General features: G+C 43.9%; 50 protein-coding genes (1 of these 50 running past the window's edge). 22 read left to right on the top strand and 28 right to left on the bottom strand.

The genetic code is table 11. From position 1 onward, the window contains the following. From F9K33_06550 to F9K33_06495, 12 genes are all read left to right on the top strand, one after another. A protein-coding gene (locus tag F9K33_06550; protein ID KAB2880136.1) for a DUF3419 family protein crosses the window boundary here: on the top strand, positions 1–851 show its 3' portion. The gene continues 319 nt to the left of window position 1, outside the view; only the last 851 of its 1,170 coding nucleotides appear in the window; the start codon falls outside the window, past its left edge; the stop codon is at positions 849–851. An 11-nt stretch (positions 852–862) separates the two neighbouring features. Further along, positions 863–1,780 carry a hypothetical protein gene (locus F9K33_06545; protein KAB2880135.1) on the top strand — a complete coding sequence of 306 codons (918 nt, stop codon included), beginning with the start codon at positions 863–865 and terminating at the stop codon, positions 1,778–1,780. A gap of 27 nt (positions 1,781–1,807) precedes the next feature. Continuing rightward, positions 1,808–2,413: an ABC transporter ATP-binding protein gene (locus F9K33_06540; protein KAB2880134.1), complete on the top strand. Its 606-nt coding sequence runs from the start codon at positions 1,808–1,810 to the stop codon at positions 2,411–2,413. A gap of 47 nt (positions 2,414–2,460) precedes the next feature. Next, complete coding sequence (locus tag F9K33_06535) at positions 2,461–3,240, top strand: hypothetical protein (protein ID KAB2880133.1); 780 nt, start codon at positions 2,461–2,463, stop codon at positions 3,238–3,240. Between the two features lie 242 nt (positions 3,241–3,482). Next, entirely contained in the window at positions 3,483–4,175 is a 693-nt protein-coding gene (locus F9K33_06530) for a hypothetical protein (GenBank protein ID KAB2880132.1), read from the top strand. An 85-nt stretch (positions 4,176–4,260) separates the two neighbouring features. Beyond that, entirely contained in the window at positions 4,261–4,998 is a 738-nt protein-coding gene (locus F9K33_06525) for a hypothetical protein (protein ID KAB2880131.1), read from the top strand. Continuing rightward, positions 4,976–5,818, top strand: coding sequence for a hypothetical protein (locus F9K33_06520; GenBank protein KAB2880130.1), 843 nt, complete (start codon positions 4,976–4,978; stop codon positions 5,816–5,818). Before F9K33_06525 ends, F9K33_06520 begins: the two co-directional genes overlap by 23 nt. 59 nt (positions 5,819–5,877) lie before the next feature. Beyond that, complete coding sequence (locus F9K33_06515; protein ID KAB2880129.1) at positions 5,878–6,501, top strand: hypothetical protein; 624 nt, start codon at positions 5,878–5,880, stop codon at positions 6,499–6,501. A 97-nt stretch (positions 6,502–6,598) separates the two neighbouring features. Next, entirely contained in the window at positions 6,599–7,123 is a 525-nt protein-coding gene (locus tag F9K33_06510; protein ID KAB2880128.1) for a hypothetical protein, read from the top strand. A gap of 225 nt (positions 7,124–7,348) precedes the next feature. Next, positions 7,349–7,987 carry a hypothetical protein gene (locus F9K33_06505; GenBank protein KAB2880127.1) on the top strand — a complete coding sequence of 213 codons (639 nt, stop codon included), beginning with the start codon at positions 7,349–7,351 and terminating at the stop codon, positions 7,985–7,987. Between the two features lie 268 nt (positions 7,988–8,255). Next, positions 8,256–8,732: a hypothetical protein gene (locus F9K33_06500; protein ID KAB2880126.1), complete on the top strand. Its 477-nt coding sequence runs from the start codon at positions 8,256–8,258 to the stop codon at positions 8,730–8,732. 532 nt (positions 8,733–9,264) lie between these two features. After that, a complete protein-coding gene (locus F9K33_06495) occupies positions 9,265–10,713 on the top strand; it encodes an RsmB/NOP family class I SAM-dependent RNA methyltransferase (GenBank protein ID KAB2880125.1) in 1,449 nt (482 codons plus the stop codon). Positions 10,714–10,738: 25 nt separating this feature from the next. Here the strand turns inward: F9K33_06495 and F9K33_06490 are convergent, their stop codons facing one another. Next, positions 10,739–11,374, bottom strand: a complete 636-nt coding sequence (locus F9K33_06490) for a hypothetical protein (GenBank protein KAB2880124.1) — start codon at positions 11,372–11,374, stop codon at positions 10,739–10,741. Between the two features lie 224 nt (positions 11,375–11,598). Beyond that, a complete protein-coding gene (locus tag F9K33_06485; GenBank protein ID KAB2880123.1) occupies positions 11,599–13,644 on the bottom strand; it encodes a DUF3520 domain-containing protein in 2,046 nt (681 codons plus the stop codon). A gap of 190 nt (positions 13,645–13,834) precedes the next feature. On the opposite strand from F9K33_06485, the gene F9K33_06480 reads away from it, so the two are divergent. Further along, positions 13,835–14,602: an enoyl-ACP reductase gene (locus F9K33_06480; GenBank protein KAB2880122.1), complete on the top strand. Its 768-nt coding sequence runs from the start codon at positions 13,835–13,837 to the stop codon at positions 14,600–14,602. Between the two features lie 139 nt (positions 14,603–14,741). On the opposite strand, the gene F9K33_06475 is transcribed toward F9K33_06480, so the two are convergent. After that, on the bottom strand, positions 14,742–16,466 hold the full coding sequence (locus tag F9K33_06475; protein KAB2880121.1) for an acyl-CoA dehydrogenase: 1,725 nt from the start codon (positions 16,464–16,466) through the stop codon (positions 14,742–14,744). Positions 16,467–16,794: 328 nt separating this feature from the next. On the opposite strand from F9K33_06475, the gene F9K33_06470 reads away from it, so the two are divergent. Genes F9K33_06470 through F9K33_06460 form a run of 3 tightly spaced genes read left to right on the top strand, consistent with a single transcriptional unit; the run spans position 16,795 to position 18,957 of the window. Beyond that, positions 16,795–17,526, top strand: coding sequence for a sulfite exporter TauE/SafE family protein (locus F9K33_06470; GenBank protein KAB2880120.1), 732 nt, complete (start codon positions 16,795–16,797; stop codon positions 17,524–17,526). Between the two features lie 3 nt (positions 17,527–17,529). Beyond that, the gene (locus F9K33_06465; GenBank protein KAB2880119.1) at positions 17,530–18,000 is read left to right on the top strand and encodes a cupin domain-containing protein; all 471 of its coding nucleotides are present in this window, start codon (positions 17,530–17,532) and stop codon (positions 17,998–18,000) included. Between the two features lie 12 nt (positions 18,001–18,012). After that, a complete protein-coding gene (locus F9K33_06460; protein KAB2880118.1) occupies positions 18,013–18,957 on the top strand; it encodes a CPBP family intramembrane metalloprotease in 945 nt (314 codons plus the stop codon). Positions 18,958–18,997: 40 nt separating this feature from the next. On the opposite strand, the gene F9K33_06455 is transcribed toward F9K33_06460, so the two are convergent. The 3 genes from F9K33_06455 to F9K33_06445 form a co-directional block, all read right to left on the bottom strand. Continuing rightward, entirely contained in the window at positions 18,998–20,506 is a 1,509-nt protein-coding gene (locus tag F9K33_06455) for a beta-propeller fold lactonase family protein (protein KAB2880117.1), read from the bottom strand. Between the two features lie 16 nt (positions 20,507–20,522). Further along, positions 20,523–21,713, bottom strand: coding sequence for an acetyl-CoA C-acetyltransferase (locus F9K33_06450; GenBank protein KAB2880116.1), 1,191 nt, complete (start codon positions 21,711–21,713; stop codon positions 20,523–20,525). A gap of 160 nt (positions 21,714–21,873) precedes the next feature. Beyond that, on the bottom strand, positions 21,874–23,175 hold the full coding sequence (locus F9K33_06445; GenBank protein ID KAB2880115.1) for a hypothetical protein: 1,302 nt from the start codon (positions 23,173–23,175) through the stop codon (positions 21,874–21,876). 267 nt (positions 23,176–23,442) lie between these two features. Here F9K33_06445 and F9K33_06440 point away from each other — a divergent pair, with 267 nt between their 5' ends. The 6 genes from F9K33_06440 to F9K33_06415 all read left to right on the top strand — a co-directional run bounded on the left by F9K33_06440 (position 23,443) and on the right by F9K33_06415 (position 29,537). Next, positions 23,443–24,558 (top strand): N-acetyltransferase, encoded by a 1,116-nt coding sequence (locus F9K33_06440; GenBank protein KAB2880114.1) that lies wholly within the window; start codon positions 23,443–23,445, stop codon positions 24,556–24,558. Beyond that, a complete protein-coding gene (locus F9K33_06435) occupies positions 24,531–25,556 on the top strand; it encodes an NAD-dependent epimerase/dehydratase family protein (GenBank protein ID KAB2880113.1) in 1,026 nt (341 codons plus the stop codon). Before F9K33_06440 ends, F9K33_06435 begins: the two co-directional genes overlap by 28 nt. Positions 25,557–25,563: 7 nt before the next feature. Further along, the gene (locus F9K33_06430; GenBank protein KAB2880112.1) at positions 25,564–26,502 is read left to right on the top strand and encodes a hypothetical protein; all 939 of its coding nucleotides are present in this window, start codon (positions 25,564–25,566) and stop codon (positions 26,500–26,502) included. Between the two features lie 837 nt (positions 26,503–27,339). Next, on the top strand, positions 27,340–28,089 hold the full coding sequence (locus F9K33_06425) for an SDR family oxidoreductase (protein ID KAB2880111.1): 750 nt from the start codon (positions 27,340–27,342) through the stop codon (positions 28,087–28,089). 120 nt (positions 28,090–28,209) lie between these two features. Next, on the top strand, positions 28,210–28,734 hold the full coding sequence (locus tag F9K33_06420; GenBank protein ID KAB2880110.1) for a biotin/lipoyl-binding protein: 525 nt from the start codon (positions 28,210–28,212) through the stop codon (positions 28,732–28,734). A 98-nt stretch (positions 28,735–28,832) separates the two neighbouring features. Beyond that, complete coding sequence (locus F9K33_06415) at positions 28,833–29,537, top strand: Crp/Fnr family transcriptional regulator (protein KAB2880109.1); 705 nt, start codon at positions 28,833–28,835, stop codon at positions 29,535–29,537. A gap of 34 nt (positions 29,538–29,571) precedes the next feature. Here F9K33_06415 and F9K33_06410 read toward each other — a convergent pair whose 3' ends face one another. The 22 genes from F9K33_06410 to F9K33_06305 all read right to left on the bottom strand — a co-directional run bounded on the left by F9K33_06410 (position 29,572) and on the right by F9K33_06305 (position 57,455). After that, positions 29,572–32,679: an efflux RND transporter permease subunit gene (locus F9K33_06410; protein ID KAB2880108.1), complete on the bottom strand. Its 3,108-nt coding sequence runs from the start codon at positions 32,677–32,679 to the stop codon at positions 29,572–29,574. 32 nt (positions 32,680–32,711) lie between these two features. Next, a complete protein-coding gene (locus F9K33_06405; protein ID KAB2880107.1) occupies positions 32,712–33,785 on the bottom strand; it encodes an efflux RND transporter periplasmic adaptor subunit in 1,074 nt (357 codons plus the stop codon). A 47-nt stretch (positions 33,786–33,832) separates the two neighbouring features. Further along, complete coding sequence (locus F9K33_06400) at positions 33,833–34,180, bottom strand: carboxymuconolactone decarboxylase family protein (protein ID KAB2880106.1); 348 nt, start codon at positions 34,178–34,180, stop codon at positions 33,833–33,835. 203 nt (positions 34,181–34,383) lie between these two features. Then, the gene (locus tag F9K33_06395; GenBank protein ID KAB2880105.1) at positions 34,384–35,241 is read right to left on the bottom strand and encodes a DUF3078 domain-containing protein; all 858 of its coding nucleotides are present in this window, start codon (positions 35,239–35,241) and stop codon (positions 34,384–34,386) included. Positions 35,242–35,261: 20 nt separating this feature from the next. Further along, on the bottom strand, positions 35,262–35,681 hold the full coding sequence (gene mscL, locus F9K33_06390) for a large-conductance mechanosensitive channel protein MscL (GenBank protein KAB2880104.1): 420 nt from the start codon (positions 35,679–35,681) through the stop codon (positions 35,262–35,264). Between the two features lie 142 nt (positions 35,682–35,823). Then, positions 35,824–36,210, bottom strand: a complete 387-nt coding sequence (locus tag F9K33_06385) for a response regulator transcription factor (protein KAB2880103.1) — start codon at positions 36,208–36,210, stop codon at positions 35,824–35,826. Between the two features lie 95 nt (positions 36,211–36,305). Next, positions 36,306–36,941 (bottom strand): response regulator transcription factor, encoded by a 636-nt coding sequence (locus tag F9K33_06380; protein ID KAB2880102.1) that lies wholly within the window; start codon positions 36,939–36,941, stop codon positions 36,306–36,308. Further along, entirely contained in the window at positions 36,938–38,056 is a 1,119-nt protein-coding gene (locus tag F9K33_06375; protein ID KAB2880101.1) for a PAS domain S-box protein, read from the bottom strand. Before F9K33_06375 ends, F9K33_06380 begins: the two co-directional genes overlap by 4 nt. An 8-nt stretch (positions 38,057–38,064) precedes the next feature. Next, positions 38,065–40,206, bottom strand: coding sequence for a TonB-dependent receptor plug domain-containing protein (locus F9K33_06370; GenBank protein ID KAB2880100.1), 2,142 nt, complete (start codon positions 40,204–40,206; stop codon positions 38,065–38,067). Continuing rightward, positions 40,163–41,443, bottom strand: a complete 1,281-nt coding sequence (locus tag F9K33_06365; GenBank protein ID KAB2880099.1) for a peptide MFS transporter — start codon at positions 41,441–41,443, stop codon at positions 40,163–40,165. The genes F9K33_06370 and F9K33_06365 overlap by 44 nt, the downstream gene beginning before the upstream one ends. A 203-nt stretch (positions 41,444–41,646) precedes the next feature. Further along, complete coding sequence (locus tag F9K33_06360; protein KAB2880098.1) at positions 41,647–42,426, bottom strand: hypothetical protein; 780 nt, start codon at positions 42,424–42,426, stop codon at positions 41,647–41,649. 37 nt (positions 42,427–42,463) lie between these two features. Then, entirely contained in the window at positions 42,464–43,090 is a 627-nt protein-coding gene (locus F9K33_06355; GenBank protein KAB2880097.1) for a MarC family protein, read from the bottom strand. A gap of 34 nt (positions 43,091–43,124) precedes the next feature. Then, a complete protein-coding gene (locus F9K33_06350) occupies positions 43,125–44,315 on the bottom strand; it encodes an acyltransferase family protein (GenBank protein ID KAB2880096.1) in 1,191 nt (396 codons plus the stop codon). An 80-nt stretch (positions 44,316–44,395) separates the two neighbouring features. Then, positions 44,396–45,238 carry a glutamate racemase gene (locus F9K33_06345; GenBank protein KAB2880167.1) on the bottom strand — a complete coding sequence of 281 codons (843 nt, stop codon included), beginning with the start codon at positions 45,236–45,238 and terminating at the stop codon, positions 44,396–44,398. 35 nt (positions 45,239–45,273) lie between these two features. Further along, positions 45,274–46,719, bottom strand: a complete 1,446-nt coding sequence (locus F9K33_06340; GenBank protein KAB2880095.1) for a sigma-54-dependent Fis family transcriptional regulator — start codon at positions 46,717–46,719, stop codon at positions 45,274–45,276. Between the two features lie 7 nt (positions 46,720–46,726). After that, positions 46,727–49,024 carry a hypothetical protein gene (locus F9K33_06335; protein KAB2880094.1) on the bottom strand — a complete coding sequence of 766 codons (2,298 nt, stop codon included), beginning with the start codon at positions 49,022–49,024 and terminating at the stop codon, positions 46,727–46,729. Positions 49,025–49,027: 3 nt separating this feature from the next. After that, positions 49,028–51,448 carry a DNA internalization-related competence protein ComEC/Rec2 gene (locus F9K33_06330; GenBank protein KAB2880093.1) on the bottom strand — a complete coding sequence of 807 codons (2,421 nt, stop codon included), beginning with the start codon at positions 51,446–51,448 and terminating at the stop codon, positions 49,028–49,030. After that, the gene (locus F9K33_06325; protein KAB2880092.1) at positions 51,448–52,212 is read right to left on the bottom strand and encodes a tetratricopeptide repeat protein; all 765 of its coding nucleotides are present in this window, start codon (positions 52,210–52,212) and stop codon (positions 51,448–51,450) included. Before F9K33_06325 ends, F9K33_06330 begins: the two co-directional genes overlap by 1 nt. Before the next feature lie 4 nt (positions 52,213–52,216). Beyond that, positions 52,217–54,007, bottom strand: coding sequence for a hypothetical protein (locus tag F9K33_06320; protein KAB2880091.1), 1,791 nt, complete (start codon positions 54,005–54,007; stop codon positions 52,217–52,219). A gap of 210 nt (positions 54,008–54,217) precedes the next feature. Beyond that, positions 54,218–54,916, bottom strand: a complete 699-nt coding sequence (locus tag F9K33_06315) for a hypothetical protein (GenBank protein ID KAB2880090.1) — start codon at positions 54,914–54,916, stop codon at positions 54,218–54,220. Between the two features lie 159 nt (positions 54,917–55,075). Further along, positions 55,076–56,095 carry a M20/M25/M40 family metallo-hydrolase gene (locus F9K33_06310; protein KAB2880089.1) on the bottom strand — a complete coding sequence of 340 codons (1,020 nt, stop codon included), beginning with the start codon at positions 56,093–56,095 and terminating at the stop codon, positions 55,076–55,078. A gap of 22 nt (positions 56,096–56,117) precedes the next feature. Further along, positions 56,118–57,455 (bottom strand): hypothetical protein, encoded by a 1,338-nt coding sequence (locus F9K33_06305; GenBank protein KAB2880088.1) that lies wholly within the window; start codon positions 57,453–57,455, stop codon positions 56,118–56,120. Between the last annotated feature and the right edge of the window lie 216 nt (positions 57,456–57,671).

The raw sequence follows: 57,671 nt of genomic DNA, 5'->3' as shown, positions 1-57,671 counted from the left end.
TCATCAGATTTGCTGGGTTAAAAGAGCACGGCAACAGACTGAATTTATACGAAAAGATGAAGCCTTTTTTAAGTAAAGAAGCGCTTCTATTCTGGAATGGACAAGAGCTTTTAACGAAGGGATTTTTAATGAATGGCAAGTATGAGCGGTTTATACGTCTGGCAGGTAAATTCATTAATGTATTGCAAGGAAAAAGAAGAGTAATAGGTTTATTCAAAGAAAAATCCAGAGAAGAACAGGAAGCTTATTTTGACACAGTATGGAATACGAAACGCTTTCATTACCTGTTCAAGATCTTATTTAATAAACGAATGTTGGCTAAACGTGGCTTGGTAGCTGATTATTTTCATTTTGATGATGGGAGCACATCATTTGCCGAAAGTTTTTATAACCGCTCAAAAAAAGTATTCAGGGATATTCCTTTAAAAGGAAATTATTTTTTGTCGCTATACCTCTTAGGCAAATATACTAATGACAATGAAGTGCCGGACTATTTAAAAAGAGAAAACTTTGAATTAATAAAATCAAGGGTTGACAGGATAAAGATTATTACGGCGGATGCGCAAGGCTGGCTGGATTCTATGTCGGCTGAAAGCATAAACTGTTTTGCATTATCCAATATATGCGAACTGATGAGTAAAAAAGACACGCACCGCTTATTTTCGGCCGTATTCCGAACTGCACGTAAAAACTCAAGGATCATTTTTCGTAACCTGATGATTCCGCGGGAAGTTCCTGAAGATTTGCGTTATTCAATAGTAAAAGATGAAACACTTAGCAAAGAAATCCAATTCAATGACCGATCTTTTGTATATGGGAAAGTCGCCGCTTATACTATTAATAAAGAATAAACTTTCGAGCCATGGTTACTGATCAATATAAAATACCAGAAAAAATGAACTTGCTAATAACTATTTTGTGCAGTTGTGCCTACGTTGCTCTATTATGGACAGCCTCTCATGTGCACAATTATGGATGGGTTTTCTTGTATGGTTTTCTGTTTGCCGTAATAATGGTACCCGTTTACTCACTTATACATGAAGCTGAACATAGTATTATAAATCCAAATGAATCTATGAATAATATTATGGGCAGATGGCTCAGTACTTTATTTATTGCACCCTATACCTTTTTTAAACATTGCCATTTAAAGCATCATAAAAAAAACCGGACGGATGAAGAAATGTGGGATTTGTATTATGAACACCAGGAAAAACTTAAACGATACGGTACCTTATATGGAATGATGATCGGGATTGGGTATTTTTCTATGTGGCTTGCTGTGCTATTATACGCGTTTGCGCCAGGGCTTATTTACACCCGCTTTTTCTCTTCGCATAAAGAAATTGGTGGGTTTTTGAAAGGGAGCGACCGGAAAGATAAGGTTGCTAAATCAAGATGGGAAAGCATACTTGTTATCATTGTCCAGGTAGCCCTTTTTTTTGTTCTTGATCTCAAGTGGACATCATGGCTCACGTTATTTGCGATGCATGGCTTTTTGTGGTCTTCCCAGAATTATGTAAATCATGCCTTCAGCCCGCGGGACATAATCAATGGAGCTCATAACCTAAAGATCCCAATCTGGCTAAGACTGATATACTTGAATTTTAATTTACATCTTGCCCATCATCAAAATCCGAAAATTCCATGGTTACACCTTCCTCAGTTCATCGGATCAGGTGAAGGAAGGATCTCATTCTTTAAAAATTATTTACGATTATGGAAAGGACCAAGATTGACTCATGAGCCAGAGCCCAATCAGTTGCTGAAAGAAATATAGTAGACTAAACCAAATGAATTATTCAGCATGCTAAAAGCTTTAAATATATCAAAGTCATACGGTAAAAGAGAAATACTGAATAACATATCTTTTGCTATCGGCCCAGGCACACTCAATGCAGTAGTTGGCGAAAATGGAGTCGGTAAATCCACATTGCTGAAGATCCTTATTGGCGAATTAAGCGCAGATAAAGGTACTGTTATTTTAAATGGCAAAGCTGGTTATTGTCCGCAGAATCCCATCATTTTTTCTATGCTTACTATAGAAGAAAATTTCAACTATTTCGCAACTGCCTACGGTTTGAACAAACAGAATAAGCCTCTGTGGATAGCGAGGCGGGATAGTTTGATGGATCAGCTTGGTTTCAGACAATACTTGTATTACCGAGCTGAGCATTTGAGCGGTGGAACTCAACAAAAACTAAATCTCTCCATAGCATTGCTGCACGAACCTGATATTCTGATACTTGATGAACCTTATATCGCTTTTGACATGGCGACATATCAACATTTCAGAGAAATGATGTATCAATTGAAAGATCAGCGGAAATGCATCCTGTTAGTTACACATTTATTAAATGATCCAGAAAGATTTGACAATATTTTTACTTTAAGAAAAGAAGGTCTTCAATGAGAGGGAGATTTCTTATTACAAGCATTAGTATGCATTTTAGGATGTTGATGCGTCAAAAATTAGTTTTACTTCTTTTAGTAGGCACACCTACACTTTTTATTTTTACTGTACAGCTTACTGGTTCTGCAAAAGATATCTTATTCGAGATCGGCATTGCTGAAACAAAAACGATGATTAAAGCGACAGAGGCAAATGTGTCCTTGATATTTGTTTCGATGGCAACCATCGGATTTTTATCTTCCTTCGTGTCTCTGAGTCTTGTTCAGCAATACAAAAATGTAAACCGGAGGCTGGTAATCTGTGGTTATAATCCTGTAGAACTAATGTCATCTGTATTGACTGTAATGTTTTTTGTTATCGTATTGTTGGTATTGTGCATTAGCTTTTCTATACAGTTTTTTTTTCAGCCTCTATATTTTTGGCCGATGCTTTTGGGTATGTTATTTAACGGACTTATTTATGGCGGGTATGGAATGTTGGTGGGTTATATGACCAATGGGGCCCTTGAAGGAACATTGACGGTTATCCTGCTAGCAAATATAGATGCCGGCTGGCTACAAAATCCACTTATCTTATCGGAGGCAAGAAACAAAATCATAATTCAGTTATTACCTGCTTATTACCCAACCCAGTTATCAGTGGGCGCTGCTTTCACAAATGTTCCTTTACAAAGATCAATTTTTATATGCCTTGCTTATATGCTCTTTTTCTTTGGCGCTGTTTTTCTCGTTTCATATTACGATATGCGAATACGTTCCCAAGTCCACTTATTTCTACGACGGCGGCGGATGCTGCTGAGAAATAAGGATTCTCCTACCACCGGTTAGATAAAATTTAGCAAAAAAAATGCTAATTCTTTCACAATTGAAAATAATTCAACTTGATTATCATTGCATTCCTGCCGTACCATAAAGAAATATCATATCGTTGTGGCCAATTCTGTATCCCATTCGGGAGCTTCCTCCAGTCTCATTTCCAAAAAAAAGTAATTTGACAATTTGATCGCGGAATTTTAATCGTCTTGAAATTCCTACAGTTGTAATTAATTTCGCATAAAAAAGGAGGGCCTATGAAGCTGCTATTTATCCTCTTCACTCTATTTTTTTATTCGGGACTCGACCTGCTTTCGCAAAATCACCATTGGCAAATTACATTTAACGACGGGCTGGAAGTTTCAGCGCTATCGCTACAACTGGAGGGTGATTCTGTCGTATTCGTAACGACGACAACAGAGCATAAAACTTCAATTGAATCTATCTCACATCTTAGCAAAATCAAAAAATCGAAAGCTGGAAAAGGTATGGGAATTGGTTTTCTCGGGGGAGTCGTTATCGGCGGATTAGTCGGTTTGTCAACTTATAAGGAGCCGGAGCCTGACCCCGAAGGATTTGGAAACTGGGATTTCGGACCGGGACCTAGCCTAGTCGCCGGCGCGCTTATTGGAGGGCTTCTGGGAATGATTGGAGGCGGAATTGTTGGAGCGTCGAAAGGCGGCGCCGAGGTTCACGATTTGTCGAAAATGACACAAGATGAGAAATTGAAATTGCTTAGTGTTCTAACTTCTCAAAACGAAGAAGTATGGAAAGCAATTGAAATAGGTTTATCGAACATCGGCACCGAAACTGATAATACAATTGAAATTCGCATCAACGGTAAGATGGTCTTGCTCAAAAAATCAGATTTGAAGATTGTGCGAAAAACAGCCGATTCAATTATTTTGGCTTTGCCAACTCGGTTATATGAAAAAACTTTTCATAAATAAGGATGTTAATTTGGAATCAAACTGTTGAGCCCAATACCACCTCGTGAAGTCCATTGACGTAAACCGAAACAAAATAGGAGAACATATGAAATCGATATGTGTTTTTTTTGTTTTTTTTTATGTTGGGCCTTTCCTCTATTCACAAAATCACAATTGGCAAATCACACTCAACGATGGACGGGAAATTTCAACAAAATCTTTGAAGGTTGATGGCGATTCGGTCGCGATAGATACTCGGAAGAAGGTTTCACTGGCAGATATCTCCAATATCAAAATGCTTAACAATTCTCCCTTCATGAATGGCGCAGGGCGCGGATTTATAATTGGGGTGACATTAGGCGCCGTAATTGCTTTCGTACGCTACGAAAAACCGAAAGGGGACTCTTATCTTTATGATCCTAACGATCCACTTCTTACGGGGCCAAAAATCGATGCCCCCAAGGGGCAACGAGGATCTGAAGCTGCCCTAGGTGGATTCTTTGGTGGATTTTTTGGATTTCTTATCGGCGGTCTCATTGGAGTGTTATCTGACGGAGTCAACTACAAACTTAACGACCTCGCCTATGAAAAGAAATTGTTGATCGTCCAAAAGATGGCTGACACGGAACAGAATTCTGCTCACCTGACATTTAAAACAGAATGGAAAGTTGCGGAATTCATTTTTTCAGACATTATTCAGGAAACAGATAGCGGATTCGAAATACGCGTCGGCGATAAGACAGTCTCGCTCAAGAAATCAGATTTGAAGATTGTCAGACGAACACCTGATTCAATCATTCTTGCTTTGCCAACTAAACTTTATGAAGAAATTTTTAAAAAATAAATACCGGCAGCTTTTCTCAAAACCAAAAAATAGAGATATCAAGATGAAAATAAACTTAGCCTTCTTACTCTACACCATTAAAAGACTTAATTTGCATAAATACACTTGCTTGTTTTTTTTATTCACAGCAGCGTGTTCATCGTCCAACAGGATAGTAGATCCACATGTCAATCAGAAAATTACGCCAACCGTCGTCGCAAAACTTTATGCCGGAACAGACGCTGTAATTCGCATAGAATATCTGAATACCACCAATGAAAAACAGCTCAAAGAGGGAACCCTCTTAGCTATTGATTCCTCAAATGTCTTAAAGATAATGATGACTTGGAGCGCCACTGAGAATAGAATTGCCTCTGTTAATATAGAACAGATTGAAGAAATTGTTTTAGTCAAGTCAAAACACTCGGCAGTAACCATAAAAGAATTCAACTTATCGGCACAAGGTAAGAAAGCGGTTGTAGTTTATAAAAACCACAAAGCCTTTAATGCGTATGATCTAAAACTTACGGGTGATACCTTGTCATGGAAAGAAGGGGTTACACAAAGAAATCTCCATATATCTGAAATCGATCATGTAACGTTTACAAGCCATTCAGCCGGTTTACTGTCTGGCGTATTAATTGGAGCGCTTGGTGGAGGCCTTTTTGGAATGGTCAGTTTTACACCGCCCAATGAGGACGAGATTAATATTGGGCCAGATACAAGTTTGGATAATGGAATGATATTTGGAGCTGTTGGACTGGTAATTGGAGGTACGGTCGGAGCTATAATAGGAAAAGATGCATCCTACTATTTTGAAGATGACCTAAGTTCAAATTGATGACCTAATCAAGGCATGCTATCTAATTCACCTTAGTTTAATTTTTTAAGGAAAAAATCATGAAAACAAAACACATCTTAATTTTGTTATCGATGTCTGTATTCTCATCACTAAATTTTTTCTGCTCAAATGATCCCGATAAGGATTTTGATAGTAATATACTTACTGACCCACGCGATGGCAGGGCATATCAAACCGTCACCATAGGAACACAGACATGGATGGCAGAAAATCTAGATTTCCGTACGGCAGACAGTTCATGGTATAATAATAATGACTCATCTGCTAATCACACCTTAGGCCGACTTTACACTTGGAATAGGGCTCTAACTGCCTCACCTCCGGGCTGGCATCTACCGACTGATACCGAATGGACAGTTCTCTCAACCTACTTGGGCGGCGCAACTGTTGCGGGCGGTAAACTAAAAGAAGCCGGAACAGCACATTGGGCAAGTCCCAACACAGGAGCAACTAACGAGACCGGCTTCACAGCGCTGCCGGGCGGTTATCGTCTCGCCGACGGTACATATTTCTTAAATGCAATGAGTAGTAGCTGGTGGTCAGCTACGGAATCTGATTCAATAAGCGCTTTCGGCCGTGTCCTGTTCTACAATAACATCAATGTGGGCAAGCTACTCAGTTATAGAACTTATGGTCACTCCGTTCGCTGTGTTAGGGATTAGACTTAATTGACTACTTGATTTGTTTGAAGTCGTGGAAGTGTTTTGACCATTCTGGTAATAGTCAGACAACTATCTGTTAACAAAGACAAAAGAACGTATGCGAACTGTCATGATCCTTTTTTTGGTCGTAGGCGAATTGCTTGCACAAGACCCGGTTAGATTTTCTTCATCAAAGAACATGGCGAGCGTTGTTATGATTGATTTAGGGGCAACAGTAGTTATAACATCGGGTGCTATTATCCTAAACAAGAAATGGTATACTGCTTCAGGGATCGTTGTTGGGCCATCCGTCGGTCAGTTCTATGCGCACGATAACAGATCTGAAATCACTACGGATGCAATATTAAGATTGATTGGTGCCGGTTTTTATACTTATGAAAAAAATCAAAAATTCAACTTGGGGCGTGTTCTATCTTGGATCAATGTACCCGCCAAGCCTTCTACTATTAGCAACATTGTCAAAGGAGCCGCAATCATGACAATTGCACTGGGCACTATCACAAGTATCTCCCATAGTTCAAAAGCAGTGGATAGATATAATAACAGAGTAGGCGTCAGTATAGATCCAATGATATATTTTGGGAACACTGGGTATGTCTTGGGAATCAAGTTGTATTATTAAAGATGGTCGCGTATCTGTGGCTAAGGTATATCACAAGTGTAACCGCCTTTCCGTAATTTTCAACAAGCAGTTGGGATCAAAAGGAAAACAAGATAACATGATTCTAGATGTTAGTATATGAGTCTGGGTTCGGATCAACGTCCGGCTGTTTGGGATCGTAACGTGAGGCAGAACTTTAAGCGAGACATCGTAACTGCTTGCTAGATTTATAAAGATGAGGTGCCCATGAAGTCACTAATTTGCGTTATCCTTATATCCCAAATAGGTTGTGTTTCTCGATCATTTTTAAATGACAATACTCCAAATGCAACCATTGACTCTCTGAACAGCGCTAACAAGAACAGATCGGCTAAAATACTAATGACAGACGGTAACGAATATTACTCAAAAGTTACGTTTGGCATAGACTCGGCTGCTGTGAAGATGGACGACAATAATAGAACCAATACTTACAAAAATTCCTCAATTAGATCCGTTACGTATCGAAACAATAAGGCTGCTGGAGCAGTGCTGGGTTTCTTCGCAGGGGCAACAGTTGCCGGCCTATGTGATATCTTTTTTGAAGGGGGTAGAGGTTTTGCCACAATTGGTTTAGGTATCGGATTCGCACCTATTGGGGCGGTCATTGGGGCGGTCGCATCTAAACATAAATTTGTATATGAAGAAAGTATCGATCCTTTAGAAACCAAAGTTCTGTGGCTTGAACCAAGTGCGATCTTAATAGAGACAGGGACTGATATCAAAATCCAATATAACGGCAGACAGAAGTGGATTAAAAAATCGTTAATCAAAATAAAGAAATATGGAAATTCTATTGAGATTAGAATGAAACAACTAACATATGCTAAATTATTTGGGTTTTAACACCAAAATAACTGCTCATCAACAAATTACTATAGAGGAGTAGCTATGAAAACGATCCTGTTCCGGTCCATATTATATGTTACTCATCATCCAACTTGCATCGTGCTCATTTGTAGACAAGACGACAACAAAGAATCAGAATTTAAAGGCGGTACTTCGTGAAGATACGGAATCGATCAAAAGTGAATATTTGGGAAAAGCTATTTGGTTTTACATATCAAAGTAAATGGAATGATAATTGTCGCGCTTAAGAAAGGCGAGTGGGTGTATGAAATATTTAACCACCATGGTCCTAGTCACAGCAATATTGGCCGGTTGCCCCGATCTCAACGATGATGCAAAGACGGAATTTCCAGACTGCGTCGGAATCAGAGAAAGTTTCGATCCTGCAAATGTGTTGAACGCTTATTCTACAACATTACGCGGTTCGGATTCATTTAACGTACAGATGACCTTTACTGACTATAGAACTGACGAGTTCTCCGCTCCTGCGGTTTGGACTCTTGGGATTAGCTACGCAGGAAGAACCTACTTGGGATATGCCTACCTTGACATAAACAATATTGTCAGAGGCTCTTCCGGTTTGTATAACAACGGCATGTATTCAAGCCTGGATTTTCTTTTTGACTCTTGTTCGTGCACATATGTATCAGGGTTATGCACAGCAATACGATCTATGGAATATCCGCCGCCGCTACAAATTATTGATACACTGTATTATAGTTTTGCTGGTACGAGACCATGATTCCGAGATGAAGCAAATCACCCAAATTGACTTAGGAAGTCAAAAATATATAACTTTCATTTGAAAGGGAGACAGCTATGAATACGCTCATGAAATTAACTATAATTTTCGTATTGGCTGTTGTTATTTCAGTTTTAATTGAGAACATTCATGCATAAGAAACCGATACTATTCTGTTCGAAAAGAAATTTGATTTAGGAAACTACACTAATAGCGGAAAAACGTTTCAAGTTGGATATCGAGGCATAAAGGATCACTCATGGTTTACTTGCGCCATTTGGGGGGAGTTTTGTGATGAAAGCACGACAAATTATTACAAAAGGAAAAATTATCATGCTTTTGGCATCCCAATCGAATTACAGTGCGCAAGAACTTGGGGACCGACCGATTTAGGTCTTAGATTCTTCGTTAACTTTAACAAGCAGAGAAATTTTGGAGGCATTCAGTTTTCAGTTCTTTTTGGATATTCTAAGAAAGGCTATTTAAAATGGACACGGTCGTTTTTAACTAATCTTTACCATTCTACAAAATAATGAACCTCCAAATCCCCGACGTATTTATACAATACCTCGATTCCGTTTTAGGTTCGGATAAAGACAAATTTCTATCCGGATTGAATTTTTCCAAACGCACATCCTTCCGCGTCAATACACTTAAGATTTCAAAAGAAGAATTACTCCAGCGCCTCGCGCAAAACGGATTTGCCTTTCAGGATATTGGATTTGCCGACGCGGTTGTTGTGGAGAACGAATCCGCTCTTTTAAGTAAAACAATCGAACATTTTCTCGGGCTGCTGTACATTCAAAGTGTGGCATCGATGATTCCTCCGCTCGTACTCGATCCGCAGGAAAATGAAATGACTCTCGATATTTCAGCAGCCCCGGGATCAAAAACCACCCAGATAGGGCAGATGATGCGTAATCGCGGCGTGCTCGTTGCCAATGACTGGGACGGAAAGCGGATCAAAACTTTATCGCATAATTTGGACCGGATGGGCATCATCAATTCGGCCATGGTAAACATGGGCGGCGAACGCATCGGCAATCTGCTTCCGGAAACCTTCGACAAAATCTTAGTGGACGCTCCGTGTTCCGCGCTGGGCGTGATTCACAAAGCGCCGCAGGCAGTGGCTAATCTGAATTACTTGCAAAAGTTTGCATTTATTCAAGAGCAACTTCTTGTCAGCGCGATCAAAGCGGTGAAAGTTGGCGGCACTATCGTGTATTCCACCTGCACCGTTGCGCCGGAGGAAAATGAGAAACTTATTAACACGATACTTTCGCGTTACCCGGTTGAAGTCGAAGATATCGTTTTGCCTCAACCGTTGTCATTCATGCCCGGAATTACAAGTTATAAAGGCGAGAGTTATCATGCGTCATTATCCAAAACGGTGAGAATTCTGCCTTCGGAGATAAATCCCGAAGGATTTTTCATTGCAAAATTACGAAAGATAAGCGCGGTCGGGAATGCTGAGGGCAAAGAATCATTTAATAATAAGAAAATTCGTTATGCCCTGACCGGCCCTCAAGATCCTGGCATTCACAGAATGGCGGATTATTTTGAAAGAATATTCGGTATGGATCCTTCTTTCTGGAATGATTTTCGTTTTCTAATTAAGGACGATGAGATACTCGTAACCTCCGGCGAATGGGAAGGCAACGAAGACATGCTCAATCGGATCTATACGCATCGTATCGGCACGCGTTTGGCGCGAACCCGGCGCGAAGATGAATGGAAATTGTCCACCAACGCCGCTCAGCTTTTCTCCGAGGCTATTACAAAAAACAAAATCGACCTTACCGATCCCAAAGAAATAGAAACGTTTGTCGAAGCCGGCACGATCCGGCGAGCCTTTGATATCGATAAAGGCGGTGTGGTGGTCACGGCCAACGGTTACACGCTGGGCTGCGGCGTGATCCATCAGGGTAACCTCAAAAGCCAAATGCCAAAGAGCAGAACGGTGATGACGGTGGATTTCTGATCAAACAAGAGCTCAGATCCGTTTTTCAAAACGTAATACGGAAACTGACAAGACCTGCTTTGGAAACAGGGTCATACCCTACTGATACACCTGAAAGACCGTGTTTCTCATTATACGTATTTGCAGAGCCGGGAGCGGACATAATATTCCAAACAGTGGATCCCAAAACGAGCAGCACGCCAACCGTTCCCATCATTTCACCGGGCGCAGGTCCTTCGGCCTCATCGTCGTTACCCCAAGCCATTGCTTTTCCAATTGAAGATGCTACCATCAAAGTTCCGATTGCCCTCATACCTATTCCCAGTCCGCCTTTGGTATAATCTTTTGCATAGAAATTGCCCATGGAAGGCCCGACTAAACCGCCATATGTAAGAAGTGTTAATCCAGACACACGCCGAATTCCTTCCACATTGGAATCTCCGATAATCATCAGTCCCAAACCCGCGCCAATGGGAATCAATGTATGTCCTAATGCCATTTTCATTGCTTTGGATGGACTTTTTACCGGGATATTTGTTTTTGTCTGATCTTGCAAAACCGGGATTTGAAATCGGTTCTTGATTTTCACTACAGAAAGACTTGAAGTGGTATCCAGATCGGCTGCGATTGTTCGAACATTGAAAGCGGCCATTGTGAACAGAAGTGTAAATAGGGTTTTCATGACTTTCCTCCTCTTAGATATGCTTTCAATATTACAATATTCGTACCGATAAAACCATATTGAAAATGAGAAGTTTAGCTATACATGAAAAGAGAAAATGTTGTCCTGCATCACACTGCAACAAAAAAATTGCGGAATTAACATCGGATGAGCCATTAGGCACCCTAAAACCAACACACATGTCAAAGAACAGAATAAATGCTTTTCAGTTTGACATAATTTTTTTACCTATTTCCCCCTAACGTCTTAGCGCTTTTCAATTTGATCGTACGATTTACCATATCATAAAAATCTTCAAACTGCTTATAATGTGTTTTGAAATTTTGATCAATACCGTTCAATAGATTTTTCACTTCGGATAATTCTCTGTTTTTTGCCCAATAGCTTTCCCGCATAATCTCCGCGTATAATACAACGGCTGATGTGAACTGAAAATTTGATATTTCTTGTAATGATTCCGGTACGTTCATTTTTATCGGCTCTTCAATTTCAGCAACATCTTTTCCGTCCGGCGATTTATAGCGAATGGTTATTTTCCCGATATTTTGTGCGCTCTGATTTTTCAGTTTTACCTCATACAATGCGGTTACCGTGTGCCCCGACCCTATCTCACCGCCGTCGATCTTGTCATTTCTAAAATCTTCGTCCCTCACGTCCCGTTTTTCGTAACCGATCAGACGATAACGGCTTACGTGATCCTTGTCGAACGTCACTTGAATTTTAACGTCTTTCGCGATCACCTGGAGAGTTCCGGTTAACTGCTCGACAAATACCCGCTTGGCTTCATTCAGATCGTCAATATAATAATACGTTCCATCCCCGCGCGTGGCAAGCTGTTCGATCAGCACATCGTTATAGTTCCCCATTCCAAAGCCGCACGCGGTAAGCGTAATACCTTTGTTCTTATATTTTTCGATCTGTTTTAGTAAGCCATCCGAAGAAGTTTCGCCGTTATTGGCAACGCCGTCCGTGCAAAGGATCACACGATTGATGGCCTGTGAATCAAAATTTTTCGCAGCCATCTGATAACCCTGCCATAAACCCGCTTCTGCATTCGTTGACCCTTCGCTGTATAGCCCGTTCACCGCCGATTCGATGGCTTCCTTGTTGCTTGTCGGATTCAAAATAATTTGCGCGTTCGACCCATACGCTACGATTCCAACTTGGTCTCCTTGGCGCAATTCACGCGTCATCAGCAGCATCGTTTTTTTAACCAACCCCAATCGGTTTTCAATATTCATCGAACCCGACACATCGATCACAAACGTTAACATCGCCGGCTTTCTATTTTCGGCTTTCACTTCTTTTCCTTTTATACCGATCTTAACCAATTGATAATTTTTACTGACAATCGACGGCATGGCTTGTGTGGCAATTAAAAATGTTTTTTCTTCGGCGGATTTATAGGATTGATTGAAGTAATTGACAAATTCCTCCACGCGCACGGCGTCTTTTGGCGGGATTTCGCCATTCGTAATATAACTTCTAACCAAAGAATAAGAAGCTGTGCTCACGTCCGCGCCGAACGTTGACCAATTATCGTCTTCCGTATCGATAAACGGGTTGGTTCCGTAATCATGATGATACATATCCCAATATTTCTGTCCGTTTGGCGGGTTTAAATAAACAGGGCTCATCACACCGGCGCCTCCGTTGTGTAATCCGCCTGATCCACCAATGACACCCAGAATACCTCGCCCGGCTGTCGCTTTTGCGGATTTCTTCGCAACATCTTTGTCAATAGTTTTCATTTCCGATTCCGGCATGTTTTCCTGCCCGTCGTGAGCGCCAAGCAGGATTACGTCTGTTGAATGTAGTTTTTCTCTTTTAATATCTAATTCCTGAGCCGATAACGTTTTTATTTTTGCTTGGCCGGAAGTGTTTTCTTTAATCGTCAATTCCAACTGCTGCTCGGTAAAGGCGTCAATAGCAATACCTTCTATTTTTACAGCCTGATAATTATTGACGCTAACCAATAGATCGTAATTCCCTACGGAAATATTATCTATTGAAAAATACCCTGTGGAATCGGTTTGTACTGATAGCCCTGCGCCGATTACTTTAATTATAACGCCGGGTATGGGGTTTCCCGTTTGTTTATCTTTGACGATTCCGCTCAAACTCCCTGTTTCACCTTTTGATAAAAATGCGACGAAACATCCAGTCAAAATCAGAATGCTTAGAAGCATGCTCCACTTTACGGCACTTTGCTTTTTCATAATACTCTCCAATTTTAAATGAAAGATTGTGCTTATGTAGTAACACGACATGCATGTAAATAATTAATAATCGCCACGCCATTCGCGTTCGCACAGGCCTGTTGTGTACATAGGTACGATAATCGCTCATCGCTGCGTTTTTTAATCTTGTGGAATTAGGTGTTATTCTATATATTCATCAACGTTTCCAATCACATTGACATTGAATTTTTACTTTTATCCATAAAAAGGAGAAAGCCGTATGATCATGCAGGGCAAACAAGGGCTTATTTGCGGAGTCGCCAACAAAAGGAGTATCGCCCACGCTATCGCCAAAAGTTTGCACCGCGAAGGCGCTGAGCTCGCTTTTACGTATCAGGGCGATGCCGTCAAGAAGAATGTGCAGGAAATAGCGGACGATTTAGGCAGCGACTTGCTTTTCAAGTGTGACGTGACCAAGGACGATGATATTAAAAAACTCTTTCATGATCTGAAACATTACATGCACCATATTGATTTTGTTGTTCATTCGGTGGCTTTTGCTGACAAAGAAGACCTGAAAAAGGATTTTCACAGAACAAGCCGTCATGGGTTTACTTTAGCGCATGACATCAGCGCGTATTCGTTAATTGCGATTGCCAACGAGGCCTACCCTCTTATGCACTTGCATGGCGGCGCCATTCTCACGCTGTCGTATTACGGCGCGGAAAAAGTTATTCCGGGTTACAATGTAATGGGTGTTGCTAAAGCGTCTCTCGAAGCGAGCGTGCGCTATCTCGCGGCAGATCTGGGCCATCGGCAGGTTCGCGTGAATGCAATTTCCGCCGGCCCGGTTAATACGCTGGCGGCGCGCGGCATTTCCGGATTCACAAAAATTCTGGATATTATTCCGGAAAAGGCTCCGCTCCGCAGAAACGTTGAAGTGGATGAGGTTGGAGACGCCGGACTGTTTTTATGTTCACCGTGGGCCACGGGCATCACGGGAGAAACACTATACGTGGATTGCGGCTATCACGTTATTGGAATGTAATAATTCGTTCGGGTAAATTTTCTCAATATGCAATCTGAGCAATATTCTTAAGACCTGTTTTAAATAAAAAAACCTCAAGGTCCCATTTTAATGAAACGTCCCCATGAGGTTTTTTAATGTCTTTCGGCTATTTACAGATTTAATTTACTCCATCCAAAATCGATGCTTTCTTTTCCAAAAGGGCCGTGGGCTCGCTCAGCACAATCTGCGATTTCATAGTCACTTCAGGTAAAGAATATTCCAGAAAATAGTTCAGTACATCCTTTTTTCTGTCCGATTTTCCGGCATCGCGCAGCATTAAATACCCTATCAGCACTTTGTTTGCCATTTCAACGATACGACGAGAATGATACGTCTGATAATCTGCGTTTTTCTTTTCCTTTACAAAATGTACAGCCTTATTCAAGAGAACATGCATTTCTTTGATAGTCTTGTGATAATCTGAAACAGTAGAAAAATCGACGGACGCTTCATACTCCATGATCAGTTCGTCAAATGTTCCTTTGATGATTCCGCCGATGGCTGCTACAACCTGAAGCTGCGTCGTCCCTTCATAAATATTGGTGATCCGCGCATCGCGATAAAATCGTTCTGCGTCAAATTCATGCATATATCCCACGCCGCCGTGAACCTGCAAGCCGTCATTAGCCACTTCGTTTGCCATTTCTGTGTTGTAGGCTTTACACAGCGGTGTCAGCATTGCGGAAAAGGCAGCATATTTTTTGACTTCATCGCGCAATTCTCTCGGTGATTCATCCTGGTTCTCGAATAATCTTTCAAGCCCGTCTTTGATATCTACCATACGCGTCGTTTCGTATAGCAGCGCGCGCCCGGCCTCAATTTTGACTTTCATATTGAGCAGCATCTCTGAAACGGGAATCATGTTAATAATTGGAGTTTTGAATTGTACGCGAAGTTCAGAATGTTTCTTCGCAGCGCGGTATGCGGCTTCAGCAATTCCCAAGGCCTGCGCCGACACACCAACGCGGGCCTCGTTCATCAGCGCCATAACATATTTTATCAGTCCCATTCGCCTTTGGCCAATCAGGATGGCGGGAGCGTCGTCAAATTGCAACTCACATGTCGGAGATCCGTGAATTCCCATCTTATGTTCAATCCGCCGAATGATCATGTTCTTGTCTCGTTCATACAGAAACATCGACAAACCTCGGCCATCGGAAGTTTGTTCTTCACTGCGAGCCAAAACCAAAGAGATTTCACCGTTGCCGTTCGTTATAAAATGTTTTACGCCGTTTAACAACCACCGGCCATTATCGTCCTGTCTGGCTTTGACCATGACAGCCTGCAAATCGCTGCCCGCGTCAGGTTCCGTTAACGCCATAGAGGCTGTCACTTCACCTGAACATAATCGAGGAAGAAATTTGGCTTTTATTTCCTCATCGGCAAACCGGTTGATCGTTCCGGCAATATCATCCTGAAGTCCGTAAATATTCATAAACGACGCGTCCGCCCTGGAAATCATTTCAATCGCGATAGTATAGATCGTTATGGGGCAATTCAGGCCGCCGTATTTCCGCGGAATGGTAAATCCAAACAACTGGGACTCTTTGCACACGTCCAATGCCGCCTTAGTCGCCTTGGCATACGTTACGACGCCGTCCTTGAAGTGAGCGCCTTCGCTGTCCACCTCCGCCGCTTTAGGAGCTATCGTGTTGGCGGCAATATCGCCGACAAGTTCCAATACGCTGTCATATGTTTCAACGGCTTCCTCGACGGAACCGGGAGCGATGTCATACGTATCTTTGTCTGCAAAACCATCTTCTTTTAATTCAATAACTCTTTTCAAATCCATGTTTTTCATGTGAAATAGGATATCGGGGTTATCACGATAAAAATTCGGCATATAAACTCTCCTGATTACAAACGGGACTCTTAAGTGTACGTTGAATTTATTTCACCAAAAAAATTTCCGAATTCAATCCTATCTATCCGGATAAAGTTCTCGGGCAGCCCAAATTAGATTTTTAAATAATTTAAGTCAACGTTTATATGCAATCCATGTTGTGCGGTTTCGACATGAACACACTATTCAAATTTCTTGCCTTTTTCGGGGGTTTTCTTATCTTTTGGAATTCATTAGTATCTATGGATCCTATACGACGCGGTATTTACGCGCATACCTTATAAGCTTAAACTTCATTTTCTTTTACAACATTTGTTACAAAAAAAACATGAGTGCTGAAGCCTTATATATCACCATTTTGATGTTTCTTGCAGCCGCTTTGTATTCCTCGGTTGGTCATGCGGGCGCGTCCGGATATCTTGCGATCATGGCGTTATTCAGTTTTGCACCGGAACAAATGAAACCGACTGCGCTGGCTTTGAATATTTTTGTAGCTTTGATTGGCACTTATCGTTTTTATAGAGCAGGTTTTTTTTCGTGGAAGCTATTCTATCCTTTTGCCATTGCATCGATTCCTTTCGCTTTTTTAGGCGGACGGATGGATTTGCATGTGGATACGTACCGCATCGTTGTAGGAATTGTACTGCTATACGCTGCTTGGCGCTTAACGGCTGCAATACGAAATCCGGCAACGGTTAAAACTCCAAGAATCTGGGTAAGCCTCATGATCGGCGCCGGATTGGGATTCGTGTCAGGTTTAGTCGGCGTAGGGGGTGGAATTTTTCTGACGCCTTTGCTGCTATTGATGAATTGGTCCGAGACAAAAATAGCCAGCGGCGTTTCCGCTGCTTTTATTCTGGTTAACTCTATTTCAGGCATAATAGGCAATTGGAAAAACATCGATCACATCACGCCGACCATTGTTCCGTTCGCCGCCGCCGTAGTGATCGGCGGGCTCATCGGAACGCATTTAGGTACCAGAAAATTCGATGTTGCGACGTTGCGTAAAGTGCTCGCCATTGTATTAGTCATTGCCTCTATAAAACTTATTTTAACTTAGATCATGATCGACAACAAAAAATTATCCGCGGACGACCTTATTTCGATTTTGAAGCTTCAACCGCATCCGGAAGGCGGCGCATTCAGAGAAACCTACCGTTCAATTATTCCTGCGCAAGTAAGGGACGTCCGTTCTGTTTGCACGGCCATATATTTTCTGATCCGCCAGAGCCAAACCACAGCATGGCACCGAGTAAAAAGCGATGAGATCTATCATTTTTACTACGGCGCGCCGATTGAACTCGCGCTGATAAGCCCGGATGGAAATTTCTCGAAACATATTCTTTGTACGGACGTTAAAAGCGGCGAGCGTCCACAGATCATGGTTCCTGCGAATTACTGGCAATCCGCTCGTTCACTGGGAGCGTTCACGCTCATCGGCTGTACCGTTTCACCCGGCTTTGATTTTTTGGATTTTGAGATGATAACAATTGAAAAATTAGAAAAAATGTTTCCGCAGTTGAAACTTGCTTAAACCGGAGGGATTATGACCACACGAGAAGTATTTATTAACAACAAACACCAATTGCGCGCCGGGTGGAGAGTTGCGGCATACATTATTTCATTTTTTATTCTCACTATTCCGTTCGCTTTTATCGCTGATTTTACATCTAAAACATTCAAAGAAATGCCGCTGGTTAAAGATGGCCTTGTGACGGCTGAAGCCGCCATTATTGCCGGTTTAACTGCGTTCTTGTTGTTAAGACTCCTTGATAAAAGGCGGTTCGTGTCCATTGGCCTCCATTTAAACAGGCGCGCTTTTAAGGAATTAGCATGGGGTCTTTTGATCGGGTTTATGATGCTGACTACGGCCGTCGGTCTCATGTGGGTTATGGGCTATGAAGAAATTAGCCTGGCGCCAAATGATATGAACTATTTTCTGTTGGGATTTCTTGGCAACATTTTACTTTACATAGCTGTGGGTTTCAACGAAGAGATTCTTTTTCGCGGATATATTTTTCAGGCTTTCATAGAAGGAACCAACAAGTGGATCCCGCTTATTACTATTTCTCTTCTCTTCGGAGCTGCCCATTTAGGTAATCCAAACGTATCGGTATTCGGAATTGCAAATATCGTTCTTGCCGGCGTATTATTGTCGCTCGCGTATATTCAAACCAAATCGCTCTGGCTTCCGATAGGAATTCACATCGCATGGAATTTTACTCAGGGGTTTATCTGGGGTTTGCCCGTGAGCGGAACAACTGTCGTCATGCCTCTAACTATCTCGCAGGAAACAGGCCCTGACATGATCACCGGCGGAACTTTCGGGCCGGAAGGCGGCGCTATGTGTACGCTGGTGTGTGTCGCGGCTTGTGTTTTCGTGTGGAAGTTCTTCAAACCCAGCGAGGAGATGGAAAAGATCGTAGAAGAAGCGGTAATGACGGCCCCTTTTAAACCGGCGGAACCCGCGGCTGCGGCGTCTGAGGCTTAAAAACTAATAAAAAAATCCGAACACAACGCCGGGTTCTTCATTAGTTCGATACAAAAACGCTGTAACAATCCGGTTGCAGCTCGATCGTTTTGATGATCGTGTTCGTCGCAACTTCTATAACAGTCAAAAGCCCCGGCCCCCCAGTACCTCCATGATGCGGCGGGACAGCGCCGTTTTTATTTCTGTTGGCTACGTAAACGTACTTCCCGTCTTTGCTAAATGCCACTCCATTGGGTTGAGATAGTCTGTGTTCACCGCCGTCATGCGGATCGATCTGTTTTGTTATATTTGTCAAAAACGCAAAGTCTGTTTCGTTTTTTTGAATCACCGTTACGCTGCTGTCGTTGGAATTGGCAGTATAAATATATTGCCCGTTCGGCGACACATCAAGCTGTATTGGCTTGCAATCCGTATTCGAACCGACCGTCACGCTGTCAATGAATGTGAAACTATTCTGATTTGAAGTAACCGTTCGCTGAAATATTCTTACCTGGCCATTATTCCTGCACGTAACAAATAAATAATTTTCATACCCCTGACTACCTGCAGGGCTAAGGCCTACATGATACGGTTCGTATATCGGCTGCGGGCCGACGTCACCTGCAATATCAAAAAAAGTTACGGTCGAGTCCGTCTGTGTGTCGATCACATACAATCGATCCGAATACACGGCCGTTACGTATAGTAACTTGCCGTCGCGCGACAGGTTGATTCCGTGCGGACTTATGCCGACTGGAATCTGTTTGATCAATCCCATGTCGGACGTCCGGATAACGGAAACAAAGCCGTTTTGTCCGGTATTATTGACCTGAAAATTGGTAGTAACGTACAATTTCGAATTATCTTTCGATAGCTTGATCAAAGCAATGGGATCCGTGAGGCTGAGTTTATCCAAAAAAGAGCCGTCGTCCGCGTTGTACTTAAAAACATCTCCCGTCGCGATCATAGAAACGAAAAAGTATTTTCCGTCAGAACTAACCTCTACGCCGTGCGGGCTTTCCATTTCCTGGCGGTCGCCAACTTCAAATACCCGCATTTCCAATAACGTTTTTTCATCGATTACCGAAACAACGTCTACGCCCTGATTCGTCGTAAATATTTTTTTTGTCGCATGCTCAAAAGGAATCTCGTTATCGCTATTCGGCGCCCCGTCGTCGACCCATGATGTCAACACTGCGACCTGCGATACTGTCAGTGTATCGCGATTATACGGCGAATAATTCGGCGGCATTCTCGGCGAACGAAGACCGGTTACATGTTCGATCAAGTGGCTTCGTGTGGCATTAAACGGAACGACGACCGCTCCGTGCGCGGAACCTTTGAACAAACTTGTCCACGATGACAGATCCAGCTCGGCAGGAAGGTGTTGGCTATCCAGTACTTTTCCGGCATGCTCATCCGGTAAGTGACAGCCGGCGGTTGCGCAGGATTTGAGAAAGATCGAATCAAGCCCGTCAGGAAACGGCACGTCGGCATGGCCGGATTTTTTATCCTCCGAGCATGAGACGCAGATCATTATAAAAAAAAGAAATAATATATTTTGTTTCACCCGCTAGACCTTGTACCTATAATGCCTCTACGATAACTGCAACGCCTTGTCCGCCGCCGATACAAGCAGAGGCCAAACCGTATTTTTTCTTGCGCCGGCGCAGTTCATACAACGTCGTAAGTGTCAAGCGCGTTCCCGACGCAGCAAGCGGATGTCCCAAAGCGATAGCGCCGCCGTTGACGTTGGTCACTTCACGGTTTAAACCGAGTTCTTTTTCCACCGCGAGATATTGCGGGGCAAACGCTTCGTTCACTTCCACAATATCCATTTGTGACACGCTCATCCCGGCATGCTGCAGTGCTTTGCGCGCGGCAGGAACCGGCCCGATGCCCATGATGCGGGGCTCTACTCCTGCGATCCCCCAGGTCAATAAACGGCCGATAGGTTTCCAGCCTTTTGCTTTGGCTGTTTCCATCGTGGTAACAATAACCGCCGCGCCGCCGTCGCAAATCCCGCTGGCATTGCCGGCCGTGATCGTACCGTCTTTTTTAAAATACGGCGCCAACGTGCTTAATTGTTCCATCGTAGTTTCCGGACGGGGATGTTCGTCGGTATCAAATAATTTTACACCTTTACGGCTTTTGATTTCAATCGGAACGATCTCTTCTTTCAATCGACCGCCCAGGATCGCATCCTTCGCGCGCATTTGACTGAGGTAAGCATACAAGTCGCAATCCGTACGTGAAATTTTCATTTCATCCGCGAGATTTTCTGCGGTCTGCGCCATGGAGAATCCGCATTGAGGATCGGTAAGCGCTTCCCAGAGCGAATCCTCGAACTTCACCGGCTGGCCGAGATTGACGCCGAATCGCGTTCCTCTAACCATGAACGGGGCCTGGCTCATGCTCTCCGTTCCGCCGGCAAGCACGACCTCGGACTCGCCGATCATTATCTGCCGCGCGCCTTCAATGATCGACTCAAACCCCGATCCGCAAAGCCTATTCAGCGTCAGGGACGGCGTGGTAACCGGCAGCCCCGATTTTAGCGCAACATGCCGCGCAAGATAAATAGCATCCGCGCTGGTTTGCTCCGCATTACCAAAAATAACGTGGTCAATATCTTCAGGCCTTACGCCCGATCGTTTCATCGCTTCCTGTGCGGCAAAAACGCCTAACTGAGTTGCAGAAAAATCTTTTAGTGTGCCGCCAAATTTTCCAAACGCCGTTCGCGCGCCGTTTACTATGACAATGTCTTTTGTCAGTTTCATGATGTCCTCCGTGTATCTGTTGGTACTTTATGCTCCATTCGGTTTTGACTGGATGTTAGATTACTGAAATTCCGATCCTATTTCCACAGCTTTTTAAAAAAAAATCCCGTACGTCTTAGAGTACGGGATTGGGCTAATTCAGGCTAAAGTTTTTTTGAGTTTAATTTCCTTGGTTTTCTTCTTCCGGCGGAATCTCAGGCTCTACAGGTTTTTTATCTTTAGCATCGAGAATGGTGACGTATTCACCGATAATGCTCTTGTAATTTTTTCGCATTTCTTTGATCGGAATAAAATTCTGGCTACGTTTCTGAATTTCCTGCTCGGAATATAAAATACCTTCTACTTCTTTTTTACGCCTTTCCGATTGCTCCAGAACCACTTCCTCTTTCACTCTGGACTGTGGCGAAGACGCGCGCGGCATCAAAGGAAAAGTTACTCCGGTGAATATACGCCAAGACGGATAATCGGATTTGGAAATCGTCAGGTCATCAATACCGAGAAGTTGGTCGTTTCCAACGGTTTTATCCGTGCCCTTAAGCACTTGAAATTCGCCTCCGAGGTGAACTCCCATCCAGTCGAACCACTGATATTTAACGCCCAAGGCGACGTAAGCATAATTTTGACGGCTGTAAGCGGCCTTAGGAGGTTTTTCCAGAAAAAACTGGCCGTACACATCGCCGGTAATGTACAAATATTTTCCTGCAATGTCGATCGGGTAAGAGCCGCCCAAAGCAAATCGTAAACTGGAAGCATTGGAAGTCGCCACTGCCGTGTCGGCGAGTGAGTTACCGAAGGCCGACGTTCGCCGTAGACTATCTTCAGCTTTATATCCTATATAGGCGCCGTTGTCGAGATGATTCCAGTATTGTAAATTCAAATTAATGGTTAGACCGGATTCAATAAAATCAGGGCGAGAGAAATAAGATGTAAGGATTGATAATCCTGCTTCCGTACTTCCTCCCGAATAAGGCCTGAGTGGCGTGTTATAAAACCCATCGCCTTGAAATCTTCCGGTTAACATGAACCCGAGATTTATTTTGTTCTGTGCAAAAGAATACGGAAGTAAGCGCAAATTTAAGAAAAGTTCGTCCGGAACATCCACGCTTTTGAAAAATGTAACGATCTCTTTATTAGTAATTGACGGCGCAAGGTTAGTAGTTTGAACAAAGTTTCCGCTGAAAATAACATCAAAAGTTGGGGTGATGCCTACTTGCATCCCGAATTGCGTTCCGAAATCTTTGACGGTCCTGGACCCGCTTGGTCGATCTCCCGAACCCGTAAAAAAGTGAGAATTCTGAAAGAGATAAAAACTCGGGAAGGGCAGCGTTTTTGCCGAATAGGCATAAAACGATCCATAGCGGTCCGTTACTGCCGAAGAGCTTCCGATCTGAGCGTTACCGTCACGCACACCGATCATCGCCATAATGAACAGACACGTCAACATCCACGAAGTAGATCGCATAGTCAGAACTCCAAAAATAGATGGCCATTTATATATTGAATTCTTTGGAAGTTAAAGCAATGTCATTATAAATGCAAGATTTTTTTGGCTCATTTTTTCCGCAAACTCATATTAATCAATTCTTAAATACCTTTTTTTGATCCATATGCGGATTTACATGGGAAACTTCTTGGTGTTTTCAATGATTATTAGTCTTGCTTCTCTTTTTGTCATTACTTATCTTTCGCCGTTTTACAATACCATAACATTTAAAATGATCTATTGACAGTGGAAATTAAACAAATTACGAAATCGGGTTTAAATGACTTCATAAAGTTCGAATGGGAAGTATACAAGGACGATCCTAATTGGGTCCCTCATCTTCTGATCGAGCGTAGAGAATTTTTAGACCCAAAAAAAAATCCGTTCTTTGAACACAGCGACGTTGCCTATTTTTTGGCCTACAAAGACAGCCGGATCGTCGGCCGTATAGCCGCGGTGATCAATCACGCGCATAATTCATTCCATGAAGACCGCGTCGGATTTTTCGGGTTGTTTGATTGTTTTAACGATCAAGAAATTGCCGATGCGCTCCTGGCAAAAGCGAAATCGTATGCCGCATCCAAAGGCATGACGTCGCTCCGCGGGCCGGTCAATTTATCCACCAACGACGAATGCGGTTTACTTGTCGATGGATTGAATAAACCCGCGCAAATCATGATGACATATAATCCGCCGTATTACATCACCCTTCTCGAAAAAAACGGATTTAAGAAAGCAAAAGACCTGCTGGCATACTACGTAGATGTTCCTTCGGAAGTGCCGGAACGGCTGCGCCGCGGCGTAGATATCATTATGAAGCGTAATGAATTCACCATACGCACGGTCAAAATCAAAGATTTCAAGAACGAAGTACAGCGCATCAAAAAAATTTATAATGCCGCATGGGAACGCAATTGGGGATTTATCCCGATGACGGACAAGGAATTTGACCATCTCGGCGTGCAGATGAAGCAGATTCTGGATCCTAAATTTTTGTTTATAGCAGAGCATAAAGGCGAACCTATTGGATTCTCGCTGACTATTCCCAATATTAATGAAGGACTGATCAAGATCCGCGACGGGCGATTGTTTCCTTTCGGGCTGATCAAACTTCTTTGGCATACCCGAAAAGGGAAATTGAAATCCGTTCGCGTTATCACGCTGGGCGTCACGCCGGAGCATCGGAATTCCGGCATCGATATAGTTTTTTATTACAAATCATTCGAAGAAGCAATCCGGCAAAAACTCACATGGGCGGAAATGTCATGGATACTCGAGGACAATATCCCGATGAATCGCGCATTGGAGCGTATGGGAGCTATCGTATATAAAAGATACCGTCTTTACGAAATGCAGGTTTAAGGAATAATTTGAAAGCACTTGTTACCGGCGCAACCGGTTTTATAGGAAGTCATTTAGTTGAATTATTGCTCGCTAAAGGATACGAAGTCATTTGTACGGTACGTCCGACCAGCGATCTGATTTGGCTCAAAGGGCTGAATATCAGGTTAGTCCAAGGCGACATCACCGACCGTGAATCGCTCGTTGTGCCGGTCAAAGAAGCGGATTATATTTTCCATGTCGGGGGCATTACCAAAGCGAAAAAGGAAGCGGAATATTATAAAGTCAATGCCGACGGCTCGCGTATGCTATATGAAGTCTGCCTTGAGCATAATCCGGGAATTAAAAAAATCGTTCATCTAAGCAGTTTAGCCGCGGGTGGGCCGGCGCAGATCGGCCGGCCACGAGTGGAAACCGATGCAGATTCGCCGCTCACGTTTTACGGTAAGAGCAAACTGGAAGGCGAAAAGTACGCGGTTCAATACAGTAAATTTCTTCCGATTACGATTCTCCGGCCTCCGGCAGTTTATGGCCCGAGAGAAAAGGATATATTCTTTTATTTTCAGTTGATCAGTAAACATCTTAAGCCGCAATTAGGATGGAGTAAGAAGTACCTCAGTTTGGTTCATGTCACGGACCTGGTGAATGCGGCTCTGCTTTCGGCTGAATCGCCGAAAAGTCACGGGCAGATTTATTATGTGGATGACGGATGCATTTACACCTGGCAGGATTTGAGCAGTGAAATACAAAACGCAATACAGACTTGGACTCTGCCGCTGCTGGTTCCAGAATGGCTCATCGCCGCGGCAGCCTATGTAAGTGAAGCGTTGGCGTCGTTGTCTTCTAAACCCGCTTTGCTGAACAAACAGAAAATAATTGAACTAAAACAAAAGTCCTGGGCAACTTCTTCAGATAAAATTCGTAATGATCTCGGTTTCCAAAGCGAGTATGACCTGAAAAAAGGTTGCACGGAAACTGTGAAGTGGTATCGCGAACACGGCTGGATAAAACTAAAATAAAGCGACTATGTTTGAATTATTACAAACTAAACTTGTTCCTACGCGAACAGACACGACCGAGTTACCGTCAAAAAAATTACCGGATATGCTCAATCCGAACGATTGGGCTTTTCTGATGTATATTTTTGTCGTGGGTTTGGTCGTTTTGATATTTCATTCCAATCTGCCGGATTGGCCATGGTACATAGCCGCTCAGGCAAGCCTCGCCGTAATCACTTTGCTGATCATTCGTTTTTTTCACCAAAGTGCGATTAACGTTCTCCAGATGCTCCGTCATTGGTACCCGATTTTTTCATTCACGTTTCTTTACATGCAGGCCGGCCTTCTGAATCAGCTGGTGTTCCAAGGCTACGCGGATGACTTTTTTCTAAGCATTGACCTTTGGATGTTCGGCGGCAACCCTAATATCTGGTTGTATGACCGGCTGAATAATTTCTATTTTAATGAATTTATGCATTTGTGCTATTTTTCGTACTACATATTACCGGCTGCATTCGGCGTGATTCTCTACATTACCAGAGATAAGGAATTCTATCGAACGCTTTTCGGAATTTCCATCACATTTTATTTTTGTTATTTTCTTTACATTTTAATTCCCGCCGCAGGCCCGCTGGACCAGCGCGTGGGCCGGTTTGAGGATGGAGGACTATTTGTTCCTGTGATGAATTGGATTTACTCCGAAGTGGAAAAACCCGGCGCGGCATTCCCGAGTTCACACGTCGCCATCGCATTGATCACGCTCATGTATGCGTACCGCCTGCACCGCAGAGTGTTTTGGGTGTTTTTGCCGTTTATCATCGGCCTGATCTTTTCAACGTTTTACGGATTTTATCATTACGTGATAGATTCTGTCGCCGGAGCGGCGATAGCGGTGGGTTCATACTATCTATGCAATCATCTATTCGACAAATATGCCAAAACAAAATTTCCTGATCATTTTCCCTAGGCGTGTAAGCTCAAATCTCTATCTCTAACCCTTCCGCAGATGCGGTGATCAGACGTGTAAACCGTATTTCATGGAAAACCACCTTTTGCTGAAGTGCCTTCCAATTTCATGCAGATGCTTATCGAACACCAGAACTACTCCGGTACCAAGACCTTGGCGATCGCAGTGATCGTATTCCAGTTGCGCGTAGTGACCGGTACTCCGAAGGTTCACAACATCCAAATGCTTCAATTGTTCGGTAAGGAGTGTAGGGCGGAAGGTCTTATGACCGCCGACGTTGACACCTCTCAGAAGAACCACAAGTGCCATAGCTATTTTCGTGTGAATGGTGGTGAGGCCTAAGGAAGACAAATAACATCCGCCGTGCTCCGATTCGGAGACTTTCGAGTTGTAAACTGTTGAATACCGACTTATTCTTTGACGAAATTCATGGTCGCAAGCAGGCCTTTTTTTTATAATTAACTATACTTCATCCCATGTCAACGGGTTGCGCATAATTATATCTAAACGTTATTCAGAATATAAGCAACTTGTCGGAATTATTCTGAAATTGCCTTACGACAAGAAGAGCTTCAATGAGACGGTTTAAAATTACCCATACGGCAGAGGTTTGTCAATGCATTTGTTGTGTTTGGCGCTCACCATATCATTGATCACATGTCACCCCTCCGGGGTCATGCAACACTGTTAATTAACAAGCTTTCGTTCGAATAATCGGAATAGTCACCGATCCCGGTGCTAAAGCTATGGAGCATGCTCACAATTTCTTCTTGTATCAATTCTTTTGAATCTAACAATTGGATACATTATCTTCATTGAAACAATAAACCTTATTATATGAAATATTACATCATCTCCGGCGGCGGTTCCGGTATCGGCCGCGCCATCGCACAGAAACTTTCCCCGGATCATACCGTGATCCTCTGTGGACGAAATTTAGAAAACCTTGAAGATACGTTATCATCATTGGAAAATCCGTCGCACCATAAAATTCTCACGATGGATGTCCGTTCCCTGCAAAGCGTACAGGAGGCGGCGCAAAAATTTTCATTCCCTTCGTTAGACGGAATTATTGCCAATGCGGGGATCGGCGGCGCTAATTTCTTCGGCCAAGATGATCGTTGGAACGACATTATCGAAACGAATCTATCGGGAACATATTATTTCGTCAACTGCTTTTTGCCATTCCTCCGGAAAAGTTCGGGTGAATTCAAACATATTACGATCATTTCTTCTATTCTTGCGCGGCTCGGCGTTTCGAAGTATTCAGCCTATTGTGCAAGCAAAGCGGGGCTGCTCGGCCTGATGAGAAGCTGGGCGATGGAACTGGCGCCGGAAAAGATACTCGTTAACGCGATCTGTCCAGGCTGGGTCAATACGGACATGGCGCAGAACGGATTGGAAGAAATAGCGCAAGGGCTCGATATTACCAAAGATCAGTTTTATCAGATCGCCATGCAATCCGTTCCTCTCGGAAAAATGTCCGAGCCGAAAGAAATCGCGGAACTCACCTCTTATTTGCTCCGGCAAACAAGTATGACCGGGCAAACCCTGGATATCAATAACGGCGCAATCATGAACAGCTGAGCATACTCTAACTGCGAAGTTACAAACAACCCAATGAAAAAACTGTAATAAATATATTTTGAATTTATGATTGCGATGTATTAGCTTAGTCAACTCCTTGAGCCATACAAAGTTTTGTTTATGAAGTACAAAGTGTCTAACGACAGCAAAGTATACGATATCGAGATTGTCGAAAACGGCGACCGTCTCAAAGTTCGCATCGGAAAAGAAACCGTGCAGGAATTGGACGTTGATTTCAAAACCGTCGGAAAAGGATCCGTTCATTCGATGCTTCTCGGCAGCGATTCTTTCCGTGTGATCATTGATAAAAAAATGAGTACCCACAAGGTGTACACCCGCGGCCACCGTTTCGAGTACAGCGTGGAAGATGAACGCACCTTTCTCCTTCGATCACTGATCGGTCAAACGCATGCGAAAACCGGCGGTGAAGTCAATGCCCCGATTCCCGGTCTTGTAACAAAAATACTTCTCAACGAAGGCGATGCCGTAGCGCAAGGCCAGGGCGTTATGATCCTCGAGGCGATGAAAATGGAAAATGAGATCAAGTCGTCCGTTGACGGAACCATTAAAAAGTTGAATGTAAAGCCCGGGCATAATGTAGAAAAGGGACAAGCTCTTTTTGTAATCGAATTAAACGTGTCCTGACGTTTTTTTGTCATCTGCTTTGTTTATAACGAGGCGGCCAAATAATACAAAAAGCACGAGGATAAGCCGTGTTTCTTGCAGCCTGAAAGGAAATAAGTATGACCAAAAAATATATTATACCGATGTGCGATTCGTGCGAGTCGCGGTTTGATTCCATCTTTGCGGAATTGAAACCTTCCGATTTAGCACAGATTGCGCAAAATAAATGCGGCAATATTTATAAAAAAGATCAAATCATTTTTTATGAAGGTCATGTGGCAACCGGGCTCTACTGTATTAATAAAGGCAGAGTAAAGGTTTATAAAATGAACCACGAGGGGAAACAGCAGATCATACGCCTTGCCAAGGAAGGCGACATTATCGGTTACTCGTCCATGATAACCGGCGATGCGTATTCTTCTTCAGCGGAAGCGCTGGAAGACGCCTTGGTTTGTTTTATACCTAAAAGCGTTTTTCTGAATATCGTTCAGTCAAATTCAGACCTTTTTATGAAATTGATCCAGCTTCTATCACGGGATATGAAAGAAACAGAAAATCGTTTTGTTACCATGGCGCAGAATACGGTACGTGAAAGATTGGCAGAGACCTTACTAATGCTGAAAGAATTTTGCGGGCATGACGACTTTGGATTGAATATTGTCATGTCGCGGCAGGACATCGCCAATATTGTTGGAACATCAACCGAAACGACGATACGGCTGCTGGCGGATTTCAAAGATGAGAAATTGATCGATTTTATCGGAAAGAAAATAAAAATTTTGAACCAACGCGCCTTGATCAAAACGGCGAACTTATCGGATTAGATCTTTCGCGGCACCTACAATTGCGCCTACCAATCTAACTCACTACTTCTGCTGTTGATTCTTCTTTGTATTCAGTTGATTCTTCTAAGCCCTTCGGCAATTCTTTTTTCATCATCGCATAAATTGACGGAATCACAAACAGCGTCAGCGCCAGCGAAAACATGAGCCCGCCGATCACTACAATGCCCATCGATACACGGCTCTTTGCTCCTGCGCCTAACGCAAGGGCAATCGGCAGGGCGCCCAGAACGGTCGCAAGGCTTGTCATCACGATTGGACGAAAACGCAATCTCGCAGCCTCCTGCGCGGCTTTGAAAACAGTTAATCCTTCTTCCCGTCGCTGATTTGCAAACTCAATGATCAAAATACCGTTCTTCGTAACCAGTCCGATGAGCATAATAATACCGATCTGACTGAAAATATTCAGCGTTTGATCAAAATACCAAAGGGACAATAACGCCCCGGCTAAAGCCAGCGGCACCGTTAACATGATGATGAACGGATCGATAAAACTTTCAAACTGTGCAGAGAGCACAAGATAGATGATCACAAGCGCCAGAATAAATGCAAAAAGAATATTGGATGAACTCTCGGCAAAGTCACGTGAAGGCCCGCTGAGCGTGGTGCTGAACGATTCGTCCAGAACTTTATCGGCAATTTTGTCCATTGCAGCGATTCCGTCACCCATGGCCATGCCGGGATTGAGGCCGGCGGAAACGGTTGCCGATACGTAACGATTAAAATGATATAACTGCGGCGGGGCTACACGTTCGGTTACCGAAACGATATTATCTAATTGAATTAATTCACCCTTGGTATTTCTCACATACAGCGATTTCAGGTCCAGCGGTTTGTCGCGGTATTCACGGCTCATCTGGCCCACGACCTGGTACTGCTTCCCGTTCATAATAAAATATCCAAACCGCTGTCCGCTGTACGACAGGCGCAGAATTTGTCCGATATCCGTTGCCGATACCCCCAATGCGCGCGCGCGGTCACGATCGATACTGATGTGCAGTTCGGGCTTATTAAATTTAAGATTGACGTCGACGATTTGAAACGCAGGGTCTTTTCGCGCTTCTTCCAAAAATTTAGGAACCACCTCTCTTAGTTTTTCAAAATTAGGCGCTTGTAAGACGTATTGTACCGGAAGTCCGCCGCGTCCGCCGCCTACTGCGATCGTTTGTTCCTGAATAACAAACGCACGCGCTTCCGGGAAGCGGCGCAAATTCGCAGAAATATAATTCGCGATCTCCTGTTGTGTGCGATACCTTTCCTCCGGAGGAGTCAGCACCACGCGGGCAAAGCCCGTATTAACGGCGCCGGTTCCGGCAAACCCCGGCGCGGTTACAGTCAGAAACACTTTTTTCTCAGGAAGAGAATCATTAACAAATTCCACCAAATTATTCATAAAACGAGTCGTATAATCGTACGAAGCGCCTTCAGGCCCCGTCGCCGTTATACGTAATAAACTGCGATCTTCCAGAGGCGCCAGTTCGGATTGCAGGCGCGATCCTGCCAAAAATATGATGAAAAAGGACGCGATCATGATTGCAACAGATATCCATTTCTTGGCCATAAAACGGTTTAGTCCGCTGCTGTATGAATTAACCAGATTCACAAAAAACGGTTCCGTGATATCATAAAAGCGGGTATGCTTTTGTTTACGGCGAAGTAATTTTGCGTTAAGCATGGGCGTGAGGGTCAGCGATACAAAAGCGGAAATCAGAACGGCGCCCGCAAGCACAACCCCGAACTCGCGGAAGAGGCGTCCCACAAATCCCTGAAGAAAAATAATCGGCATGAACACGGCCGCCAATGTAATGGAGGTGGAAATGACCACAAAGAATATTTCCTGAGAGCCTTTGAAGGCGGCCTGCATCGGATTCATCCCGGCCTCCACTTTCTTGAAAATATTTTCAGTTACAACGATGCCGTCGTCCACAACAAGACCCGTTGCCAACACAATCGCCAAAAGAGTCAAAACATTTACAGAAAATCCGGATAGATACATAATAAAAAAAGCTCCGATCAAAGAAACGGGAATGTCAATTAAAGGACGCACGGCGATAATCCAATCTCTGAAAAACAGGAAAATTATCAGGATCACCAGCGCTATTGCGATGAAAAGCGTTTCCTTAACTTCTTCAACGGATCTTTTGATAAACCGCGTATTATCCATCGCAAAATTCAGGCGGTAATCTTTCGGCAGATCGTTTTTTATTTGTTCGGCGCGCTTGTAGAATTCGTCCGAGATATCGATGTAGTTGCTGCCCGGTTGCGGTACGACGGCCAGACCGATCATCGGAATGCCGGATTCCTTCAATATCGTTTCTTCATTTTCCGGGCCGAGAATGGCATAACCAATATCCTGTAATCGGATTGTGGTCTCGCCGTCCGCAACTATGATCAGATTATTAAAATCACTTTCCGTAACCAGTTTGCCCAATGTCCGAACGGTCAACTCGGTCATATTACCGGCAATTTTACCTCCGGGTAACTCTATGTTTTCGCGGTCGAGAGCGCTCTTCACATCCAGCGGTGTTAATTTGTAGGATGCCAATTTTGCCGGATCCATCCAGATGCGCATCGCATATCTTTTTTGGCCCCAAATCTGAACGCCGCTGACTCCGGGAATCGTCTGAAGCCTCTCGGCAATTACATTCTCAGCATAATCGCTGACCTGAAGCTGGTTCTTGGTATCGCTTTGCAAGGTCAGGGTCAGAATTGCATCCGAATTCGCATCGGCTTTGGACACGACGGGGGGCGCATCAATATCCTGCGGAAGCTGACGGACAGCTTGAGATACTTTATCGCGAACGTCATTCGCCGCAGTTTCCAAATCCACATCGAGATTAAATTCAACCGTAATACTACTGGTACCTTGGCTGCTCGATGAAGAAATAACGCGGATTCCGGCTATTCCGTTGATTGCCTTTTCCAGGGGTTCCGTGATCTGCGATTCCATCACATCCGAATTAGCCCCGGTATAACTCGTTCGCACAGTAATGATGGGCGGATCGATCGAAGGATATTCGCGTACTCCGAGGAAAGTAAATCCAATAACGCCGAATAGGATGATGACCAAATTCAAAACAATGGCCAACACAGGCCGGCGAATACAAATAGCGGATAAACTCATAAAGGCCTTTTATTTAAAATGTGTTTATGAGACTACTCAAGATCTGAAATGGCCACCGGGCTTCCGGTCCTCAGCAGCAACACGCCGGTAGTAATTACCGTGTCCCCGGGTTGTAGCCCTTTGGTGATCTGAATCTTTGTGTCCGTTCGTAAACCGGTCTCAACCGAGATGGATTGCGCAAGGCCGTTTTTATAAACAAAAACTTTCTGACTTTTCAGTTCAGGAATAATGGACTCCGTCGGAACCATCAGCGCATTCTTAGTTTCCTTCAGAACCACTTCGATATTGGCAAATGCGCCCGGAAATATTTTTCCGTCGGTATTGGTGCATATCGCGCGCATGGCTACCGTTCGCGTCGCCGGGTCAATCTTAGGTTCAATCGCAAATATACGGCCTTTATATTTTTTTTCCGTGCCTGAAATGGTAAAAGTTATCTCGGCTTCACGAAGAATATCGTTCACATATTTTTCCGGAATTGAAAAATCAATTTTAACCGCCAGAATATTCTGAAGAGTTGCGATTTTGGTCGTTGTAGAAATATAACTGCCTTCACTGACGTATTTTAGTCCTATTACGCCGTCAAACGGCGCACGGATTTCCGTTTTGGCGATCTGCGCCCTGAGCAGCGCAATGTCGGCCTGTACGGAGTTCAGTTCATTGACCGTTGCGTCGTATACTTCCTTGGCAAGAAGTTCTTTTTCAAGTAATATCCGCTGCCGAACCTCATTGCTTTCGGCTAATTTCTTACGCGATTCCGATTTTTCCAGTTGCGCCTGCAGCTCCGAGTCGTTGAGTTTGATCAGCAGTTCGCCTTTGCTGACGCGGCCGCCTTCTTTGAAAAGAATTTGTACCACCCGGCCGGATATCTCGCTTTTCATATCTACTTCTTCATTCGCGATTACGGTTCCGGTGGCCAACACTTTATTGGTCAGAGTTTCATAAGTTATAACGCGTCCTTTAACTGTAATTCTGCTGTCGTTAAAACTTCCGGCGGCACGGTTGGATTTCGATTTCTCTTCACTTGTTATCCATTTATTGATCGACAAACCGCCGATAGATATTGCGACAACGCCCCATATTATAATACTCTTCATCTTCTTGCTCATGGAATGATAACTTTCATGTAGTTATATCAAACGTATATATTATCCCGTTATTTCCCTTTTTCTAATTCGTCTAAAAACGCCACGGCTCTGCGTAAGTGCGGAATAACGATGGATCCGCCGACAACCAAGCCGACGCTGAAGACTTCAAACATCTCTTCCCGTGAAACGCCGGCTTCTTTACATTTATTAATGTGATACGACACGCAATCGTCGCAGCGCAGTACCATCGAGGCAACAAGACCGAGCATTTCTTTTGTTTTGACGTCCAGCGCGCCCGGCTGATAGGTCAACGTATCGATTGAAAAGAATCGCTTAATGACCTTATTATCTTGCTCCAGGATCCGTTCGTTCATCTTCTGGCGAAATTCTGTAAACTCTTTGAAACGATCTGCCATATTTTCTCCTTGGGAATAATGTAATGGCTGCACTACGGTATCCCGCTTGATATGGATCAAAAATCGGAATTGAATACGGAGTAGCCGCGTTTTAAGATGAAAGGAATGTAGCCAAGGCGAATAATAAAAACACTAACTTTTTTTGCAACAAAAAAGGCAGTTGAAAAACTTCAACTGCCTTTTAATCATCGTCTTCCGATGGCCTAAAAATTATACAAAATCCCGACAGCGATCACTTCTTTCAATTGCCACTTTGCTTTCCCGTCGGTATCTTTGATATCGTAATCATATATAACATTCGTCGAAACGGTGGAGGTAATATACTTGTTCACTTTCAGCAGAAGCATATTTTCCCAGTTAACATCAATATGCTCGAGGTCTTCATAGCTTGAAAACAAATTCAATTTAGTTTGGAAATCCGTATTCTCCATTAATTTTCGTTTATACACGCTGTTAATATTCCAGCCCAATTCGCTGCGAACCGTCTTCCCCGGATCGACGCCATACGCGCCGTAGTGGGAGAGCGTGTCGTCAAGAACGAACGTCATTTTACCCGTGATCGGTGAGATGAGAGCGAAGAAATTGTCGTTGGGCTTGAACTCGGCGCCAAGAGATAGCATCAAATAGGCTGGCGACATGAACTCCGATATTTTTGATTTCGGCGTAGTCTTGTAATCGAACCCGTTTGCAAATTGCGTTCTGAAATCGAGCAAGCCTGTGAAGCTCCAATATTCAATCGCTTCCCGCCCGAATTTGGAGGTTAAGACAATTTTGTCGTCGCTTTTGCGAACGCCCAAATCACCTTGTTTAACAAGGCCGTATCCTAATTCCAGTGTATTATCCCACGAAATTTTATCTTTTTTCATGTTGGCAAAACCATTTACTAGCCCGTTCACTGCCAGTGAATTTTCGCCGCCGCCCGACCAATTCTTTAATCCGACCTGATTAAAATTAAGCCCAAGCGCTCCTCCGGTTTTCCAAAAGCCTGTGGTATCCTGCGCAACCAAACTTTGTGATATCATGATAACCAGAGCGTATACCATTACTAATAATGTCTTCATAATTTCTTCCTTCGTTAATGTTATTTAGCGTTTTTTAAAAGATCCCTGATTTCCATCAACAGCAATTCCTGATTGCTCGGTTTAGGGGGTTCTGCCGGAGGTTCTTTTCGTTTGACCTTGTTAACCAACTTGACCACCATAAAAACGGCGAATGCAATGATAATAAAATCCACGGCGGTTTGAATGAACGATCCGTAGTTTAAAGTCACTACGTGATCAATCATGTTGCCCGAAGTGTCAATCATCGGCGCCTTCATTTTGATCGACAAATCTTTAAAATTGAGTCCGCCGACTAGCCAGCCGATGGGCGGCATCAGAACATCATTGACCAACGAAGATACAATTTTTCCGAATGCGCCGCCGATGATAATACCGACGGCCAGATCGACGACATTTCCCCTGGACATGAATTCTTTGAATTCCTGCATCATGTTTTTCATGCGATCTTGCCTTTCAGTTATGGAATTAAAACTTAACCAAGTCAATAAGGAAAGTGAATTTTGAATTTACAAAAAGAGAATTACTTAGGGTAAACTTACAGTATCTTATTTATGGAATCAAGAGACCCGATTTTTGGTTACATCAAGTTTCGTATTCGCCGGAATGAAGTCTGTGCATAATCAGAGCCGATAATTTATTTTTCATATCACTTTTAGGAATAAAATCATCCGCCAGGCATTCTTTGGCAAGTTGCCGATACACGGCTCCATCATGGAGAGTGATCACAACAACAAAGATGCCGGGGTAGCGAGTCTTGATGGCTTTTGCCGCTTCGAGACCCGTTTTGTTGGGCATGCTGATATCCATCAATATCATGTCCGGAAGAAGCTTGCTTGTAAGTTCAATCGCGTGATCGCCGTCCAGCGCTTCGGCCACAACCGTAACAGCTCCCAGCGATTCAACAAATTCACACAATGTTTTCCGAAATACGTGATTATCGTCAGCGACGAGTATCGTAATGTTCCGCATTGCAGTCCACGATTATGTGTTCTGATTTTCTTAAGAAATTAGTATAAGAAGGTTTGCGGAACAATCAGGTAAAACACGTATTTGATTGCAAAGCGTTACGGACTGACGATGCCGTTTTCAATAGCAAATCGAACGAGGCCTGCGGTGTTTTTGATCTCCAATTTCTGCATGAGATTGGATCGGTGGGTGTCGACGGTTCGGGGACTAATAAAAAGTTTTTCAGCAATGGCCTGATTAGTTAAGCCGTCCACGATGAGTCTGAGAATTTCTTTTTCGCGGCGGGTGATTGGAATGGACGATTGGGATTTGTTTCGATAGTTTTTGGCCGTCACGTCGGACATGGAGCGGGTAAAAAATTTTTCGCCTTTGTAAACCGTTCGAATGGCGTTGATAAATTCTTTTTTTTCGGCGCTCTTTAATATATAACCTGCCGCGCCGGATATAAATATCTGATGCGCATAGTCTTTGTTTTCATGCATGGTTACGATCAAAACTTTTGTTTTCGGAAATTCCCTTTGGATCAAATCTGTCGCCTCCAATCCGGTCATACGAGGCATAGATATATCCATGATGACAATGTCAGGTGACAGGTCCTTGATCTTCTGAATAACCTCAAGTCCGTCAGACGCTTCCCCTGCAACAAATAGATCATTTACATCCTGAAGCAAGGTTTTCATCCCCTCCCTCACCAAGGCGTGATCGTCGGCTAATAGAATCCGTATTTTTTTCATTTTTCGTTATCTTTCAGTTGTACTATGACCTCCGTCCCCTGCCCCGGACGCGAGTCAAGGTAAAATGATGCATCTATGGATTCCGCTCGTTCCCTCATATTCATTAGTCCCATTCCGCGACGCTGTTTTCCTGTATTCGCTTCGTCCGGAATAAAACCATTACCGTCATCTTCAATAGATAATGTAACCGTTTTCCTATCTTTTATCAACTGAATGGTTGCTTCATGTGCATTCGAATGTCTGATTATATTATTCAATGCCTCTTGTGCAATTCGATACATCCCGATTTCTACGATACGCGGTAATCTTTTTTCCAATCCCTTACAAACGAACTGGATTTTTAGGCTCTCGTTCTGCGGTAGTTGTTCGCATAATTGACTTAACGCCGGCGGTAATCCGAAGTCCTCCAATATGCTCGGCATTAGATTGTAGGATATTCGCCGCACTTCAAGCATGATATGATTCAGGAGATTCTTGATGTCTGCCGCCCGTTTTCTTGTCGATGCATCCGTTAACTCCAGTTTTTCTTCTAGAATATCAACATTGAATTTTGCGGCTACGAGCATCTGTCCCAGCGCGTCATGCAATTCTTTGGCGATACGTCTTCGTTCTTCTTCTTGAGTTTCTACTATTGCCGCCGTACGGGCTTTTTGCTGCTGAAATTGTATGCGAAGTTCCTCCGCTCGTTTTCGCTCAGTAATATCGCGCTGCACCGAAACAAAATGGGTAATATTGCCGCCGTCGTCCCGAACAGGCGAAATGTGCCATTCAAGAAAATATTCCGTTCCGTCTTTACGATAATTAATGACCTCTCCGAAAAACGGTTCGCCATTTTCCAGACAAAGTTTTAGTCGATCCAAAACCTTCCGATCCGTCTTAGGACCCTGCATTAGACGCGGTGATTTCCCCATGACTTCATCGATGGTGTAACCCGTCATTTTAGAAAATCCGGGATTAACGAAGACAATCCGCGGCCCGGGCGGCTCCAGGTTTGCATCGGTTATTAATACGCTGTCTTCCGTGTCTTCCACTGCGGCATGAAGAAGTAGGATTTGATCCTTCGAGCGAATTCGGCCTTTTGATATTCTGCTTTTTTTCATAGTGTGCACGCTCATGCTTTTGCCTAATTATACAATTTCCAGATCAGCCCGACGCGAACCTGTTGTCGCGTAATATCGTATCCGTCGAGCATGGTAAACCGCACGCGCGGAAAATTTTCCGCCTCATAAAAAATCTGTAACGTTCCTATATTTACCGAAATCCGCGTGTTCAATATCCATCCTCCGCGCGCATATCGCGGCGTGATGAAATATATCTGCGGCGCATCGTGAAAACTGAATCCCGCATGTTTTCCGACGTACATCGCCGACAAAAATCCAGTCAGTTTCAGATTATTTTTTAAAAAAAGAAACGTGCCATACCCGCTAAAATAAGTGCGATAGGCCGGAACTCCCTGACGCACTTCGTCGTCGCCTTTGGATAACGATTGCCGGGCCGTAAATTCAAACATGGCAATTTTTTTCATGAACTCAAACTCCACGCCGTACGTTTTAGAACGGGAAAGATTCCCAACCTTGATCTCCATAGAATCTGTGTTGAAATTCACGGGATAGTAATACAATGCGTCGCGCAGGTTATTTCCATAACCGCTAATGACCACGCGGTCAAAATAGAAGATGTTTTTCACATGAATGGATGACGACAAGCTTTGCGTTGTTTGCTTGGAAAGGTTTTTAGCAAAATTGATCGGAAAATTGAAATCACCCGGAGGAAATCCTGAAAATTGAGTTTCATAGCGCCCGACGTTATTTTGAAACTCATCCATTAATGTCGGAAAGGTTTCCGTATGACCTGCATTCGCCAAAATATCCAAATGGTCATTCACGGGCAGCGTTACTGTCAATGCCCCGGAGAACGCCTGATGATAGATCGTATGATATTCATACCGTCCCGAAGGTTGTATCACCAATGTATTCCATTCAAAGGTATCTCCGGCAAATATGGCCGTTTGATTACTGCGCGTTTCCTGCGTAGGGATCCGGTCAATCGAACGTTTTACATATTCTCCGCCGATCCATAACCGATGCTGCGCTATATTCAAACCGTACCGCCCATCCCATCCGACAGACTGCGTTGAATAAAATGACGGAATACTTATTTCTTTTGGAAAACTATTTGAGTTGCGGTTGATATTAACAAAATACAAGTGCGACTGAAAAAGAGAACGATCTGTTTTTCCGGTAAGGCTCATATGGTAATCCGTCCTCTCGTCCTTGCGGAATCCGCCAACCGTGGAAAAATCAAAAATATTTTTGTCGCCGAAAATATTCCGCCCGTAGGCGTCGAACCTGTCTTTGTTGCTCTGTGTATAGAATTTCATTGACCAGTCGGGCGTAATCAGAAAATTTATCCCTGCATACAGATTTTTTCCGGCATAGCGTGTTCGCTGAAAATTATACAAGAACCCGCCCTGCAACCCCTGTACATTCTGTTCCCCGGGCGTTTCCTTCGCGGAACCTCCGACATAAACTTGAAGATGGCTGCCGAGATTTCTTCCGAAAAAAATTCCGATGTCCTGAAAAGGGCTGAACGCGGAACGGAATTTAATGGACGTGAGGGGCTCGTTAGCTGTAAATTGTCGCGGAACAATATTAACATATCCTCCGGCGGCCTGATCGCCGTACCGCGGAGAACCGTTTCCTCGGAAAATCTCGATACGCTCGATATTTTCAAGTGAGATCGTATTCAAATTAATCCAGCCCGCATCCGGATCGTTCATAGGAATGCCGTCCAGCAAAACAAGAATGTGGCGATTGGATAATCCGTTGGTTGATGCCGTGATCGGTTTACCGTAGCTGCCGAGGTCGTGTACATAAAATCCTCCTGCAACCCACAGCCAGTCTGCGAAATCGCCATGGTAGGATTTCATCATTTCATCGTGACTGATAATTTTGTAGAAGAATGAGGAATCGGAATGAAAGAACAGGTTCGCTGAGTCGGCCTGTTGATTTATGTGTTGGATGGTCAATTTTGAGAACGCATCGGCCCAAAGTGAATCCTCGCCTGAAACCACCGCCGAATCGGGAGGAATCTTTATCGAACCGGCCTCCTGCGCTTCAAGCACACCGTATGGAATTCCCAGTAGAAAAAAAACGCACAATATCGTTTCGGCTATCTTAGAATGCATTTCGCTCGACTTAATTTCGTAAAACCCTTCGGCGTCAAGAAACCTTTTGTTTGGATTCTTGCCGTCCGACGACCACATTGTAAATTGCCATCAGTACGGTCGCAAATGCGCCGACGCCAAAAAGCGCAAAAAAGATCATTTCCGGATTCGGCGTTGTTTTAAGGCTCTCGTACATCCAACCTCCAAGAGGATCTCCGGCAAACAGCGCTATGGCAATGGGCAAAAAAGCGTATCCCTGAAATAATCCCTGTTGTCCCGGAGGCGCTATGTCCGAAATATATTCATAATAACGGGGCGCCTGCATGATTTCGCCCAGCGCGAACGCGACAATTCCCGCTACAATCGTTGGAATGCTGGGATAAAGTCCGATGATCAACCAACACAAGCTGGAAACGCCAAAGCCAACCAGAATCGCCGTGCGCGTGCGAATGTGTTTCGTCAGATAATTCACTGGAATTTGCAGCAATATGATGGCGCCCGCAGCAGACCAGGATTGAATAATCTCGTAGGGCGCATGCGGATCAATAAAATCAATAATGTAGTAAGGCAGTACGATGAACTCCTGCCAAAACATGACCCAATATAATGAATAAAGCAGCAACAGCACCATGAACTTCAGATTGCCCAAAACCAGAAACAGATTCGCGATTTTCTTGCCAAGCGATTCTGTGACCTCGGTCATTTCGCTTTTCACCTCTTTGTACATCAGGAGATTGACGATAAGCATAGCGAGACAACTGACCGATGAAACGACATAAACAAATTCCATTCCGAAGCTGTCGCGAACGAAATACGCGATCGTGGGACCGATAGCGGCGCCGATATTAACCAGCCAGTAATAAATAGCGTACCCCAGCGATTTTGTTTCCGGCTTCGACGTCACGGCAACGGTTCCCAATACGGCCGGTTTTATAAATGATCCTCCGATCGCGGTAAAAAATAAAAAGGCAACCAGCAGCCAGTACTGCGATGTGTCGCCGTAGAGGCCTTGAAATGCCGTCATCCCCACCGAACCGACAAGAAAATATCCCAAGGCAAGAATCGTAAAGGCAATGGAGAATGCGTTTCGAAAACCCCATTTGTCGGCCAGCGTGCCGCCGACGATCGGGAGCAGATAGATCATGCCGCCAAAAATACCGGAGAGCTGCCCCGACTCGCTTTCTGTAAAGCCAAGCCTGTCACGCAAATACAGACTCATGACAATTTTTTGGCCGTAAAAAGCCAGACGTTCAAACAACTCCATCCCGTTGGCAACCCAGAATGTAGGATGAAATCCTTCACGAACCTTTTGTAACTGATCCCGCAGTTTTGACATAGTTCCTCGCATTGGTTATCGGAATACCACTAACCGCAAAGGACGCAAAGAAAATTCATAACGGTCACATATAAACCGCATTATTGAACAGGCTTCGTGTCCTTTGTGTTTTATTTTGTGGTCTATGGTTATGTTTTATATTACCGGTCTTAAAAAAATTCTATCGGGTTTGGCATTCACCGCAGACTTACGGCGGTTGGTTTTTATTCGCCGAAGACCTGTTTGTTCCTTGCGTCGGCCAGTATTTTTTTGTTAGCTTCATCCAACCCCACAATGTCATCCAGACTCATATACGCTGCAATTTGTACGTTGGTGTTTTTGTCTTTGGAAAGCCGGATAAGCAGGTCATAAATCGGTTTGGGTATCTTTTCCTTGCCCCTAAAGATAACGCCGAATCCGTCCGCGCAGGACTCGCGCATATTCCATGCGGGGTGCACACTCGCTTCCGTTAAAAATTTTAATGCCTCTCCATGCCCTTTCTGTGCGATCTGCGTTATGCCTTCAACGGCAGCCATCCCCAATGCGTCTTCATCGTCCGGATTTTGCAAATACCTTTGAAGACAATAATTTTTAAGAAAATCAAAAGACTCGTGGCCGCCGATATTACCGATAGAAATAATAATCTCTTCCTCGATTTCCGGCGTGATCACATCCTTGTTATTTGCATCGGTCAGAAAATTAATCAGCGCTGCAAAACCATCGGAATGAGCCCAAAGCCCGAGGCCGATGATGCCGGTGAGAATACGGTTTGGATCGGCATCGTTCATCAGCGCATGCAGGTAGTCTGACAGACGTGGATCGCATTCGAGATACGGGATCAGGTGAAGGGCGTCGTTGCGCTCGACCTCATCCGCGCTCAGGATGTTCCTGGTTATGACTGCGAAGATCTCTTCTTTGAATTCCTCCGCATTTTCCGGATCCATATTTCCGCGATCGTCTTCTTCAAAGTCCGGCTCATCTATGTCAAAATTTCTCTTTATCATTTTTCCTAAGCGTCATTTCGAATCAAACGAAAAGTGTTTACATCCCGCCCTGAATAATTTCAGTGATCCCCTTGCGTACCATCATAACACCGATTGCGGCCAATAAAAGCGTTACCACTTTAGCGATACCCTTGGCGCCGCTGCGGCCTGTAACCCGCAGAATATATGGCGAATACCGCAAAGCAGTATAAACAATCAGCAAATTAATTACAACAGAGGAAATGGTCGGCCCCATGCCGTACGAGTCCATGGATATCATCAAGGTCGTTAATAAGGCCGGCCCAACGATCAGCGGAATTCCGATGGGCACTATGCCGATCGACGCCGTATGCTGAATTTTGATTTCGGTTGTTTCGTCCTGTACTTCATGGCTTTTCCTCTCTTCAGTAGAAAACAGCAGGTCATTAATCGCAATGGCAAACAAAATGATTCCGCCGGCAATCTTAAAATCGCTCATCGTAATTCCGAGAAAAAGAAAAATAATTTTTCCAAGAGCGAGAAACGTCATACTGACAAGAAACGCAGTGAATATGGACTGCCGCAAAACCCGCCGTTTTGGATTCTCCGGAATACCTTCGGTCAGCGTGAGGTATACCGGAACTATACCGATCACGTCGATTGCAACAAAGATCGGAATGAATGCGAGAAGGTAATCTTGGATCATAATTCTCCAAACAAATTGGGTAAAAATCTAACCATCAATTAACAAATAATTTTGATATGACGTTGTGCGCTTTATCTCTCGTGAGGTCCCTTTCTTTTACGCCAAAAAATAAAGCGGCCCATCTAGACCTACGGATAACAAATTCGAAAAATAACCAAATAAATAAAAAGGTGCCCATGGAAATTAAAATGTATTTCGCAAAAATTCCAATATCGAGTTGCACCGCAAAAAAGCCGATAATGATCAATACCGGCTGATGCAGAATATAAAACGGATATACGGCCATGTTCGCATAGCGCATTGGCCGGCTGGTGAAATTGAGATATTGTTTCGCGTATCCCAGAAAACAGAACATCCACGCAAGGGTGTTGACGCTCTTGACAAGCTTGTATATTACGCCGGCATCGTAGGACTTCTCAAGGAAATCATCGCCCGACTGATGCAGCTCCGTGTAGATAAAGATAAAACATACAGCGCCCAATAAAAAGTAAAACGTGCGGTCGTCTTCGATTCGGTCCCAGATCGACATATTCGAAGCAATAAAATATCCGTAAATCAGCGTAACAAAGTAAAAAGAGAAATTATACCAATCATTGATCAATTTTCGTTTGTCCGGCCAAGCGTCTCTTAATGTGTATTCTATAATGAACAGCGGTATCACAAGCAGCAGCAAACTATACTTTTTTGCCGAAAAAAACATCGCCGTTTTTTCAGCCAATTTCTTTCCATTTGTCCCGCGTAAATAATGAAATAGGGGTAGTGCCAGAATGGTATAGACTAAAAGATAACCGATAAACCATAAGTGATTCCATCTAAAATGATGGAAGAAATGATTTTCCATAAAAGACGCGTACGATCCGTACGTTGCCCCTTTGTGTAAAAGCCCCACATAATTCAGTAGCGGAGTAATAACTAAAAATCCAAAAATAAGCGGGATAAGGAGTCGGATAATCCGCTTTTTTATGAATGCGCCGTTTCTGATGTTTTTTATCGCAAACCAGGATCCCGCTCCAGAAATCAGAAACAATAGCGGCATGCGCCACTGTCTTATAAACAGCATCGGTAATTTGAGCCCGTTATAAAGCTCCGAATTCTTGATATGAAAATCCCAATCGACAAAGATAAGCGCAATATGATAAAATAACAAAAGGCCGAAAGCCAAAACCCGGATCCAGTCCAAATAATATAATCTTAATTTCACGGGCCGTGAAGGAATATTGTGCATGGAGGATCTTTTGTCTTATCTGTTGCAGGAACTGGTGCGGCTTATTTTATTCTTAAAATGGCTATGATACATACAAGAAGTCAAAACCCCAATATCTCTACATTCACCGTTTCAATATCTTCCATCTTTGATCCGAGGAACCTTTCGCCCACTTTCACAAAATTCTTCGGCATATCGGTTACGTAAAACTTATGCTGCGCTCTACGCGTTTTGGCGCTGAGCAATTTATTGTCGGCAAGAATTTTTTTTGCAATTTTCGCCGTTTCTACGCCGGAGTCAATGAGGCCAACCGGGGACCCTATGATGCGATCGATAGATTTCTGTATTGTCGTACTGAGCATGGGGTAATGCGTACACCCGAGCACGAGCGTGTCAATATTCGATCCTTCGAAATGCCGGAGATATTCCCCGCTGATCTGTTGCGTCACATCGTGATCCAGCCAGCCTTCCTCCGCCAACGGCACAAATAAACTGCACGCATGCGAAAAAACTTCCGTTTCGGCATTCATCTTCTTGATCGTTATGGGGTACGCCTCGCTGTTGACCGTGGTTTGCGTTCCAATAATACCGATACGTTGTTTCACACTGAGCCCGACCGCCGCGGACGAACCCGGCACTATGACGCCGATCACGGGTATCTTGAACATATTGGCAATGAAGTCCAATGCGACCGCGCTGGCGGTGTTACAGGCAATGACGATCATCTTGACATCATGTTCGAGTAAAAATAAACAGCTTTGCAGAGTAAACGCTTTGATCGTGCGATCGGACTTTGTGCCGTACGGCACGCGCGCGGTATCACCGAGATAGACGATGCGTTCATTGGGCAATTGACGCATAACTTCCTTGACCACGGTCAAACCGCCGATACCGGAATCAAAAATTCCGATGGGCTGATCGCTGAGTGTTTGCGGAGTGTCCATTAAAGGGCTCGCCGCGGACTCCGGGCGTGAGTTTGTCATAGATGCTCCTTCGCTTCCTGGATATTCAGTTCCAATTCTTTTATCTTCTGCTGTAAGTACTGCCGCTTCATGCCGAGTTTTGCCGCGGTCTGTGAAATATTCCAGTGATTGAGTTTCATCGATTCCATGATAAACTCGCGTTCAAACGCGCGTACGACGCGCTGTTTGGCGTCCTGGAAACTCACGTCGCCCCGCTCAAGAATTTCTTTGATTCCCATCGGACTGAAATCGCCGTTTTTTTTCAGGTCGTCATGCAACAAGTCTTTTGTGATTTCCTCGCCGGAACTAAGCACTACGCTGCGTTCAACCACATTAATCAGTTCGCGCACATTGCCGGGCCAGTCATAATCCATAAGTACTTTCATTGCATCATTTGAAAAGCGCGTGACGTTAATTTTATGTTTTTGCGCAAACACGCTGAGATAATGTTTAGCCAGCAGAGGTATATCGCCCGCGCGTTTGCGTAGAGTCGGAACTTCGATCTCCACCACATTAATGCGGTAATACAGGTCTTCCCGGAATTGTCCTTCGCGTATAAATTTAGACAAATCACGGTGTGTGGCGCTGAGAATACGGACATCCACCTGAATGGATTCCGTGCCGCCGACGCGTTCGAATTTTCTTTCCTGCAGGACGCGCAGAACTTTGGCCTGCGTTTCGAGCGACATATCGCCGATCTCGTCGAGAAAAAGGGTTCCGCCGTCCGCTAATTCAAATTTTCCCTGTTTCGCCGCTACCGCACCGGTGAACGCGCCCTTTTCAAATCCGAAGAGTTCGCTTTCAATCAATTCTTTTGGAATCGCCGCACAGTTAATGGAAATAAACGGCCCTTTGGCGCGGAGGCTCTGATCATGAATCGTCTTGGCTACCAATTCCTTTCCTGTGCCGCTCTCGCCGCGAATGAGCACCGTTACGTTGCTTTTGCTTACTTTGTCAACAAGATCATACACGTGCCGCATCGGTTTGCAGTCGCCGATAAATCCGGTGAATCCTTTGCTGATCTGAAGTTCTTTTCTTAACTGCGTATTTTCACGTTGAAGTAAAACCTGCTGCACGGCATGCCCGACCTGCGCGCGTAATTCTTCAATGTCATACGGCTTAGACATATAATTGAATGCACCGGACTTGATAGCCTCGACCGCCGTCTTTTCTGAACCGTGAGCCGTAATCACAATCACAAGACTTTCGATTCTACGTTCCTTGAGCTTTTTCACAAAATCAATGCCGTTCATACCGGGCATTGAAACGTCCGTTACGATGACATCGTAACTATTAGTACTCATCAGATTCAATGCGGAAAGAGCATCCTCGGCTTCGGCAATACGATAACCTTCCGGCCTCAGGGCTTTGGCCATACCGTAGCGTGCAGCTTTTTCATCATCTACAATCAGAACGCCGATAGTGGATTGTAATGTGAAATCCGGTGTAATGGGTTCGCTCATAAATTACTTAGTTGAGTGGTATATAAATTTCGAATGAAGTACCGACGTCTTTCTGGCTGCGTAATATCAGCCTACCGCCGATGGCTTCGGTTTTATTTTTTACAATAGCCAGTCCAAGGCCTGTACCGGACGATTTCGTGGTGTAGAATGGTTTAAATATTTCTTCCATTCTTTCAGGACTGATGCCGGAACCGTTATCGGTGATCGCAATTTTGATACACCGTTTCTGGTCTGGCAGCAAATGCGGCGCATATTCCACAGCCGGCTTTTTTTCTGTTGACTGAATCGAGTGTACGATCATAGGATCAAGATTCCACTCGGAAAATCCGTCCGCAATATCGGGCGGATACAGCTTATCTACGATCATTACGCTCGAGTGTTTTTCCGATGACGTCGCTTCAAACAGATCCGCCTCCCGCACGGTGTAGCCCGCACTGAACATGAGCCGGCCGCCGTGTTCCATCGATTGTATCGCATTGATAATAATGTTAAAAATGATCTCTTTCAAGTCTCCCTGCCGGGATTTGATCATCAACGGCGAATGTTCATATTTGGTATACAGCTTGATGCCCTTGCCGCGGGTTTCTTGGCGAAGAATAGTCAGAATATTGTCAATGATCTTGATTATATCAATTTCATCCTCATCGGAATCATCCGTTCGGGCAAATTTGAGCAGCTGCCCTACCACAATGGTCAGGCGGTCAATTTCTTCCGTAATGATCTGCAGATCCATCAGTTCGTGATCCTTGCTCCCGCTTTTTTTCTTCTCATCCCTCAGCGATTGCACAATACTCTTGATAGAACTCAGAGGATTTTTTACTTCGTGCGCAATGCTTGTCGCCAGCAGGCCAAGCGACGATAATTTATCGGCCTGGAACATTTTAGATTCCAGCTCGATACGCCGCTGAACTAATTCAATATTTTCAATCGCAATGGCTATCTGGCTTGATACGGTCAGCAGAATTTCCTTTTCTTCAAATGTAAATTCCTCATTGGTCTTCTTTTTACCGATAGCTAGCAAACCGACCAGATCATTTTCCAGGCTGATACCGAGATAAATATGATAAGGAATTTCAGAAGACCTGAAATGAAAAAGATTCATGCGACGCGCCTCATACAATCCGTTGCCTTTTTGAATATTCTTTACTACAGATTCCAGTTTGAATTCCTTTATATCACCCAGACTCTGCGTAACGGAATAATACATGCGCTCAGGATATATGTGTTTGCCTAAGATAAACAATCCGACTTCTTCCACATTAAAATATTCAATGACCGACGAATGAACTACCTTCAGTAAATCGTCCAAGTTGCCCGCACTCACGATCTTTTCGCTGATCTTGCGAATCATAGATTGGTACAAATATTTCTGATTGAGGGCGTAGTACCCGGCGATGCGACGTATCATATATTTGACCGGTTCGTATAAAATGAACATCAGCGACACAATCAGAATCTCCAGCATTTCAACGCTGAGATCAGGATTATCTTCTCCCATTTTCCGTAATGCTCGCGCCGCTACGATGTAAATACTCAAAAAAGTTCCTGCAATCGTGATCAGCAGAAAGCGCCTCCGTGCCACCGTAGAGTAAAAAGGATATTTGTACAAGAGATAGATCATAACCCCGGTTGGAATGAGCGAGGAAATCATCAATAGACTTTTGAGCGATTTATCCAATCGAACGTTTCCCGTTCCTCCGAAAAAATAAAAGTACAGCAGCAAAGCCGAAATTATAAAAATGATAACCGTCTCGACCACAAAAAATTGCCGCCATTTTTCGTTTCGGCTCAACATGATAATTCGAATCGATAGCATTGCAGAAACCCAGAGCGCGATCACTATGAAAAAAATAAAGACGGGAATAAAACTCATGTTTTCATCGAGAATACGCCTTCGTGAATCTACGATCGTATACTGTCCGAAATAAATAATGAAAATAATTGGCAGATAAAAAAAGAGAGGGAATATTTTATAAAAGACGCCCTTTCGGCCAACCAGTTGATGAACATAATCCAGGAAAGAGGCGTGAACATGTACCACCACCGCCGGAAGGAACACAATACTGTACAGCGATATATAGCGTAATTCCGTGTATATCTCTTGCGCCGGCCGGCCGAAAACTTGTTTGATGGTCAATGCAAAAAACTGGAATCCGTGCCATATCGTCAGAATAAGGACCATGAACAAAAAAACATGTTCATGCATCAGTTTATTTTTGCGCTTAATTATTTCCCCGCTCAAAACGGCGTACAGGATCATGCCGACAAAAAAACCAAGCATGACGATCATATCATAACCGAACATAGATTACCTTACGCGATAGATACCGCTGGCATCTGCCCTGAATATTACGGCTCCTTGTTGATCCGTTCGATATACTTTCGCTCCGATGTGAACCAGATCGCCGACAACTGCCGGCGATGGGTGGTTAAACATATTGAATGCCCCGCAGGAAATAACGGCAAACTTAGGCTGCACTTTCGACAGAAATGTTTGCGACGTCCCGTTCCACGAACCGTGATGGCCGACTTTCAGAATATCACTTTGAAGCGTTTCCGAGTAGTCGCCTATTTCGGACAGGCTTGGGAGTTCGGCATCCCCCGTAAATAGCGCCTTGACGCCATGGCACCTGAGCTGGAAAACAAGAGATGTGTTATTCGTTCCCGCGGGCGCCGGCGCGTTTTCGGAAACAAACTGTTTCCCCGGATGCATGAAATATAACGCAACATCCTTATCAATTGCAAGCGCGTCCCCGGCGCGTATTATGCGGCGTGGAATACTGCGCCGTTCTATTTGGCACAGAATGCTGTCGTACACATCGGATCGGTAAAATTGTCCGGGGTCAATCACTTGCCCAACGGTAAAATGTTTCAGCAGATAAAACACTCCTCCAATGTGATCGTCATGCGGATGCGACATGATCAGATAATCAATATGATGGACGCCGATTTTTCTCAAATAGGGCGCCACCACCCTCTCGCCCTGATCAAAATGTTCGTTGCAATCGCCGGCGTCGATAAGAATCGTTTTATTTTGAGGAGTTCGTACTACGGCGGCGTCGCCCTGTCCGACATCAAGAAATATAATCTCAAGTGGTTGTTCGGAACTCCACACCGGCCTCCAAATGAAAATAGCAATCACGGCCAATCCCGCAATCATACCGTATTTTCTGATCTTTAGAACATTCCATGTAAGAAAATAAAATAGAATCATGTAAAATATCAGCATACTCCACAAATCCATCTTGTAAAATTCCGTGTAAGCAAACGGCATTTTGGACGACCACTCGGCGATCTTGACCATCAGCAGGATGGACAACTCGTTGACGTTGGCGAACCATTGCGCAATAGTAAACGAGAATGTGCCGGCCATCGCCGATATAAAACCAATGCCCATTACAAAGCTGGATAAAGGAACGATCAATACGTTTGCCGCAAGCGCGACCAGCGGGATTTTATAAAAATAATATGCTGTAAAAGGAATCGTTCCAATCTGGGCGGCAACAGACACGAGAAGTAACGCGAGTATTTTTTCACTTAAACTCATGTCGCCGGATTGAAAAAAACCAAATCGTTTGCATGCCGTTTCCAGTTTTGGATAAATCAGCACTATGGACAATACTGCCGTAAAAGATAATTGAAGGCCAATATCGAACAATGCCAGCGGCTGCATAAAGAGAATGATGATTAACGAAACAAAAAGACTGTTTATAATATTTCCCCTCACCTGCCAGAGGGTGCCAACTAAAACGACGCCGGCCATAATTCCGGCACGCACCACCGATGGAATAAAATCGGCAACGCCCATATAAACGACGAGACAGGCTAGAGTAAAATAAATTCTAAGGTTATAACGCAGCCTGAGAAAACTGAAAAATCCGAATAGCAATGCCGTGATAAAAACGATATGCAGTCCGCTGATAGACAATATGTGAATCGTACCGCTATAGGAGAAATATTCCAAAACCTCACTTGGAATTTCACCGCGTTCACCAACGAGCAAACCGGTTAAAATCGAAGCGCTAAGCGGCGATAAGGTGGAATTATTCAGCTCGAATACGTAATGCTTAATGGGATGAATAAAATATTTCAGGATCGGGTTCGTTTCCGTATGTCCCGTTGCGGCCACTTGTCCCGCTTCACCCAGATACATTAATCCGTAAATATTCTGAAAAGCAAGATATTGCGCGTAATCAAATTCGCCCGGATTTCTTTCATCTCTTGGAGCAAAAATACTCCCATACAGAATCAGCTCCTCACCATAGGTTCTCGGAATACGAGCCTCGTCACGCAGTGTGATGAGTAATTGGCCGGTGGTTGGATACTCAATATGTTGAGTCACACGGATGGAGCGAACCTCAAAGACAAAACGAATTTTATCTTTGATCAATTGCGGATCACGGCTGACGATCCCTTTTACTTCAACTTCCCGGCCTAATTGATTAAAATGTGAAATGTGGGATGATTCGAATCTTCCGGACGGATAACGGGCGGAAATAAGAAAGAAAATTCCGGAAATAAAAAGCAAGAATGCGAGCAACCTCATCTTTCGTCGCAGAAGAGCCGCTCCCGTTATCAGGCCTATTGCGGCGAGAGAAAATATGAGGGAATGACCTGAAACAAAGAGACTCGATATGCCGGTGTACCGAATGATAAGTATGATCAGAATAAAAAGGAGCACAACTTTGACGGCGGGATACAAACGCAGCGGATCGCGAGTTTGGCCCATTATAAAATCCCTAAATCGTCTCTACGAAGCCATCCTACCTTGCCGTCCCGCAATTTGATTTCAAACCAATCTGCTTTTTTCGAACGAATCTGAACTTTAGTTCCTTCATGCAATACAAAAATAATACTTCCTGCGTTATCCGGCTCACTTTTCACATCGGCGGCGGCATTCAAAATAATTGCTTCCTGGGTTTTCGCGCGTGAATACACCCCGGCGCCAAAATTAATTGTACAAAATAATAGATAAATCCCGACGGTTGTTATCAGTATTTTGACATAGCGCCGTTGCATCCTGTGGATTTTTCCAAGCAATATCAATCCTACAAAAATATACCAACCCAGAAGACTCATTACCGCCCACGTGTTTGTCGACAAGGAGCGCATTATTTTTTTTGAGATATCATATACAAAAAAATCAGGCGGAGTAATAATTTTATCCTTCAGATACAGTTGTGTCAACTCAAGATTAAAGACGATGTCCTCATCGGATGGATCGAGCCTTATGGCTTTTTCATAATAAAATACAGCATAGCCGTATTTTTTCATTTTAAAGTAGGTGTTAGCCAAATTATAAAAAAGTTCTTTCGATGAATAATCCGCGTCGACAAGCTGTTGATACAAAATCTGCGCATCGGAATATCGTTTTTTCTCATAGGAAAGGTTGGCTTTTGCGAAAAGATCTTCCGAAGAGATCGAGATGCCCTGTCCATTCAAAACGTTTGATGTCAGGGTAATCGCCAGGAGCGTGTATATGATTTTCATCATTGGGTTATATTGCCTTGTCCATATTCAGTATAGCTGAACGAATGCGGTTATACGCTTCATCGATTTTTTCTTTAGACTTGCTTTCCGGAGCAAAACGCGCTTCATCGCACATATGCAAGCAATCCAAATATTCTTTGATCAACGCTTCGTCAACTCTCTTTTCTCGGAATCGCTCTTCCAGCAGTTCTTTCATAAGACTTGCTTCCGGAATTTTTAATTTGTCCGCCGCCAAGCCGCTCAATGTTTTGGCTATTTCGGCATAAAAAGTATCGACCTTATTTTCCCTCACTAATTTTTCAGCAGTTTTCAGGCGTTTTTTTGCCAATGGACTGGCTTTCCTGTATTTTGCTCCTTCAATATCCTGCAACGATCTCGCCCGTCTCTTCAAAAATAGATTCCCACTCAGCCACGCGCCTGCCGGAACGATCCACAGAAGAATGAACCACCATCGATATACAAAACCGCGATCACTTTGAAACCAATCGTCTACGTCGGATTTAATATAGCGGATGTCTTTGGACAGAAGAGCAATTTCTTCTTTTGACAATCCGCCGCCGCTTGCAATACCGCCTGTGCCGACCGCAATATCGAGCGTATGCGATGACGAAGATTTTGTGATGTACTTTTTTGCCGAAGGATCAAAATAGGAAAAAACGTACGGTGGTATTTCAAATTGTCTGCTCGCGCGCGGAACGGCCACGTATTCAAAAGTTTTCTTCCCACTGATCAGGTTTCCTTTTTTATTGATCTCATCCGACGATTTTGGATCATATTTTTCAAAATCATCCGAAAATGGGTTGGGTGGAATTTCCGCTGACATGATATTTCCCGTACCGCTGATCTCTACTTTGTAAACCACCGCCTCACCGGTCTTGAGTGACGCCTTATCGACGGAAGTCGTGACATCAAAATTACCGACCAACCCGGTGAAGTTCGCCGGTTTTTCTGCCGGTAGCTCATTCACTTTGATGTCAACGGAATTGGAAACGAGTTTTGTCTGTACAACTTGTCCGAACGGATCACCAAAAGGTGAGAAAAAGTCATCGAACATATTGCTGCGCCCTTTTTTGGAAATGCGCAGTTCGCAGTCTATTTCTGCCGGATCAATACTCAAAGTTCCTGCATGCGTTGGAAATACAGCCGTCCGTTTAATGGTAAATGTAGAATACGTAACGCCGTTTAGAATTTCGCGCTCCGGTTCCAACGGTTGTTTGATCGGGAAATCTTCCGCCCAGAATCCGGTAAAATTCGGAGTTTTCGTCGGTGAATATTGTGTAATATTCACGCGCGTATAAATTTTCAGGTAAACCATGATCTGTTCGCCCACATACGCCTCTTTTTTTGCTGAAACGATTGCCAGAAAAACCTCTTTCGACAAAGAAGCGTTTTGATTTCCTGAAACCGTGCCCGCCGGAACGACTTCGATGGTGAGCGGCTGTGTGGTATAAGCTCTTCCGTTATTTTCCACACTGATCGACGGTATTGTCCATTTGCCGGCTTCTTTTGCGCGGAGCAAAAACTGATAACTTTTTGAAACGCTTTTCTTGCCGTTGATGATTTGAATGGACGTGGATTCTCCGGCATTGGCATAAATAGCTTCAAGGCCTTTGAGCGGCGGCAGCTGGGGATACGCCGTCACATTAATATCATCTCCGCTGATCTCGACGGTCAGCGTGAAGGATTCTCCGGCCTCGATCACCGTTCTCTCCACCGACGCACTGCAGCGAACGTTCTGCGCCTGCAGAACGTGCGTTGCGAAAGACACAATTAAAATTATAATAATGTTTCTGACCATGATATTTCTTTTTCAGAGGTAGGCTAAAAATAATCAGGTTGGGGGTTTTTATCAATATCTATTTGTTGCACTCGTACATTTACTATCACGAATACCCTTTAGTAAAAAAAACTTCCTGACGGTTGCCGAATTTAATAAAGTTGGCGGTTTCTAACTTGAATGTGGACTCACAACCGTCAGGATCTATTCGTAGTTAACGTCCTTAGACTTTTACCAATACAGAGATAATCCAAGCCTCATGCCGTTGGAACCTGTTCTATAACCTGTATTTTTATACTTATCCTTGTAGCCCCATGATTCCGGCTCCAAGGTGCTTGTGCTTTCGCCGCTATAGGTCTGGTGTGCCGATTGGAAATACGCATAAAGTTCATATTCAGTAAATAAACTCACTTTTTTTGTGGGAAACCATTCTAATCCCATTAGAAGATTTATTCCGGTATACCAAGATTTCGACGTCATCTCACTTTTACCGGAGTAATTAGGATCCCCATGCTTGTTGATCCCTTTTGATTGACTGAACCCCAACTCAGGACCAAACCCGGAATACAGGGCAAAATGGTCTTCAGCGTAGGGATAATATAGAAACTCCACTCGGTTCGATATGGTGTAATCGTCATACTCATTTTTACTTTTTGATGTTATAGTATCAACTGGTAGTCTATGAAATGAGCCCTTGCCGTCGGTTCCTCCTAAACCAAAAAGTATCCCATAACGTATGGCTGTGTTGTTAGACACATGATATTTTAATTGTAAAATGACTGAGCTAAAATCATCGCTTAATTGAAATGCCCATCTTGATTTGTGTATAGAGTTAAAACTTTCGGTCTTGCCGTCTTGCGCGGAAGTAGCCGAAGAACAAAAAAAAATAAAAATAAATGCTTCTATGATGAGGAACTTCACTGAATTCATATATAAATCTCCATTTAAATTATTGAAATCAATAGCCGGATAGTTTGTGGCCAGATAGGCTTAACAATTTCCATTTCAGTCGTTCCTCATGTTGGTGATAAGATTTTGTTAGTTGAGTAAGGGGCTTTCCGACTTTTTTTTTCCGTTAGACAATTTCATTCAACTTTTTTTTGCAAACCACCACACATTCATCAGCACAAATTTCGCCACATTCTCAATCACGACAGAATCGATTTTCTCCGCCGTATCGCCCGGTGAATGATATGGCATCGTCCCGTTGTAGACATACATGAAGAATGCCGGAACACCGAGAAGATGAAAATAGTAGTGGTCGGAATTGGGAGAATTGGGGCGTGTACCGAGCTCGAACTGAAAATATTTTTGATTGACCTTCTGAATCTCTGAAAACACTTCTTTATGCCCGTCCACACCCTGAACCATGATACCATTAGTGCCTGAACCAACCAGATCCAGATTGATCATGAATCGGATCTTTTTGAGTTCGATCAGCGGATGCGTGACGAAATAGGCTGAGCCGAGCAGACCCACCTCTTCCCCCGTGAAGGCAATAAAGACTACGGAACAATTTGTCGAAATATCCTTCAGCGCCTCCGCGACGGCCATCATCACCGCGACGCCGCTCGCATTGTCATTGGCGCCGTAAAAAATGCTGTCCTGTTTTTTCCCAAGATGATCGAGATGCGCCGAGAGCACGACGAACTCGTCCGGATAGAGGGTGCCTTTTTTTATCCCGACCACATTCATGGTTTCTACGGAATCGTTAGAGGTTTCGTGCAAATGAACTTTCGATCTGACGGTTTTTGTATCGAGCTTGAATTTCTGAAAGTACGAACTGCCGATCGGCACTACATTATTTTGTTCAAAATGCCTGCTTACATAATTTGCCGCCTTTTCAAAACCCGCAGATCCCGTTGCCCGCCCCTCAAACGAATCCGAGGCAAGCGTTGCGATCAAAGAGTGGATTTCTTTACCGTTCACTTGATCGACAAGCTTAAGAATCGTTGTGTCAAAGACTGAGTCGGCTATTTTTATCTGCTGTAAAGGCGGCACCGGCTGATCCAGCCGTCCTACCTGGCTTTGTGCGTTATTAGATAGAACGAAGAGCAAAAAAAGAACGGCGGATAATAGTCCGCCGTTTGATGATGTTATTATCTTCATGACTTTGATAGATTAGATGAAACTAAAATCGATAACTTAAACTGATGACAAAACGATTTGCTGTTATTTTCTCATCGGTTACAAGTTGATTGCCTTGGTAATCTGTACCAAGTAAAAAATCCGTCGTGGATTGTTTCCACCAACCGTGTTGATATGAGGCATCGATCTTGACCTGTTTGTCCAGTAAAAAACTCAGTCCGCCCGATAGATATTGTTTGTTGCTTGCGATGCGCTCTGTACCTTTTTTGAAAGGCGATTCCTGATAAAAATATCCCGCCATGGCCTTTATCCCAAGATTGGGAATGGCAGCTTCAGCGCCGAGCCGATAGTTGGCTGATTGGCGATAATTGGATAGAATACTTTGGTTGATCTCACCGTCGATGTCTTTGGCGTTTTCATCAAGTATGTTGGAATGAAATCGTGTTTGCGTCCAGTCGGTCATTTCAACTGCGCCTGTAAGGAGAAATAATTGATACTTGTACGAAGCTCCAAAATCAAATTTCCATGGCGACGTGATTCTGTATTTCAAAAAAGAATCGGAGGTAAAAAGATCGTCCGGAGTATTATCGTCATAAACTAGATATTCCGAATAAGTCGAACTCTCCTCCGCTTTTAATGAAGACGGCGCCGTGACCGTGACAGCAACCCGAAAATTATCGGAGGGTTTTAACAGCGCGCCCATCTTAAAACCAACGCCCGAGTAATCCGGATTAATTTGAAATTCAACTTCCCGTGTATACACATCCAAAAGAAGATCATCGTAGCTATCGTCTTCAAAGTAGGCGACGTCGTTGTTATTTTTGCCAACCAGGAGATTGAGCGTAGCGCCGACCGACAATGTTTTAGTGAGATCCACGGCCCCGGAAAAAGACCACTGGTTCAGATTACCGCCTGTTGTGGTTTTTTCATTTTGATAAAAACTGCGGCCGGTGTTATCACGAGGCGACCCGATCACCTGATTAAAATCATCGAAGGAATTGATCCTGTGATAGCCGATACCAAAAACCAAACTGCCGCGGTAGGTGGGAATTGGGAATACCGCGCCGATTGCATTCATGTTGGTAAATCCATTTGTAGTCTCGGTGGTCGTTCCTTGATAACCAATGCTGTTATTCAAACTTAGATGAGATAAACTACCGTAAAATTCCATCTTGCGAATTTGCGCAAGCCCGGCCGGGTTCCAGTATACCGCGGTATAATCTTCCGCAACAGCCGAATAAGCTCCGCCCAGAGCCATGGCGCGTGCGCCGGGGCCGAATTCGTTCTGAAAAGGCCTGATGGCGTCCGTTTCATTCTGCGCAATAATATGAGTCGGAACAAAAAAGGCAATCCATAGGATTAAACTCAGCCGTTGTAACATGTTGATCACTCCTTATTTTTTCCTGGTGTTTTTTCGCACACCAAAATCTCGTTTTTTGTTTTGCGACTCGATCTTGGGTGTTGCCTGCTCGGTCTGTGCGCTGTCTGTGTTTTGTGTTACAGAAGAATCACTAAGGACCGTAGTTGTGATTGTTCCACCGAATGTAGGTGTCGATGCGGGGAAGGATGGAATTACCGCGCCTCCGCCATCAGTTGT

Source organism: bacterium, from assembly GCA_008933615.1.
Taxonomy (GTDB): Bacteria; CLD3; CLD3; order SB21; family SB21; genus SB21.
The sequence above is the reverse complement of the archived record's forward strand: the minus strand, read 5'-3'. Positions and strand labels throughout refer to the sequence as shown.

What these genes read in the sequence shown, in the direction of transcription:
- F9K33_06355 (KAB2880097.1), bottom strand. Translation starts at nt 43,090, where the DNA reads ATGATCCAAGATTACCTTCTCGCATTCATTCCGATCTTTGTTGCAATC.
- F9K33_06515 (KAB2880129.1), top strand. Translation starts at nt 5,878, where the DNA reads ATGAAAACAAAACACATCTTAATTTTGTTATCGATGTCTGTATTCTCA.
- F9K33_06490 (KAB2880124.1), bottom strand. Translation starts at nt 11,374, where the DNA reads ATGAAAACCCTATTTACACTTCTGTTCACAATGGCCGCTTTCAATGTT.
- F9K33_06420 (KAB2880110.1), top strand. Translation starts at nt 28,210, where the DNA reads ATGAAGTACAAAGTGTCTAACGACAGCAAAGTATACGATATCGAGATT.
- F9K33_06395 (KAB2880105.1), bottom strand. Translation starts at nt 35,241, where the DNA reads ATGAAGACATTATTAGTAATGGTATACGCTCTGGTTATCATGATATCA.
- F9K33_06480 (KAB2880122.1), top strand. Translation starts at nt 13,835, where the DNA reads ATGATCATGCAGGGCAAACAAGGGCTTATTTGCGGAGTCGCCAACAAA.
- F9K33_06445 (KAB2880115.1), bottom strand. Translation starts at nt 23,175, where the DNA reads ATGCGATCTACTTCGTGGATGTTGACGTGTCTGTTCATTATGGCGATG.
- F9K33_06505 (KAB2880127.1), top strand. Translation starts at nt 7,349, where the DNA reads ATGAAGTCACTAATTTGCGTTATCCTTATATCCCAAATAGGTTGTGTT.
- F9K33_06365 (KAB2880099.1), bottom strand. Translation starts at nt 41,443, where the DNA reads ATGTCAAAACTGCGGGATCAGTTACAAAAGGTTCGTGAAGGATTTCAT.
- F9K33_06465 (KAB2880119.1), top strand. Translation starts at nt 17,530, where the DNA reads ATGATCGACAACAAAAAATTATCCGCGGACGACCTTATTTCGATTTTG.
- F9K33_06320 (KAB2880091.1), bottom strand. Translation starts at nt 54,007, where the DNA reads ATGGTCAGAAACATTATTATAATTTTAATTGTGTCTTTCGCAACGCAC.
- F9K33_06310 (KAB2880089.1), bottom strand. Translation starts at nt 56,095, where the DNA reads ATGAAGATAATAACATCATCAAACGGCGGACTATTATCCGCCGTTCTT.
- F9K33_06530 (KAB2880132.1), top strand. Translation starts at nt 3,483, where the DNA reads ATGAAGCTGCTATTTATCCTCTTCACTCTATTTTTTTATTCGGGACTC.
- F9K33_06410 (KAB2880108.1), bottom strand. Translation starts at nt 32,679, where the DNA reads ATGAGTTTATCCGCTATTTGTATTCGCCGGCCTGTGTTGGCCATTGTT.
- F9K33_06510 (KAB2880128.1), top strand. Translation starts at nt 6,599, where the DNA reads ATGCGAACTGTCATGATCCTTTTTTTGGTCGTAGGCGAATTGCTTGCA.
- F9K33_06485 (KAB2880123.1), bottom strand. Translation starts at nt 13,644, where the DNA reads ATGTCGTGTTACTACATAAGCACAATCTTTCATTTAAAATTGGAGAGT.
- F9K33_06325 (KAB2880092.1), bottom strand. Translation starts at nt 52,212, where the DNA reads ATGATGAAAATCATATACACGCTCCTGGCGATTACCCTGACATCAAAC.
- F9K33_06525 (KAB2880131.1), top strand. Translation starts at nt 4,261, where the DNA reads ATGAAATCGATATGTGTTTTTTTTGTTTTTTTTTATGTTGGGCCTTTC.
- F9K33_06330 (KAB2880093.1), bottom strand. Translation starts at nt 51,448, where the DNA reads ATGGGCCAAACTCGCGATCCGCTGCGTTTGTATCCCGCCGTCAAAGTT.
- F9K33_06350 (KAB2880096.1), bottom strand. Translation starts at nt 44,315, where the DNA reads ATGCACAATATTCCTTCACGGCCCGTGAAATTAAGATTATATTATTTG.
- F9K33_06380 (KAB2880102.1), bottom strand. Translation starts at nt 36,941, where the DNA reads ATGAAAAAAATACGGATTCTATTAGCCGACGATCACGCCTTGGTGAGG.
- F9K33_06370 (KAB2880100.1), bottom strand. Translation starts at nt 40,206, where the DNA reads ATGTGGTCGTCGGACGGCAAGAATCCAAACAAAAGGTTTCTTGACGCC.
- F9K33_06450 (KAB2880116.1), bottom strand. Translation starts at nt 21,713, where the DNA reads ATGAAACTGACAAAAGACATTGTCATAGTAAACGGCGCGCGAACGGCG.
- F9K33_06415 (KAB2880109.1), top strand. Translation starts at nt 28,833, where the DNA reads ATGACCAAAAAATATATTATACCGATGTGCGATTCGTGCGAGTCGCGG.
- F9K33_06460 (KAB2880118.1), top strand. Translation starts at nt 18,013, where the DNA reads ATGACCACACGAGAAGTATTTATTAACAACAAACACCAATTGCGCGCC.
- F9K33_06540 (KAB2880134.1), top strand. Translation starts at nt 1,808, where the DNA reads ATGCTAAAAGCTTTAAATATATCAAAGTCATACGGTAAAAGAGAAATA.
- F9K33_06315 (KAB2880090.1), bottom strand. Translation starts at nt 54,916, where the DNA reads ATGAATTCAGTGAAGTTCCTCATCATAGAAGCATTTATTTTTATTTTT.
- F9K33_06495 (KAB2880125.1), top strand. Translation starts at nt 9,265, where the DNA reads ATGAACCTCCAAATCCCCGACGTATTTATACAATACCTCGATTCCGTT.
- F9K33_06500 (KAB2880126.1), top strand. Translation starts at nt 8,256, where the DNA reads ATGAAATATTTAACCACCATGGTCCTAGTCACAGCAATATTGGCCGGT.
- F9K33_06425 (KAB2880111.1), top strand. Translation starts at nt 27,340, where the DNA reads ATGAAATATTACATCATCTCCGGCGGCGGTTCCGGTATCGGCCGCGCC.
- F9K33_06375 (KAB2880101.1), bottom strand. Translation starts at nt 38,056, where the DNA reads ATGAGCGTGCACACTATGAAAAAAAGCAGAATATCAAAAGGCCGAATT.
- F9K33_06470 (KAB2880120.1), top strand. Translation starts at nt 16,795, where the DNA reads ATGAGTGCTGAAGCCTTATATATCACCATTTTGATGTTTCTTGCAGCC.
- F9K33_06400 (KAB2880106.1), bottom strand. Translation starts at nt 34,180, where the DNA reads ATGGCAGATCGTTTCAAAGAGTTTACAGAATTTCGCCAGAAGATGAAC.
- F9K33_06340 (KAB2880095.1), bottom strand. Translation starts at nt 46,719, where the DNA reads ATGAGCGAACCCATTACACCGGATTTCACATTACAATCCACTATCGGC.
- F9K33_06535 (KAB2880133.1), top strand. Translation starts at nt 2,461, where the DNA reads ATGCGTCAAAAATTAGTTTTACTTCTTTTAGTAGGCACACCTACACTT.
- F9K33_06385 (KAB2880103.1), bottom strand. Translation starts at nt 36,210, where the DNA reads ATGCGGAACATTACGATACTCGTCGCTGACGATAATCACGTATTTCGG.
- F9K33_06545 (KAB2880135.1), top strand. Translation starts at nt 863, where the DNA reads ATGGTTACTGATCAATATAAAATACCAGAAAAAATGAACTTGCTAATA.
- F9K33_06305 (KAB2880088.1), bottom strand. Translation starts at nt 57,455, where the DNA reads ATGTTACAACGGCTGAGTTTAATCCTATGGATTGCCTTTTTTGTTCCG.
- F9K33_06335 (KAB2880094.1), bottom strand. Translation starts at nt 49,024, where the DNA reads ATGTTCGGTTATGATATGATCGTCATGCTTGGTTTTTTTGTCGGCATG.
- F9K33_06475 (KAB2880121.1), bottom strand. Translation starts at nt 16,466, where the DNA reads ATGCCGAATTTTTATCGTGATAACCCCGATATCCTATTTCACATGAAA.
- F9K33_06405 (KAB2880107.1), bottom strand. Translation starts at nt 33,785, where the DNA reads ATGAGCAAGAAGATGAAGAGTATTATAATATGGGGCGTTGTCGCAATA.
- F9K33_06520 (KAB2880130.1), top strand. Translation starts at nt 4,976, where the DNA reads ATGAAGAAATTTTTAAAAAATAAATACCGGCAGCTTTTCTCAAAACCA.
- F9K33_06430 (KAB2880112.1), top strand. Translation starts at nt 25,564, where the DNA reads ATGTTTGAATTATTACAAACTAAACTTGTTCCTACGCGAACAGACACG.
- mscL (KAB2880104.1), bottom strand. Translation starts at nt 35,681, where the DNA reads ATGAAAAACATGATGCAGGAATTCAAAGAATTCATGTCCAGGGGAAAT.
- F9K33_06345 (KAB2880167.1), bottom strand. Translation starts at nt 45,238, where the DNA reads ATGGACACTCCGCAAACACTCAGCGATCAGCCCATCGGAATTTTTGAT.
- F9K33_06360 (KAB2880098.1), bottom strand. Translation starts at nt 42,426, where the DNA reads ATGATAAAGAGAAATTTTGACATAGATGAGCCGGACTTTGAAGAAGAC.